The sequence below is a fragment of the Flavobacterium sp. genome (assembly GCF_031409475.1).
In the GTDB taxonomy this organism is placed as follows: Bacteria; Bacteroidota; Bacteroidia; order Flavobacteriales; family Flavobacteriaceae; genus Flavobacterium.
On record NZ_JANNXH010000002.1, the window covers coordinates 57,672 to 115,342 of the forward strand.

Annotated in this window: 55 protein-coding genes and 1 pseudogene (2 of these 56 cut by a window edge); 38 read left to right on the forward strand and 18 right to left on the reverse strand. The window is 34.1% G+C overall.

What is annotated here, in order from left to right; translation table 11 throughout:
• A protein-coding gene (locus RMO53_RS00285) for an OmpA family protein (protein WP_310377346.1) crosses the window boundary here: on the forward strand, nt 1-497 show its end. It extends 763 nt beyond the left edge of the window; the window shows 497 of its 1,260 coding nt (coding positions 764-1,260); its start codon lies off the left edge, out of view; the stop codon is at nt 495-497.
• 155 nt (nt 498-652) lie between these two features.
• Nucleotides 653-1,282, forward strand: a complete 630-nt coding sequence (locus tag RMO53_RS00290; RefSeq protein WP_310377347.1) for a chloramphenicol acetyltransferase — start codon at nt 653-655, stop codon at nt 1,280-1,282.
• Between the two features lie 113 nt (nt 1,283-1,395).
• Here the strand turns inward: RMO53_RS00290 and RMO53_RS00295 are convergent, their stop codons facing one another.
• Nucleotides 1,396-1,728 (reverse strand): single-stranded DNA-binding protein, encoded by a 333-nt coding sequence (locus RMO53_RS00295; RefSeq protein WP_310377348.1) that lies wholly within the window; start codon nt 1,726-1,728, stop codon nt 1,396-1,398.
• Nucleotides 1,729-1,916: 188 nt separating this feature from the next.
• On the opposite strand from RMO53_RS00295, the gene RMO53_RS00300 reads away from it, so the two are divergent.
• The 9 genes and pseudogenes from RMO53_RS00300 (at nt 1,917) to RMO53_RS00340 (ending at nt 12,088) form a co-directional block, all read left to right on the forward strand.
• The gene (locus tag RMO53_RS00300; RefSeq protein WP_310377349.1) at nt 1,917-2,264 is read left to right on the forward strand and encodes a hypothetical protein; all 348 of its coding nucleotides are present in this window, start codon (nt 1,917-1,919) and stop codon (nt 2,262-2,264) included.
• 10 nt (nt 2,265-2,274) lie between these two features.
• Entirely contained in the window at nt 2,275-4,671 is a 2,397-nt protein-coding gene (locus tag RMO53_RS00305) for a M20/M25/M40 family metallo-hydrolase (RefSeq protein WP_310377350.1), read from the forward strand.
• Entirely contained in the window at nt 4,658-5,509 is an 852-nt protein-coding gene (locus tag RMO53_RS00310) for an SDR family oxidoreductase (RefSeq protein ID WP_310377351.1), read from the forward strand. Before RMO53_RS00305 ends, RMO53_RS00310 begins: the two co-directional genes overlap by 14 nt.
• A gap of 1 nt (nt 5,510) precedes the next feature.
• Nucleotides 5,511-6,434 (forward strand): EamA family transporter, encoded by a 924-nt coding sequence (locus RMO53_RS00315; protein WP_310377352.1) that lies wholly within the window; start codon nt 5,511-5,513, stop codon nt 6,432-6,434.
• 89 nt (nt 6,435-6,523) lie between these two features.
• Nucleotides 6,524-7,225, forward strand: a complete 702-nt coding sequence (locus RMO53_RS00320; RefSeq protein ID WP_310377353.1) for an SCO family protein — start codon at nt 6,524-6,526, stop codon at nt 7,223-7,225.
• 71 nt (nt 7,226-7,296) lie between these two features.
• On the forward strand, nt 7,297-7,536 hold the full coding sequence (locus RMO53_RS00325; RefSeq protein WP_310377354.1) for a FeoA family protein: 240 nt from the start codon (nt 7,297-7,299) through the stop codon (nt 7,534-7,536).
• Nucleotides 7,536-9,636: pseudogene (feoB, locus tag RMO53_RS00330) on the forward strand (ferrous iron transport protein B). The gene RMO53_RS00325 and the pseudogene feoB overlap by 1 nt, the downstream one beginning before the upstream one ends.
• A gap of 40 nt (nt 9,637-9,676) precedes the next feature.
• Complete coding sequence (locus tag RMO53_RS00335; protein ID WP_310377355.1) at nt 9,677-10,162, forward strand: PAS domain-containing protein; 486 nt, start codon at nt 9,677-9,679, stop codon at nt 10,160-10,162.
• 318 nt (nt 10,163-10,480) lie between these two features.
• Nucleotides 10,481-12,088, forward strand: a complete 1,608-nt coding sequence (locus tag RMO53_RS00340) for a T9SS type A sorting domain-containing protein (protein ID WP_310377356.1) — start codon at nt 10,481-10,483, stop codon at nt 12,086-12,088.
• Nucleotides 12,089-12,099: 11 nt separating this feature from the next.
• Here the strand turns inward: RMO53_RS00340 and RMO53_RS00345 are convergent, their stop codons facing one another.
• The 3 genes from RMO53_RS00345 to RMO53_RS00355 all read right to left on the reverse strand — a co-directional run bounded on the left by RMO53_RS00345 (nt 12,100) and on the right by RMO53_RS00355 (nt 15,093).
• Complete coding sequence (locus RMO53_RS00345) at nt 12,100-12,486, reverse strand: hypothetical protein (RefSeq protein WP_310377357.1); 387 nt, start codon at nt 12,484-12,486, stop codon at nt 12,100-12,102.
• 10 nt (nt 12,487-12,496) lie between these two features.
• Nucleotides 12,497-13,150: a metal-dependent transcriptional regulator gene (locus RMO53_RS00350; protein WP_310377358.1), complete on the reverse strand. Its 654-nt coding sequence runs from the start codon at nt 13,148-13,150 to the stop codon at nt 12,497-12,499.
• A 71-nt stretch (nt 13,151-13,221) separates the two neighbouring features.
• A complete protein-coding gene (locus RMO53_RS00355; protein WP_310377359.1) occupies nt 13,222-15,093 on the reverse strand; it encodes an Nramp family divalent metal transporter in 1,872 nt (623 codons plus the stop codon).
• A gap of 91 nt (nt 15,094-15,184) precedes the next feature.
• On the opposite strand from RMO53_RS00355, the gene RMO53_RS00360 reads away from it, so the two are divergent.
• From RMO53_RS00360 to RMO53_RS00395, 8 genes are all read left to right on the forward strand, one after another.
• Nucleotides 15,185-15,940 carry a transporter gene (locus RMO53_RS00360; RefSeq protein ID WP_310377360.1) on the forward strand — a complete coding sequence of 252 codons (756 nt, stop codon included), beginning with the start codon at nt 15,185-15,187 and terminating at the stop codon, nt 15,938-15,940.
• A gap of 120 nt (nt 15,941-16,060) precedes the next feature.
• Nucleotides 16,061-16,471, forward strand: coding sequence for a BrxA/BrxB family bacilliredoxin (locus tag RMO53_RS00365; protein WP_310377361.1), 411 nt, complete (start codon nt 16,061-16,063; stop codon nt 16,469-16,471).
• A gap of 167 nt (nt 16,472-16,638) precedes the next feature.
• On the forward strand, nt 16,639-17,994 hold the full coding sequence (locus tag RMO53_RS00370) for a rhodanese-related sulfurtransferase (RefSeq protein ID WP_310377362.1): 1,356 nt from the start codon (nt 16,639-16,641) through the stop codon (nt 17,992-17,994).
• Between the two features lie 194 nt (nt 17,995-18,188).
• Nucleotides 18,189-19,505 (forward strand): regulatory iron-sulfur-containing complex subunit RicT, encoded by a 1,317-nt coding sequence (locus tag RMO53_RS00375; protein WP_310377363.1) that lies wholly within the window; start codon nt 18,189-18,191, stop codon nt 19,503-19,505.
• Entirely contained in the window at nt 19,489-19,968 is a 480-nt protein-coding gene (locus tag RMO53_RS00380; protein ID WP_310377364.1) for a gliding motility lipoprotein GldH, read from the forward strand. The genes RMO53_RS00375 and RMO53_RS00380 overlap by 17 nt, the downstream gene beginning before the upstream one ends.
• 9 nt (nt 19,969-19,977) lie before the next feature.
• Nucleotides 19,978-22,287 (forward strand): transglycosylase domain-containing protein, encoded by a 2,310-nt coding sequence (locus tag RMO53_RS00385; RefSeq protein ID WP_310377365.1) that lies wholly within the window; start codon nt 19,978-19,980, stop codon nt 22,285-22,287.
• A 155-nt stretch (nt 22,288-22,442) separates the two neighbouring features.
• On the forward strand, nt 22,443-23,141 hold the full coding sequence (locus RMO53_RS00390) for a CoA transferase subunit A (protein ID WP_310377366.1): 699 nt from the start codon (nt 22,443-22,445) through the stop codon (nt 23,139-23,141).
• A gap of 125 nt (nt 23,142-23,266) precedes the next feature.
• Nucleotides 23,267-23,923, forward strand: coding sequence for a CoA transferase subunit B (locus RMO53_RS00395; protein ID WP_310377367.1), 657 nt, complete (start codon nt 23,267-23,269; stop codon nt 23,921-23,923).
• Nucleotides 23,924-23,995: 72 nt separating this feature from the next.
• On the opposite strand, the gene RMO53_RS00400 is transcribed toward RMO53_RS00395, so the two are convergent.
• Nucleotides 23,996-25,435, reverse strand: coding sequence for a nucleoside recognition domain-containing protein (locus tag RMO53_RS00400; protein ID WP_310377368.1), 1,440 nt, complete (start codon nt 25,433-25,435; stop codon nt 23,996-23,998).
• A gap of 195 nt (nt 25,436-25,630) precedes the next feature.
• Here RMO53_RS00400 and RMO53_RS00405 point away from each other — a divergent pair, with 195 nt between their 5' ends.
• The 9 genes from RMO53_RS00405 to RMO53_RS00445 all read left to right on the forward strand — a co-directional run bounded on the left by RMO53_RS00405 (nt 25,631) and on the right by RMO53_RS00445 (nt 33,789).
• Entirely contained in the window at nt 25,631-26,032 is a 402-nt protein-coding gene (locus tag RMO53_RS00405; protein WP_310377369.1) for a DUF2452 domain-containing protein, read from the forward strand.
• Nucleotides 26,033-26,178: 146 nt separating this feature from the next.
• Entirely contained in the window at nt 26,179-26,487 is a 309-nt protein-coding gene (locus tag RMO53_RS00410) for a TIGR03643 family protein (RefSeq protein WP_310377370.1), read from the forward strand.
• Nucleotides 26,487-27,128 carry a flavin reductase gene (locus tag RMO53_RS00415; protein WP_310377371.1) on the forward strand — a complete coding sequence of 214 codons (642 nt, stop codon included), beginning with the start codon at nt 26,487-26,489 and terminating at the stop codon, nt 27,126-27,128. Before RMO53_RS00410 ends, RMO53_RS00415 begins: the two co-directional genes overlap by 1 nt.
• Nucleotides 27,129-27,131: 3 nt before the next feature.
• Entirely contained in the window at nt 27,132-28,637 is a 1,506-nt protein-coding gene (locus RMO53_RS00420) for a deoxyribodipyrimidine photo-lyase (RefSeq protein ID WP_310377372.1), read from the forward strand.
• Between the two features lies 1 nt (nt 28,638).
• Nucleotides 28,639-29,364 carry a DUF2071 domain-containing protein gene (locus tag RMO53_RS00425; RefSeq protein WP_310377373.1) on the forward strand — a complete coding sequence of 242 codons (726 nt, stop codon included), beginning with the start codon at nt 28,639-28,641 and terminating at the stop codon, nt 29,362-29,364.
• Nucleotides 29,361-29,498 (forward strand): DUF2256 domain-containing protein, encoded by a 138-nt coding sequence (locus tag RMO53_RS00430; protein WP_310377374.1) that lies wholly within the window; start codon nt 29,361-29,363, stop codon nt 29,496-29,498. Before RMO53_RS00425 ends, RMO53_RS00430 begins: the two co-directional genes overlap by 4 nt.
• A 60-nt stretch (nt 29,499-29,558) precedes the next feature.
• A complete protein-coding gene (locus RMO53_RS00435) occupies nt 29,559-31,094 on the forward strand; it encodes a cryptochrome/photolyase family protein (RefSeq protein ID WP_310377375.1) in 1,536 nt (511 codons plus the stop codon).
• Nucleotides 31,095-31,219: 125 nt separating this feature from the next.
• Nucleotides 31,220-32,512, forward strand: a complete 1,293-nt coding sequence (locus RMO53_RS00440) for a DASH family cryptochrome (RefSeq protein WP_310377376.1) — start codon at nt 31,220-31,222, stop codon at nt 32,510-32,512.
• A gap of 38 nt (nt 32,513-32,550) precedes the next feature.
• Nucleotides 32,551-33,789, forward strand: a complete 1,239-nt coding sequence (locus RMO53_RS00445; protein ID WP_310377377.1) for an NAD(P)/FAD-dependent oxidoreductase — start codon at nt 32,551-32,553, stop codon at nt 33,787-33,789.
• Nucleotides 33,790-33,813: 24 nt separating this feature from the next.
• Here RMO53_RS00445 and RMO53_RS00450 read toward each other — a convergent pair whose 3' ends face one another.
• The 10 genes from RMO53_RS00450 to hemA form a co-directional block, all read right to left on the reverse strand.
• Nucleotides 33,814-34,527, reverse strand: coding sequence for a 3'-5' exonuclease (locus RMO53_RS00450; RefSeq protein ID WP_310377378.1), 714 nt, complete (start codon nt 34,525-34,527; stop codon nt 33,814-33,816).
• A 96-nt stretch (nt 34,528-34,623) separates the two neighbouring features.
• Nucleotides 34,624-35,094 (reverse strand): methylated-DNA--[protein]-cysteine S-methyltransferase, encoded by a 471-nt coding sequence (locus RMO53_RS00455; RefSeq protein ID WP_310377379.1) that lies wholly within the window; start codon nt 35,092-35,094, stop codon nt 34,624-34,626.
• An 88-nt stretch (nt 35,095-35,182) separates the two neighbouring features.
• Nucleotides 35,183-35,578, reverse strand: coding sequence for a c-type cytochrome (locus RMO53_RS00460; protein WP_310377380.1), 396 nt, complete (start codon nt 35,576-35,578; stop codon nt 35,183-35,185).
• A gap of 3 nt (nt 35,579-35,581) precedes the next feature.
• Nucleotides 35,582-36,571 (reverse strand): porphobilinogen synthase, encoded by a 990-nt coding sequence (hemB, locus tag RMO53_RS00465; protein ID WP_310377381.1) that lies wholly within the window; start codon nt 36,569-36,571, stop codon nt 35,582-35,584.
• 36 nt (nt 36,572-36,607) lie between these two features.
• Nucleotides 36,608-37,510, reverse strand: coding sequence for an oxygen-dependent coproporphyrinogen oxidase (gene hemF, locus RMO53_RS00470; protein WP_310377382.1), 903 nt, complete (start codon nt 37,508-37,510; stop codon nt 36,608-36,610).
• 50 nt (nt 37,511-37,560) lie between these two features.
• On the reverse strand, nt 37,561-39,222 hold the full coding sequence (locus RMO53_RS00475; protein ID WP_310377383.1) for an ATP-binding protein: 1,662 nt from the start codon (nt 39,220-39,222) through the stop codon (nt 37,561-37,563).
• Nucleotides 39,223-39,293: 71 nt separating this feature from the next.
• Complete coding sequence (gene hemE / locus RMO53_RS00480) at nt 39,294-40,322, reverse strand: uroporphyrinogen decarboxylase (RefSeq protein WP_310377384.1); 1,029 nt, start codon at nt 40,320-40,322, stop codon at nt 39,294-39,296.
• Nucleotides 40,323-40,375: 53 nt separating this feature from the next.
• Entirely contained in the window at nt 40,376-41,035 is a 660-nt protein-coding gene (locus tag RMO53_RS00485) for a uroporphyrinogen-III synthase (RefSeq protein ID WP_310377385.1), read from the reverse strand.
• 54 nt (nt 41,036-41,089) lie between these two features.
• Nucleotides 41,090-42,016, reverse strand: a complete 927-nt coding sequence (gene hemC / locus RMO53_RS00490; protein ID WP_310377386.1) for a hydroxymethylbilane synthase — start codon at nt 42,014-42,016, stop codon at nt 41,090-41,092.
• A gap of 36 nt (nt 42,017-42,052) precedes the next feature.
• Complete coding sequence (gene hemA, locus RMO53_RS00495; protein ID WP_310377387.1) at nt 42,053-43,303, reverse strand: glutamyl-tRNA reductase; 1,251 nt, start codon at nt 43,301-43,303, stop codon at nt 42,053-42,055.
• Nucleotides 43,304-43,530: 227 nt separating this feature from the next.
• Between hemA and RMO53_RS00500 the strand changes: the two genes are divergently transcribed.
• The 10 genes from RMO53_RS00500 to RMO53_RS00545 all read left to right on the forward strand — a co-directional run bounded on the left by RMO53_RS00500 (nt 43,531) and on the right by RMO53_RS00545 (nt 53,806).
• Nucleotides 43,531-44,403: an AraC family transcriptional regulator gene (locus RMO53_RS00500; RefSeq protein ID WP_310377388.1), complete on the forward strand. Its 873-nt coding sequence runs from the start codon at nt 43,531-43,533 to the stop codon at nt 44,401-44,403.
• An 8-nt stretch (nt 44,404-44,411) separates the two neighbouring features.
• Complete coding sequence (locus RMO53_RS00505; RefSeq protein WP_310377389.1) at nt 44,412-45,491, forward strand: DUF418 domain-containing protein; 1,080 nt, start codon at nt 44,412-44,414, stop codon at nt 45,489-45,491.
• A gap of 144 nt (nt 45,492-45,635) precedes the next feature.
• Complete coding sequence (hemH, locus tag RMO53_RS00510) at nt 45,636-46,652, forward strand: ferrochelatase (protein ID WP_310377390.1); 1,017 nt, start codon at nt 45,636-45,638, stop codon at nt 46,650-46,652.
• 69 nt (nt 46,653-46,721) lie between these two features.
• Nucleotides 46,722-47,267: a CopD family protein gene (locus RMO53_RS00515; RefSeq protein WP_310377391.1), complete on the forward strand. Its 546-nt coding sequence runs from the start codon at nt 46,722-46,724 to the stop codon at nt 47,265-47,267.
• Between the two features lie 80 nt (nt 47,268-47,347).
• The gene (locus RMO53_RS00520) at nt 47,348-48,820 is read left to right on the forward strand and encodes an ATP-binding protein (protein WP_310377392.1); all 1,473 of its coding nucleotides are present in this window, start codon (nt 47,348-47,350) and stop codon (nt 48,818-48,820) included.
• A gap of 11 nt (nt 48,821-48,831) precedes the next feature.
• Nucleotides 48,832-49,614, forward strand: coding sequence for an enoyl-CoA hydratase-related protein (locus tag RMO53_RS00525; RefSeq protein ID WP_310377393.1), 783 nt, complete (start codon nt 48,832-48,834; stop codon nt 49,612-49,614).
• Between the two features lie 60 nt (nt 49,615-49,674).
• Nucleotides 49,675-51,333, forward strand: coding sequence for a hypothetical protein (locus RMO53_RS00530; RefSeq protein WP_310377394.1), 1,659 nt, complete (start codon nt 49,675-49,677; stop codon nt 51,331-51,333).
• A 113-nt stretch (nt 51,334-51,446) separates the two neighbouring features.
• The gene (locus RMO53_RS00535) at nt 51,447-52,565 is read left to right on the forward strand and encodes an ATP-binding protein (protein ID WP_310377395.1); all 1,119 of its coding nucleotides are present in this window, start codon (nt 51,447-51,449) and stop codon (nt 52,563-52,565) included.
• A gap of 32 nt (nt 52,566-52,597) precedes the next feature.
• Nucleotides 52,598-52,996 (forward strand): hypothetical protein, encoded by a 399-nt coding sequence (locus RMO53_RS00540; RefSeq protein WP_310377396.1) that lies wholly within the window; start codon nt 52,598-52,600, stop codon nt 52,994-52,996.
• A gap of 63 nt (nt 52,997-53,059) precedes the next feature.
• The gene (locus RMO53_RS00545; RefSeq protein ID WP_310377397.1) at nt 53,060-53,806 is read left to right on the forward strand and encodes a hypothetical protein; all 747 of its coding nucleotides are present in this window, start codon (nt 53,060-53,062) and stop codon (nt 53,804-53,806) included.
• 175 nt (nt 53,807-53,981) lie between these two features.
• Here the strand turns inward: RMO53_RS00545 and RMO53_RS00550 are convergent, their stop codons facing one another.
• The 3 genes from RMO53_RS00550 to RMO53_RS00560 all read right to left on the reverse strand — a co-directional run.
• Nucleotides 53,982-56,315 carry a beta-galactosidase gene (locus RMO53_RS00550; RefSeq protein WP_310377398.1) on the reverse strand — a complete coding sequence of 778 codons (2,334 nt, stop codon included), beginning with the start codon at nt 56,313-56,315 and terminating at the stop codon, nt 53,982-53,984.
• 149 nt (nt 56,316-56,464) lie between these two features.
• Nucleotides 56,465-57,109 carry an HD domain-containing protein gene (locus RMO53_RS00555; protein WP_310377399.1) on the reverse strand — a complete coding sequence of 215 codons (645 nt, stop codon included), beginning with the start codon at nt 57,107-57,109 and terminating at the stop codon, nt 56,465-56,467.
• Between the two features lie 66 nt (nt 57,110-57,175).
• On the reverse strand, nt 57,176-57,671 hold the 3' portion of the coding sequence (locus RMO53_RS00560) for an acyl-ACP desaturase (protein ID WP_310377400.1). The gene runs 494 nt beyond the window's last position; the window shows 496 of its 990 coding nt (coding positions 495-990); the start codon falls outside the window, past its right edge; the stop codon is at nt 57,176-57,178.

The following is a 57,671-nucleotide window of genomic DNA, read 5'->3' on the forward strand; positions in this document are numbered from 1 at the left end:
AAGCAAATACTCCTGCAGGATCAATGGTTGATACTAAAGGAAGATCTATTGATAAAAACAACAATAATGTTCCTGATGAAACTGAAGCATATATCTTGAAAAATTATGCAAGTAACACTACTAATTCTCCACTTTTATCAAACAACGAATTGATTACAAGTTTAATTAACGGTGGTTATGTTGCTGTTTATTTTGACTTCGATAAATCTAAACCAACTAATGTTTCTACTGAAGGTATCGATTTTATGTTAACATACTTGAGAAATAATCCTACTGCTTCAATTGATATTGTAGGTCATGCTGACGAAATTGGAAGATCTGATTACAACGACAAATTGTCAAATGCAAGAGCTGCCAATGTGAAAAACACTTTAGTGAAAGCTAATATTGACGCATCAAGATTGAATGTAATTGCTGCCGGTGAAGATACATCAGTAGATAAAGATTCAGAAAATGCAAGAAGATTAGTTAGAAGAGTAACTTTCAGAGTGAAATAATCAACTTTTAAATCTCTCAAAAGCCCTAAAGGAAATTTCTTTTAGGGCTTTTTTTGGCTTGGCATTTCTTAAAAAACAGCTGCAAACTTTAAACGAAGCCCAACAAAAATTAAAAGAATTGCAGTACTTTTGAAAAAATAAAAATTACCCCAATTGTGAAAACGCTTTTAGACATAGAAAATTGGAATAGAAAAGAACCTTTTTTGTTTTTTAAACAAATGGAAGAACCTTTTTTTGGAGTAACCGTTGAGATAAATTGTACCAAGGCTTACGAAAAAGCAAAGGAATTAAAAGCGTCGTTTTTTATTTATTATTTGCACAAAACGCTCGTGGCTGTAAACAGTATTGAACCGTTTCGGTATCGCATTTCGGGGGATGAAATATTCGTTTACGACCAAATAAATGCATCGGCAACGATAAGTCGAGAAGACCATACTTTTGGGTTTTCGTTGATTGAATATGATGCTGATTTTTTAATTTTTACACAAAACGCTGTAACCGAAATCGCTCGCATTCAAACCACAACAGGTATTTTTACTAGAACTTTTGACGATGATAATGTGATCCATTTTTCGGCAATTCCGTGGGTGAATTTTACTTCACTTTCGCACGCACGAAGCCAAACTTTTCCGGATAGTTGCCCTAAAATTTCGTTTGGAAAAATGATAATTGACAAAAACGGGAAACGAACCATGAACATGTCAATTCATGTGCATCATGGATTAATGGATGGTTTTCATGTAGGGAAATTTGTGGATTGCTTTCAGGAATTAATGAATGCATAAAAAGTGTGCGGTGTTCAGTTTGAAGTCTTAAAATAAAAAATCGCAGTTTACAGACAAAATGGTGCTGCAAACTGCGACTATTTCTCGACTGCGCTCGAGATGACCATTGGGAATTATTTCCCTAAAAGAAGCAAATCATTTACAACTACCTCAGTAATATATCGTTTTTCTCCGTTTTTATCATCATAACTTCTGTGGGTAAGTTTGCCTTCAATGGCAATTTGAAGACCTTTGGTCACAAATTTTTCGATGATTTCGGCAGTTTTTCCCCAGGCAACGACTTTGTGCCATTCGGTTTGTTCTACTTTTTCTCCTTTGTCGTTTTTGTAACTATCATTTGTGGCGATGGTTAAATTGGCTACTTTTTTCCCTCCATCGAAATTTTTGATTTCTGGATCGTTACCTACGTTTCCGATTAACTGTACTGTGTTTCTCATTGCATTCATGGCTTGTAAATTTAAATTGTTAGTGTATATTTTTGCCGATTGTTATTTGATTTCGACAGTGCAAAGATGTTATGACTTGCAAAATTTATTCGGTTGATAACCATTTACTTTCGGTTGTAAATGTTTGTAACCGTTTGTACATGGAAATTAATTCGTATATTTGATTGATTTTAAAAGTTTTACAGCCTATGAAAACCTGCCTTGAATGTGGAGATAAAATTGTTGGCCGAGAGGACAAAAAGTTTTGTAGTGACGGTTGTCGCAACGCTTACAACAATAAAATAAACAAAGACAGCACGAATTTTATGCGAAATGTGAATAACAAATTGCGTAAAAACTATCGTGTTTTATCTGATCTTAATGTAGAAGGAAAATCAAAAACTACCAAAACAAAATTGTTGAGTAAAGGATTTGATTTTGAATTTTTTACGAGTATTCTCAATACAAATACGGGTAATACGTACCATTTTGTTTACGATCAAGGCTACCGTTTTTTGGATAATGATTTTTATATGCTTGTAAAAAAAGAATATTAACTTTACTACGATGAAAAAAAATTATACTTCCTTATTCTCTGTTTTAGTTTTAGCTGCAATATTGTTTGGCGTTTTTTATTATATGACGCCACAAAGCAATGACCAAATTGAAGTTCCGCTTTCGGAATTCTCTACAAAAAGGGCATTATCAACTGTAAAAGCAATGACTGTAAAACCTCATTTTGTAGGTTCAAAAAACCACGAAGTTGTTGTGCAATACCTTCAAAAAGAAGTACAAAAACTTGGTTTAGAAACACAATTTCAAGAAGGATTTACTTTAATTGAAAAAGGAACTTTGGTAAAATCTAAAAACATTTTGGCACGAATAAAAGGCACTAATTCTTCTAAAGCGTTGCTGTTGCTTTCGCATTATGACAGTGCGCCACATTCCTATTCGCATGGCGCAAGTGATGATGCCTCTGGAGTTGCTACAATTATTGAAGGTGTTCGTGCTTTTTTACATAATAAAACCCAACACAAAAACGATATAATAATTCTTTTTACTGACGCCGAAGAATTAGGTTTAAATGGCGCAGCGCTATTTGTAAAACAACACCATTGGGCAAAAGATATTGGTGTAGCCTTAAATTTTGAAGCTCGCGGAAGTTCTGGCCCAAGTTATATGTTTATGGAAACCAACCAAGGCAATGCCAAAATGGTTGATGCCTTTGCGGCTGGAAATGTAAAATTTCCCTATACAAATTCGTTGTTTTATAGCATTTATAAAATGTTGCCTAACGATACGGATTTGACTGTTTTTAGAGAACACGGCCAAATTCAAGGATTCAATTTTGCGTTTCTTGACAGCCATTATAATTACCATACAGCGCAAGATAATATTGAGAATTTAGATCCAAAATCACTCACGCATCAAGGTTCTTATTTAGTTCCGCTCTTAAATTATTTTTCGAATACCGATTTGAGCAATATGAATTCTCCAGAAGATAAAGTGTATTTTAATGTTCCTTTTGCATTTGTGAGTTATCCTTTTGCTTGGATTTTTCCTATACTAATTGGTGCTTGTATTCTTTTTGTGGTTTTAATTTTCTTTGGGTTAGGGAAACGTACTTTAAAATCACGCGAACTATTTAAAGGTTTTCTTCCGCTTTTTGGTTCTTTATTTTCAGCTGGTTTATTGACTTATTTTGGATGGAAAATTTTACGAAATAGCTATCCGCAGTACAACGAAATTTTACATGGTTTTACGTATAATGGTCACAGTTATATTTATGCGTTTGTGTGTCTTTCGATGGCAATTTGTTTCTTATTTTATCAAAATAAAAGTTCAAAAAACTCCGAAATGAACCAAATGATTGCACCACTATTCTTGTGGTTGCTTATCAATTTAGGGATTGCTTTTTCGTTAAAAGGCGCTGGATTTTTTATTTTTCCTGTGATTTCAAGTTTATTCATGTTGGGCTATTTTGTACTTACACAAAAAAGTAATTGGTTGCTAAACCTAGTTTTTGCAATTCCTACAATGATCCTATTAGTTCCATTCATTAAAATATTTCCTATAGGTTTAGGATTAAAAATTTTAGTAGGAAGTTCCGTTTTAACCGTTTTATGTTTCACGCTGTTATTACCCGTTTTTGGGTCGTTTACTCGAAAAAAGATTTGGTCGTTAGTATTCTTTTTATTGGCAATTGGGTTTTTTATAAAAGCACATCAAGCATCAAATTATACCATAGACAAAGCAAAACCAAACAGCTTGTTGTATGTGCTTGATGCCGATAAAAATAAAGCCTATTGGGCAACTTATGATGCCAATGTAGACGAATGGACAAAAAAATATTTAAGCGAAAACCCAAAAGCAGCAACAACTTTGAGCGCTTTACAGTTGTATAGTAAATACAATTCCCAATTTGTTTTTGCAAATGAAACCGAAGTCAAAAATATTCCTAAACCAACGATTGAATTCATTCGTGATACTGTAAAAGGAAATCAACACTTGCTTAAAATTTTGATTTCGCCTAGTAGAAATGTAAATCGTTATGATATTTTTAAATCCGAAAATAGTATAATACATAATTTGAAAGCGAATGGTGAAAACTCTATAGACCTGAAAAGCAATATCATAAGTAAAAGTAAAAACAATAAAATAATATCCTATTACGTAGTTGATAATATCCCTTTGGAAATAGAATTTTCTATCCCAAAAGATCAAATTTTTGATATGATGTTTGTAGAAAGTTCGTTTGATTTAATGACTAATCCGCTGTTTAAAATTAATCCCAGACAAAGCTGGATGATTCCAACTCCTTTTGTCTTGAATGATGCTGTGGTGATTTTTGGAAAAATAAAACCTACCAAAAAAGTTAAAATTCCAGTTAGTGTAAGTCCAAAAATTGGGTTTTCAAATATAAAAACAACCGATACAATTCAAGATATTAATGAAACAAATTAGCATTCTTGGTTGTGGATGGTTGGGTTTACCCTTGGCAAAAAAATTGATAGAAAAAGGCTTTTTAGTGAATGGTTCAACAACTTCTGAAGAGAAAATTTCAATCCTCGAAAATTCAGGAATTCAGCCGTTTTTAATTGCACTCGAAAGCAATACTATCTCTGGCAATATCGAAAAATTTTTAGCCGCTAGCAAAACATTGATTATTGATATTCCTCCAAAATTAAGAAGAAATTCTAATGATTCTTCGCCTTTACTTAGAAAGACATTTGTTGAAAAAATCGAAAATTTAATTCCTTTTATAGAAAAATCGACCATCGAAAACGTACTTTTTGTAAGTTCAACTTCGGTTTATGGAACTAATAATGGCGTTGTAACCGAAACTACTTTGGCAGAGCCAGAAACCGAAAGCGGCAAACAATTGCTAGAAGCAGAATCCCTTTTGCAAAACAATAAAAGTTTTAAAACTACAGTGCTCCGTTTTGGCGGATTAATTGGCGAAGATCGAAATCCTATTACATTTTTAGCCGGTAGAAAAAACCTTGAAAATCCAGATACTCCAATAAATTTGATTCATCAGGACGATTGTATTGGTATCATTCTGGAGATTCTTCGTACTCCCGAAGCTTCGGGACAGAATGACAAATTGGTATGGAGTCAAACCTTTAATGCAGTTGCGCCATTTCATCCTACCCGAAAAGAATATTACACCCAAAAAGCCAAAGAGTTGAACTTGGCATTGCCAGAATTTGAGGCGGGTAAATCGTCAAACAGAAAAATAATATCGAATAGTAAAGTGGCTGACTTTTTAAAGTATACTTTTGTAAAAACAAAACTATAAATTGGTAGCTAAAATTAAAACCCTTTTTTCTTCTAAAATAAATGCTATTGGATTGCCAATACTAGCTTTGTGTTGGGTAAGTTTTTTTTGGGGAACGACTTGGCTTGCCTCAAAAGAAGGTGTTAAACACATGCCAGCACTGCAACTAGCAGCAATTAGACAGTTTATTGGTGGGTTTTTGTACGTTGCTTTTTTCTTGTACAAAAAAACGCCTTGGCCAAAAGGAAAACAGTGGCGAGCGATACTCATTTTAAGCTTACTGAATTTTGTTTTTAGCAACGGGTTAAGCACTTGGGGCGTAAAATATATAAGTAGTGGTTTGGGTGCAATTATAGGTTCCATGGTTCCTATTTGGATTGTTATAATTAGTTTTTTTAAGGGTGAAAGAATAACGCGATTGGCTGTACTTGGAATATTAATTTGTTTTGGTGGGGTTTGTATTATTTTTTACGAGCATTTATTAGATTTTATAAAACCCGATTTTCAATTTGGTATTTTACTTTCAATAATTGCTACGATAACTTGGGCTTTTGGAACTTTATATACTAAGAAAAAAGCGGCTAGTTTTAATCCCTATTTTAGTTTGGGATTGCAAATGACTCTTTCTAGTGTTTTTCTATTTATTTTAAGTAGTGCCACTGGAACAAATATTAGCCTTGCTGAAATACCTGCAAATTCTTGGTGGTCAATTGCGTATTTAGTAGTTATAGGTTCTGTTTTGACATTTATTGCTTTCATTTATGCGTTGCAAAATTTACCTACAGCCTTAAGCAGTGTTTATGCGTATATAAATCCAATTGTAGCGGTTTTATTAGGGGCTATAATTTTTGGAGAATCACTTACTGCTGCAATTGCAGTAGGCGGTGCAATCACATTGAGCGGTTTGTATATGGTGAATTATTCTTTGAGAAAAGAAAAAGTGTAATTTATTTATAAAATGTTAATTTAATATAATTACAAACAGCAACGCCGTTTTCCAAATGTCCTTTCGTATTTTTGTACCAAATTCTTTTCATGAAATCTTTTTTTTATAAATATCAAAAATTTTTTAGTGTCTTATTAGTGTTTTCAGTGATTACAATTGGGTTGTTTTACAACGCTTTAAAACCAAGTAAATCTTTGCCCATTTATACGCCATCAATGGTGAATCCTGAACTGGTCGATTCGACAGTGCAATATATTGCTGCTAAACATTTTATTGCTGATTTCTCATTTACGAATCAAAACGGGAAAACCATCACTCAAAAAGACTATGAGGGCAAAATATTTGTTGCTGATTTTTTCTTCACAACCTGTGGTTCGATATGTCCTATAATGACAACAAATATGATCGATGTTCAAAAAGCTTTTCTTAATAATCCAAAAGTTCTCTTGCTCTCACATAGTGTTTTACCAGACACAGACGATGTTCCTGTTTTAAAATCGTATGCGATAAAAAACAAGGTTAATGATGCCAAATGGAACTTAGTTACTGGTGATAAAAAAGACATTTATACCATGGCTAGAAAATCCTATCTAGCCGTAAAACAAGGAAAACCTAACGAACTTTATGATATGGTTCATACGGAGAATTTTGTTCTCGTGGATTCAAAAAAACGAGTTCGCGGATTTTATGATGGAACCAATCTTGATCAGCCAACTGAGCCAGGAATCAAAAATGTCAGACAATTAATAGAGGATATAAATTGGCTTTTGGAGGACGAAAAAAATCAGTAAAACTTATATTTATCACTTGATATTCTTTTTTTATCAGTACTTTTGTAATCTTAATTCAATCTAAATAAGATTTGCGAACTACTATATCCAACTTAAAAAAAGGTCAAAAAGCCATCATCAAAGAATTTGATATTGACATTGTTCCATTAAAACTTCTAGAAATGGGTTGTTTGCCCGGAAACCTAGTTGAATTGTTGCAAATCGCCCCTTTTGGTGATCCATTGTATTTAAATGTTAATGGTTCACATCTTGCTATTCGTCTAGAAACTGCTAATGAAATTGAAGTTGATGTTTTAAAATCTAACTTATAATGACCGGCAAGCAAAATATCAATATTGCTTTAATTGGAAACCCAAATACTGGAAAAACATCGGTGTTTAATCAACTCACGGGTTTAAATCAACAAGTAGGAAATTATCCCGGAATTACCGTTGAGAAAAAAATTGGGTTTTGTAAATTACCCAATAACATTAAAGCCAATATTCTTGATTTACCGGGAACTTACAGTTTAAATGCAAGTTCAATTGACGAGAATGTAGTGATAGAGCTTTTGTTAAATAAAAACGACAAGCTGTTTCCTGATGTGGTGCTATTGATTACTGATGTTGAAAATTTGAAGCGTAATTTACTCCTTTTTACCCAAATTAAGGATTTAGAAATCCCTACAATTTTAGTCATTAATATGGCTGATAGAATGAAATATAAAGGCATTTCTTTAAACATCCCACATCTCGAAGAACAACTAAAAACTAAAATTGCACTGGTAAGTTCACGCAAGGGTTTTGGTATCGATGCCCTAAAAAACTTAATTGTAAGTTACAAAACTATCTCGACTGAACCTTGTATGAATGCCTCGAGTATCGATATAGATTATTTTGACAAATTACGCAAAGCTTTCCCTAATCAACTGTTGTATAAATTGTGGTTGGTAATTACTCAAGATGTAAATTTCTTGAATTTAGATCGAAATGAAATCCGAAGTTCTTTTACAAAATCACATTCGGATTTAAAGCGTTTGCAACAAAAAGAAACCATAAAACGATACCAATTTATTAATGATGTTCTCAAAGAAGGACAGCAAATTGACTCGAGTATAGCCAAAGATTTTCGTAGTAAACTAGACCGAGTTCTAACCCATAAAATCTGGGGTTATGTAATTTTCTTTTTAATATTATTCGTGATATCAATCTATTTTCGAATGGTCAAAAGTGCCTATGGATTTTATTGATGCCACTTTTGCAAGTTTGAGTTCTTATGCTAGTTCGCAATTACCCGCTGGTGTTTTGACTAATTTAATAACGCAAGGAATAATCCCCGGAATAGGCGGAATCCTGATTTTTATTCCACAAATAGCGTTTCTTTTTATGTTTATTTCCATACTCGAAGAAAGTGGTTATATGAGCCGTGTGGTTTTCTTGATGGATAAAATCATGCGCAAATTTGGGCTTTCTGGCAAAAGTGTTGTACCGCTAATTTCTGGAACGGCATGTGCAATCCCAGCGATTATGGCCACTAGAAATATCGAAAACTGGAAAGAACGATTGATTACTATTCTAGTAACTCCATTTACAACTTGTTCCGCTAGATTGCCCGTTTACGCCATTATTATAGCGCTGGTTATTCCAGATCAATTTGTATTTGGTTTCTTAAATTTACAAGGATTAACTTTAATGTTGTTGTATCTTTTGGGTTTTGGTATGGCCATTTTTTCGGCTTATGTTTTGAATAAAATTCTAAAAATAAATAGTAAAACCTACTTTGTTGTAGAAATGCCAAACTACAAATTACCCTTATTCAAAAATGTTGGAATAAATGTGATTGAAAAAACAAAGGCTTTCGTATTTGGAGCTGGAAAAATTATTCTCGCTATATCAATTGTTTTATGGTTTCTCGCTTCGTATGGTCCAGGAGAAAAATTCAACGAAGCGCAAAGCATTGTTATTGAAAAAAACAAAGCAAACCCGTTGACAAAAACCAATTTAGAGAATGCAATTGCTTCACAAAAATTAGAGAATTCCTATATAGGAATTATGGGAAAAACGATTGAACCAGCCATTTCGCCATTGGGTTATGACTGGAAAATAGGCATTGCCGTAATCAGTTCATTCGCCGCAAGAGAAGTTTTTGTTGGTACACTCGCAACCATTTATAGTGTGGGCGGAAGCGATAATGAAGACACTATAAAAAACAAAATGCAAGCCGAAATTAATCCTCAAACCGGAGAAAAAATCTTCAATTTTGCCTCAGGGATTTCGTTGCTTTTATTTTATGCTTTTGCGATGCAATGTGCCAGTACAATTGCCGTTACTAAAAAAGAAACCAACTCTTGGAAATGGCCTTTAGGACAACTTATTTTTATGAGTGGTTTAGCCTATCTTGTTGCTTTGTTGGCGTATCAAATATTAAAATAAGTGAATAATTTGTGTATTTTTATAAAAAAGTAATTGCATTATGAAAATTTATGACCAGGCTTTTGCTCAATATTACAAGAAATTAAAAGTGAAATGTCTTCCCTTGACTTGTTGGGAATTTCGAGAAAATAATTTCTCTGATACTATTTTGTTTCAAAGATTTCAATCTAAATGGAATACAAAACAAGATTATTTGAAAAAAGCCATTAATGAAAATAAAGAACTCCTTATCACCGACAAAAATTTTAAAATTGTTTTTGCGTCCAAAACTATTTCAAAAATAAGTGGATACCAACACGAGGAAATACTTGGAAAATCGCCCAAAATGTTTCAGGGTGAAGATACAAGTGAATTTACCAAGCAAAAAATTAAAACCGCTTTGATTCAATTAAAACCGTTTAAAGAAGTGATTTTGAATTATAAAAAGAATGGTGATTTGTACTGGTGTGAAATCGAAGGTTTGCCTATGTTTGACAAGGAAGGGAAGTTTCTGAACTACATTGCTCTAGAAAAAATTGCGTCTTAAATAAGATTTACTAATGGATTTTCAAGAAATTTTAGCATTTTCAGCTTTGGGAATTGCCCTGTTTTTTTTGTTTAAAAAATTCTTTTTTAAACAAAAAAAACATAAAAACTGCGGTAACAACGATTGTGGTTGCCATTAAATTTTAGTATTTTCGTTAAATAATTCGATTAAAAAAAACGGTTTTATAAAATAATAAATTACAGAATCGAATTACCGCTCAAATTAAAACAAAATCTTTTCGGAAATATATAAATTCGTAAGTTTTATATCAGCCTTTGAAATTATTTCAACCCCAATCTTTGAGTCAACAAACAAATCATGAAAAACCTACAACTAGCAATCTTTTTTCTATGCTGTACTACTGTTTTTGCACACACCATCAATTCCGACAATCAGGTTTTAAGACATTGGAATGTTCAAAAAGAAAATAAAATTATTGACGGTTCATTCTCTATGTTAAAAAACGGAAATCTATACATTGAAGATGCTCACAACAATTTAATACACTTTCCTATCGCATCATTTACAAAAGCAGATCAAGAATTTGCATTGCAAAAAGCGAGCAACATCATAGCAATTAATACCAACGTTATTGAACAAAAAAACATTCAAATTCCAAACAGGTACTATTTTATATTTGGTTTACTTGGACTGTTTTTAACCACTTTGACAGTAGTTGTATGCAAGTACTCTAAAAAGAAATCGCTGATTTATCTCATTTCTGTAATAAGTTTTGGAGCTTTATTTTCGTTGTTTGGATTTGCAGTAAAAACATTTTCTACAACTGATCCCGCATTTATGACAGCTGCATTCGCACCTTTTTCATCGACAGTGAGTACAAATTATGATGCAAATTTTTTCTATGTAAACTCAACCGGGATTCCAAACCATACCATGATGGTAGGCATTTCAAACCGGGGTTGGCAACAGCAAGTTCCTGTTTCTAAATGTTATATCAACAGCAGTCATTGGACAATTCCGCTCAATCCTGTTTTGGCAACAACACCTGTACCCGTTTCAGCCTCTCATTTTACAAAAGGCGCTATCGCAATGGCTGCAAATGGAGTTCCTATTTTTAATCCCTTTACAAATACTGGTGTCGACGCTTTTCTAGACGGGCAACTCGATAATTATGGTGGTCATTGCGGTCGAGGCGACGATTATCATTACCACACAGCACCTTTGCATTTAATAACTTTAGGACAAACAACTTACAATTTACCTATTGCTTTTGGACTTGATGGGTATGCAGTTTACGGAACTTTAGAACCAACAGGAGTAACGATGGCGACACTTGATGCCAATCACGGACATTATTTTAATAGTGTTTATCATTATCACGGAACGGCAACTGCACCGTATATGATAGGTAATATGGTAGGTCTAGTTACAGAAGATGCCAGTTTACAAATTATTCCGCAACCTCAAGGAAATCCTGTAAGAACCGAAAATTGGACACCATTAAACGGCGCTTTAATCACATCGTGTTTGGCAAATGCCAATAATGGTTACAATACTTTGTATTCCTTAAATGGCGTTTCGGGTTATGCAACAAATTATACGGCCACAACTGCTGGACTTTATAGTTTTCAATACATAACCCCAACTGGCACAACCACAACAAATTATAATGGTCCAGCACTGTGTACTGTTCCAAATTTAGGTATAGAAAATTACATTTCGATAGAAAAAAACATAAAAATATATCCAAATCCTACAACGGATTATCTCAATATCAATCTTGGAAATGATGCTTTAGAAACAGCTGTTCAAAATATTTGTATTTATGATTTAAAAGGGATTTTGGTCTCTAAAACCCAAAAGTTTGTCCCCAATTTAGATATAAAAAAACTACCAAGAGGAACTTATTTTGTAAAAATTCAGTTTTCAAATTCTGTAGTTACTAAAAAACTAATTATTAATTAAATTTAAAAGAATTACTTTTCGAAATCAATTTTTAGATAATAATTTTTGGGTTTTAGTACAATTTCTTTTTTTAAAGATGGCTCAACTTGTATCGATTTTATTTTTTTTGAATACTGTTTTTCAAACCATTTCGTGTTTTCGAGTTTATTTTTGGAATTGAAAATTATAGTTTTTTCTTCAATAAATTTTTTATTGGTATAAACCAAAACTGTTGCGCTTACTTCACCTGCCCATGCGCAAATTACGTTTTCAGGACATCGAGAGTCGTCAAAAACAGTTTTCAATTTAATGTGCAATCCTTTATTGGGGATGCATTTTTTTGTAGTTATTTTTAATTCCGATTGCGCTACTGAAAAAAAATTTAGGGAAAGGAAAAATAATAAAAATAGTTTTTTCATCCTGATTTAGTTACGTAGTTTTCACAAATAAATTACTTGCAATTTTACTTGAAATAGTCAGTTCTTGATTGTCAATTTTGATTTTTATGGACAAATCGAACGTTTCTTTTGAAATAATTTTAATTTTTGTTCCTAACGAAATGGCATGTTTATCAAGATATTTCAGGAATTCCGAAGAAGTATCTTTCACACCAACGCAAATTCCTATTTGATTTTCTGATAAATCGCAAAGCAATTGTTTTTCAATTTTTATTATTCTTCCGCTGGCATCTGGAATTGGATCACCGTGTGGATCTTCGGTAGGATTTTCGAGAAAATCATCGAGTTTATTGATGAGTTTTTCAGATTTTATATGCTCTAATTGTTCGGCTATATCGTGCACTTCGTCCCAGGAAAAATCTAATTTTTCTACCAAGAAAACTTCCCACAAACGGTGTTTTCTAACAATCATTTTGGCGGCTAATTTTCCGTTCTCGGTAAGAGAAACGCCTTGATACTTTTTGTAATTAATTAAATCTTTCTCTGCTAATTTCTTGAGCATATCTGTTACCGATGAGGCTTTCGTATCCATCATTTCGGCAATGGCATTTGTGCTCACTTCGCTGTCTATATCGAGTGTGAGATGGTAAATGGTTTTGAGATAATTTTCTTCTGAAAAAGTCATTTTGATTTATGGTATTTGATTATAAAACCCTGTCAGAGTTTTGAACTCTGACAGGGTTAAAAATAAAAATATTAATTTTTAACAATAAATAAAGGTATCGAAATTTTATGACGCAATTTATCAACTGTTGTCCCAAAAATTAAGTCTTTAAAACCAGTATGCCCGTGTGTTCCCATTACTAAAATATCAAAATTTCCTTTATTGATAATCTGCGGAATCACTTTGTTTGGTCTTCCAAAACCAAGCTCAGTTTCAATACTAAACCCTTTTTTAGAAAGCATTTCTTTATATTCATTTAATAGTTTTTTATCTATTAACGTTTCATGATCTTCAATGTTTTCGCCATAAACCATTGCGCCTACGGTTTCTACGACATGAATTAAGGTATATTTTGCTTCAATTCCTCCGAGTTCAAAAGCACTATTTAATGCGATTTCGTCTGCACTAGAAAAATCTACCGAAACCGCTATGTTTTTTTTGCTATACGTTTCTGATGGCGAAAATTTAAGTGCTAAATGGTGTGGCGAATGATTTTGAATATCCATTTTTGCTTTGGATATAAATGGTCTAAAAACAATATAAAGTAGCAAAATCAAAAAACTAATCGCTAACGGAACAACAGTTAACCATAAAATTATGGGATTTTCGGAAGTTTCTAACCAACCTTGAATTTCATTAAAAACTAATTTTGCGTTGAGTGAAACTATAATCAAAGCTACTGTCCAAGAAGCAATTTGTGTAACTTTACTAATAGCAAAACCTTTCATTTTAGATTTGTCACTCACAAAATGGATTAACGGAATGATGGCAAAACCGAGCTGCAAACTCAAAATTACCTGACTTAAAATTAGCATTTTTCCGGTTACACTTTCGCCAAAAATAGAAATTACAATTACTGCCGGAACAATTGCTATTAAACGAGTTATAATGCGACGAACCCAAGGTTGAATTCGCAGATTAAGATAACCTTCCATAATAATTTGACCGGCTAAAGTTCCTGTAATTGTCGAGCTTTGTCCAGCGGCAATTAGTGCAACTGCAAACAAAATTGGCGCCCATTGTGTTCCTAACATAGGTTCTAGTAGTTTGTGAGCGTCTTGAATTTCGGCAACTTCAAACAAACCGTTTTTATAAAATGTGGCTGCCGCCAAAATCAAAATAGCTGCATTTACAAAAAATGCTAGGTTCAAAGCTATCGTACTATCGATAAAATTATATTTTAAAGCCTGCTTGATTCCGGCTGTGCTTCTATCAAATTTACGAGTTTGCACTAAGGACGAATGCAAATATAAATTGTGCGGCATCACCGTTGCGCCTATAATTCCTATGGCAATATAAAGTGCTTCTTCGCTAGGCATACTCGGAATTAAACCTTTTAAAACACTTCCTAATTCTGGTTGAGCAAAAATCATTTCGAAAATAAACGAAAATCCAATGATAGCAACTAATGCAATGATAAACGCTTCCATTTTTCGCATGCCTTTATTGATAAGAAATAATAATAAAAAGGTGTCCAAAACCGTAATCATTACGCCTTGCAAAAGTGGAATTCCAAAAAGCAAATTCAACCCAATTGCCATTCCCAAAACTTCGGCAAGATCACAAGCCGCTATGGCAATTTCGGCTAGAAAATACAATATATAATTAATGAAACGAGGATAGGTTTCTCGCGAGGCTTGAGCTAAATCGCGTTGGGTAACAATACCTAATCGCGCACTCAAACTTTGCAAAAGTAAGGCCATCATATTACTCATAAGCAAAACCCAAAGTAAGGCATAGCCAAATTGGCTTCCGCCGGCAATATCCGTCGCCCAATTTCCTGGATCCATATAACCCACACTTACCAAATAGGCTGGGCCAAAAAAGGCAAGAATTTTTCTAAAAACAGTAGTTTTATTTTGTGTTGAAACCGATTGGTTTACTTCCTCTAATGATTTGCTCATGCTAAAATAATTTGAAGCAAATATAAATAAAATTTTTATATGAGTAATAATTTTTTTAGATTTGTCTAAAATTAATTTAATAGAAAACTAAATGAGACAATTATTCAATACAATCATACTTTTATTACTATTCCAAAATAGTTCTTTTGCACAAGATTTACCTAACATTCAAACCGATAGACCAGACCAAACCGAATGTCCGTTTATAACTCCAATACATTATTTTCAGTTTGAAAACGGTTTTTCGTATGAAAAAACAAAAACAAATTCTCGTGAAATTGTTGCCCCAACGGTATTGACTCGTTTTGGAATCAACGACCATTTTGAGTTGCGATTAATAACCGAATATATAATTAATAAGGAAAATTCTAATAAAATTGCGGGAATAAACCCCGTTTTAATTGGATTTAAAACGAGGCTTCTTGAAGAAAAAGGAATCATTCCGTTGACTTCGTTTATTGCGCACATTGCAATTCCAAAAGCAGCTTCGAAAGAATTCAAAACTACATATTATGCACCTGAATTTAGATTTACGATGCAACATACCATTAGTGATAAACAATCTTTGAGCTACAATCTTGGTGCAGAATGGAATGGAGAAACCGCCGAACCCTCATTTATCTATACTTTAACAACGGGTTACTCACTGACAGAAAAAATAGGTGGCTATATCGAATTTTATGGATTTATTCCGCAAATTGCCAAACCTGACCATCGATTTGATTTAGGCTTAACTTATTTGTTAACTGCAAATCATCAACTTGACGTTTCTGGAGGAGTTGGATTGTCCGAGAATTCCCCAAAATATTACCTGGCATTGGGGTATTCGTTTCGATTTAAAACTTAATACTGATTAAACTATAACAAAACTTTATACCAGAAACATTCTTCAAATTATAAATCTCTTTATCTTTGCATTAAATCTGAAATCTAAATTCAGAAATTTACAATCTTAAATAAAAATACTATGTATCCAGAAGAAATGGTAAAACCAATGCGCTCAGAATTATCTGATGCTGGTTTTCAAGATTTATATACAACCGAAGCGGTTGAAAACGCGATAAAAGCAGAAGGAACAACGCTTGTTGTAGTAAACTCTGTTTGTGGTTGTGCTGCTAGAAATGCGCGTCCAGGAGCAAAAATGAGTTTGGACAATGCCAAAAAACCAGATCATTTAGTAACGGTTTTTGCAGGAGTTGACAAAGATGCAGTTGATGCAGCAAGAGGATTTATGTTTCCTTTTCCTCCATCTTCGCCAAGTATAGCTTTGTTCAAAAATGGCGAATTAGTTCACATGTTAGAGCGTCATCATATTGAAGGTCGTCCAGCCGAAATGATTGCAGATAATTTAAAAGAAGCTTACGCAGAATTCTGTTAAGAATAAATTCACTAAATTTCTAAACCATTAAGAAATTAAGAAAATTAAGTATTCAAAAGCTTAATGAAACTTAATTTTCTTAATGGTTTGTCTTTTTGAAAAACCTTATATTTGCAGACAATTTTTTTATAATTCAAAACATTTCTCAACTTAAAACTGTTTATAGCATGCAACTGTACAACACTTTGAGCGCAGAAGAAAGGTCAATATTAATTGACGAAGCCGGAAAACAGCGACTCACGTTGTCTTTCTATGCTTATGCGCAGATCTCAAATCCAACTCTATTTCGGAACGAATTATTTCTTGCTTGGAACGCACTCGAAGTTCTAGGTCGGATTTATGTTGCCCACGAAGGCATAAACGCCCAACTGTCACTTCCTGCTGATCATTTCTATGCTTTCAAAAACACAATTGAAGTGTATGATTTTATGAAAAACATTCGGTTGAATGTTGCTGTAGAACAAGACGATCACTCTTTTTTGAAACTCACCATAAAAGTTCGAGACAAAATTGTAGCCGATGGTTTAGTCGATGAAACTTTTGATGTAACCAATATTGGAATTCACTTAAAAGCAAAGGAATTCAACACTTTACTCGAAGATCCAGATACAATTGTATTCGATATGCGCAATCATTACGAATCTGAAATAGGTCATTTTACTAATGCAATAAAACCCGATGTAGACACTTTTCGGGAAAGCTTGCCCATTATCGAAGAGCAACTTTCGGAACACAAACAAGACAAAAAACTCTTAATGTATTGCACAGGCGGAATTCGTTGTGAGAAAGCCAGCGCTTACTTTAAACACAAAGGATTTGAAAACGTATACCAACTCGAAGGCGGAATTATAGAATACACCCGCCAAGTCAAAGCCGAAGGGTTGCAAAGTAAATTCATTGGTAAAAACTTTGTTTTTGATCATCGCTTGGGCGAAAGAATTACAGACGATATCGTTGCGCAATGCCATCAATGTGGCAAACCTTGTGATGTACACACGAACTGCGTAAATGAAGGTTGTCATTTACTTTTTATACAATGCGAAACTTGTGCAACCGCCATGCAAGGTTGTTGTTCTCAGGATTGTGTATCGGTAATTCATCTTCCTGAGTCAGCACAAAAAGCAGTTAGAAGAGGAATAAAAAACGGAAATAAAATATTCAAAAAAGGAAAATCAGATGTTTTGACTTTTAAAAATAACGAAGAAACTCATGGTGTTTTCGTTCCAAAAAAAGAGAAACTACCCGTTGAAAAAGAATCCAAAATTAAGAAAATCTACATCGGAAAAGGAACCCATTTTTTTCCAAAATCAAGTGTTGGACAATTTCAAATTGAAGAAAACGAAATTAAAATTGGAGATACAATTCTCATCAAAGGAACCACAACTGGAGAACAAAAATTAGTAATTACAGAAATGCTAGTTAACGATTTCGTTTCCGAAAAAGCAGTTTCTGGTGACCGTTGCACTTTTAAATTGCCTTTTAGAATTCGTTTGTCTGACAAATTGTATAAAATTTTAGAGTGATTTTTAAAATAATAAAGGAGTACGATTTAACGTTACACTATTGAAAACATATTTGAAATTTGAATTTTATTTTTTGAAAAAATCTGAAATCTAATCCCGAAGTATCGAGACGAAATCTAAAATCTTTGTTATCTTTACAAACTGATCGTTTTAAGAACATAAGTTGCAATCATAGCAACACTATATATAAAATTATGGCATGTACAAGTTGTTCAACTTCGGATGGTGGCGCACCAAAGGGTTGTAAAAATAATGGGACTTGTGGCACCGATAGCTGCAACAAATTAACGGTTTTTGATTGGCTTTCGAACATGAGTTTACCTAATGGTCAAGCACCATTTGATTGCGTTGAAGTGCGTTTTAAAAACGGGCGAAAAGAATTTTATCGCAACACCGAGAAAATCACTTTAAGCATTGGCGACATAGTTGCTACAGTAGCATCGCCAGGACATGACATTGGGATTGTTACTTTAACAGGCGAATTAGTTCGTGTTCAAATGAAGAAAAAAGGAGTCAATCCTACCAATGCTGAAATTCCTAAAATTTATAGAAAAGCCTCTCAAAAAGATATTGATATTTGGTCCGTTGCTCGAGATAAAGAAGAGCCGATGAAAGTAAGAGCACGCGAATTAGCGATTGCTCAAAAATTAGAAATGAAAATTTCGGATATTGAATTTCAAGGCGATGGTTCCAAAGCTACTTTTTATTACACTGCAAATGACAGAGTCGATTTTAGACTGTTAATCAAAGATTTTGCTAAAGAATTCTCGACACGTGTCGAAATGAAACAAGTTGGACTTCGACAAGAAGCGGCACGTTTAGGCGGAATTGGATCTTGCGGTCGCGAGCTATGTTGTTCTACTTGGCTCACCGATTTTAGAAGCGTAAACACCTCAGCGGCACGATACCAACAATTGTCTTTAAATCCACAGAAATTAGCTGGACAATGCGGAAAATTAAAATGCTGCTTGAATTATGAGCTCGACACTTACATGGATGCGCTGAAAGGATTTCCCGATTTTGATACTAAATTATCAACCGAAAAAGGAGATGCCATTTGCCAAAAGCAAGACATTTTCAAAGGATTAATGTGGTTTGCTTATACTAACGATTTTGCGAATTGGCACGTATTGAAAATTGATCAGGTCAAAGAAATTCTTGCTGAAAACAAGCTTAAAAACAAAGTTTCATCACTCGAAGATTTTGCTATAGAAATTATTATTGAGCCAGAAAAGAATTTTAATAACGCGATGGGTCAAGAAAGCTTAACCCGTTTTGACCAACCCAAAAGGAGTAAAAAATCAAATAAAAAACGCAAGCCTGGAGGGGAAAATCTAATTGTAGCAAGCAATAATAACAAGCAAAACAATCCTCCAAGTGCAAAAAACACGATTGTAGCCAACAATAACAACAAGCAAAATAATGCTGGTGGTCCAAAAAACAATGCTGAAAACAAACCAGCAATAGCCAGAAAACCTATAATTATCACTAAAAATGAGAATAAAGAATAGTGCATTACTGCTATTAATTGCATTACTCTTTTTTTCTTGTGATAAAAAAAGAGTCTTTGATGAATATAAATCTGTAGGAAGTGCGTGGCACAAAGACAGCATAGTAACCTTTAATCTACCGGAATTAGATTCGACAAAAAAGTATAATCTATTTGTAACTTTAAGAGACAATAATAATTATCCCTACAACAATCTTTTTTTAATTGTGGGAATCGAATTGCAAAACGGATTTACAAAAGTAGATACACTAGAATACCAAATGTCTAATCCAGACGGATCATTACTTGGCGATGGTTTTACTGATATCAAGGAAAGTAAGCTCTTTTATAAAGAAAACGTACGGTTCAGAGGAAAATATAAAGTTCATATTAAACAAGCCGTTAGAGAATCTGGGAAAGTGCTTGGAATTACGCTTTTAGAAGGCATAACAGATGTAGGTTTTAGAATAGAAAAACAAGAATAGAAAAGTATTATGGCTGCTAATAAAATAAATAATTTAAAAGGATATTTAAGCAAAGACGTTACGTATTATAAAAAGAGATTTTGGAAAGTCTTTTTATATGGAATGGGAGCAATAGGCGTGTTTTTCTTATTTGCATCATGGGGACTTTTTGGCTCCATGCCATCATTCGAAGATCTAGAAAATCCAGATTCTAATTTGGCTACCGAAATTATTTCTTCTGACGGAGTTGTAATTGGCAAATATTTCGAAAAAAATAGATCCCAACTAAAATACTCCGATTTACCTAAAAATCTAGTTCAAGCACTTGTCGCTACAGAAGATGCGCGTTTTTATGAGCATTCTGGTATTGACGGTAGAGGAACATTAAGAGCTATGGCAAGTTTTGGAACAAATGGAGGTGCAAGCACATTGACACAACAATTAGCAAAACAATTATTTCATGGTGAAGGTTCTAAATTTTTACCTTTTAGAATTGTTCAAAAAATAAAAGAATGGATTATTGCAATTCGACTCGAGAGACAATACACAAAAAACGAAATCATAGCCATGTATTGTAACGTCTATGATTTTGGAAATAATTCTGTAGGTGTAAGCTCCGCTGCAAAGACCTATTTCTCAAAAGAACCAAAAGATTTAACTATAGACGAATCCGCTATATTAGTTGGAATGTTCAAAAATTCTGGTTTGTACAATCCCGTTAGAAATGCACAAGGTGTCAAAAACCGAAGAAACGTAGTACTTTTGCAAATGGAAAAAGAAAATATTATTACCGAATCTCAAAAAGAAAAATTACAACAACTGCCTATAAAATTAAATTTCAAATTAGAAAGCCACAAAGGAGGAACTGCAACTTATTTTAGAGAATATTTACGAGATTATTTGAAAAAGTGGGTAGAAGAAAACAAAAAACCAGACGGTTCAGATTATAACATTTACAAAGACGGACTTAAAATCTACACCACTATAGATTCTAGAATGCAATTGCACGCCGAAGAAGCTGTCGAAAAACACATGGCAAACCTTCAAGAGGAATTTTTTATCGAGGCTAAAACCAATAAAAACGCACCTTTTGTAAACATTTCGGATACCGAAACGCAACGTATCTTAAAACAAGCTATGAAATCATCGTATCGATGGACCGTTTTAAGTGAACAGGACAAAAGTGAGGAAGAAATCATAGCGTCTTTCCAAGTAAAAACAAAAATGACCGTTTTCACTTGGAAAGGCGAAAAAGATACACTTATGACACCGATGGATTCCATACGGTATTACAAACATTTCCTGCAATCAGGACTTATGGCAATGGAACCACAAACAGGCAGTATCAAAGCATGGGTTGGTGGAATAAATTACAAATATTTTCAGTACGATCATGTGGGTCAAGGCGCAAGACAAGTAGGTTCTACATTCAAACCATTTGTTTATGCTGCAGCAATAGAACAATTAGGAATGTCACCTTGCGACACCATTATTGATGGTCCGTTTGTAATTCGAAAAGGACGCCATCATGTAACCGCAGATTGGGAACCAAGAAATTCCGACAATAAATACCGCGGAATGGTAACCTTAAAACAAGGATTGGCAAACTCCATTAATACCGTTTCTGCAAAATTAATCGATAAAGTTGGGCCAGAAGCTGTTGTAGAATTAACACACAAATTAGGTGTAAAATCCGAAATTCCTGTTCAACCTTCAATCGCATTAGGCGCAGTTGATATCACTGTGGAAGATATGGTTGCCGCTTATGGAACATTTGCTAACCAAGGCGTTTATGTAAAACCACAATTCATTACTCGAATAGAAGATAAAAGCGGTGTCGTAATCTACGAACCCATTCCAGAATCACACGATGTGTTGAACAAAGACATCGCATTTGCGGTGATTAAATTGCTACAAGGCGTTACCGAAGGCGGTTCTGGCGCAAGACTACGAACTCAAGGTGGCGGAAGCGGAGACAATCGTTGGACCGGTTATCCATACCTGTTCACCAACCCAATTGCAGGAAAAACAGGTACTACACAAAACCAGTCGGATGGTTGGTTTATGGGAATGGTGCCCAATCTAGTAACTGGGGTTTGGGTAGGATGCGAAGATCGTTCTGCACGTTTCAAAAGCCTAACTTATGGTCAAGGCGCAACGGCTGCTTTGCCAGTTTGGGGCTATTTTATGAAACTCTGTTATGATGATGCTGGGCTTAATGTTTCTAAAAAAGAATTCGACAGACCATCAAATCTCTCCATAAAAGTAGATTGTTACACCGCACCAAAAGTAATAGACAGCACCGCTGTAGAACAAGATACCGAAGAATTCGAATTGTAATTTTTTTAGGAGCTATTTCCTGCACCCGAGGCTGAAAGCCGAACTGGCGAAGCAATTCGTTACAATCTTTTAAAATCTAATTCCGCTTAGGTGAATCAGATTTTAAAAGGATTTCCTCCCGAGACTTCGGGACTATCAGGGTTAAAAAACGCAACATGATTAACAAAAAAGTAAACACAGTACAAGAAGCACTCAACGGAATCGAAAACGGAATGACACTTATGCTTGGTGGTTTTGGGCTTTGTGGTATTCCCGAAAATTCCATCGCCGAATTGGTAAAAAAAGAAACAAACAATCTCACTTGCATTTCTAACAATGCTGGTGTCGATGATTTTGGTTTGGGATTACTTTTGCAAAAACGCCAAATCAAAAAAATGATTTCTTCCTACGTAGGAGAAAATGCCGAGTTTGAGCGCCAAATGCTCTCCGGAGAACTCGAAGTAGATTTAATTCCACAAGGCACTTTAGCCGAACGATGTCGTGCCGCACAAGCCGGAATTCCAGCTTTTTTCACTCCAGCAGGTTTTGGAACCGAAGTGGCTATTGGCAAAGAAACACGAGAATTCAACGGCAAAATGCACATCATGGAACTGGCTTTCAAAGCCGATTTTGCCATCGTAAAAGCTTGGAAAGGCGACACGGCAGGAAACCTAATCTTCAAAGGAACCGCCCGAAATTTTAATCCATGCATGGTTGGAGCAGCAAAAATAACCATCGCCGAGGTAGAAGAACTGGTAGAAGCTGGAACATTGGATCCCAACCAAATTCACATTCCCGGAATATTAGTGCAACGCATTTTTCAAGGGGAGAAATACGAGAAAAGGATTGAACAGAGAACGGTGAGGAAAAAATAGTGTTCAGTGTTCAGACTATTAGTGTTCAGTACGAAACTTAAATGACCTTATATTCCTTATATGGTTTAATAACTTAATGAATCTTAACTTCTTAATGGTTTAAAAAACTTAACGGATAAAAAATTATGTTAACAAAAGAAGACATCGCAAAACGAATAGCTCAAGAAGTTCAAAATAATTACTTTGTAAATCTTGGTATTGGCATACCAACTCTAGTGGCAAACTATATCCCAAAAGGAATTGATGTTGAGTTTCAAAGTGAAAATGGCGTTCTCGGAATGGGACCATTTCCGTTTGAAGGAGAAGAAGACGCTGATTTAATCAATGCAGGCAAGCAAACCATCACAACATTGCCAGGAGCCAGTTTTTTTGACTCTGCATTCAGTTTTGGCATGATTCGAGGACAACATGTAGATTTAACCATTCTAGGAGCAATGGAAGTTTCCGAAAATGGCGACATTGCCAACTGGAAAATTCCCGGAAAAATGGTCAAAGGAATGGGTGGTGCAATGGATTTAGTGGCTTCGGCCGAGAATATAATTGTAGCCATGATGCATGTGAACAAGGCTGGAGAAAGCAAAATTTTAAAAAAATGTACCTTGCCTTTAACAGGTGTTGGTTGTGTTAAAAAAGTGGTTACTGAATTGGCAGTTATGGAAATTACCCCCAATGGATTCAAACTTTTAGAACGCGCACCAGGAGTTTCAGTAGCGTACATCATCGCTTCCACCGAAGCTAATTTGATTATTGAAGGCGAAATTCCAGAGATGGTGATAGATTAAAAACCACAGATAAAATATAAACCGCAAATTCTTCAATCTAAAACTTGCGGTTTTTTTATGTTTTATGAAATTCTAAAAAAACCAACTCGTCACAAAAATAGCCGTTATCACACAAATCACATCCACCAGAAGCATTGTTCCAAGTGCATAACGCGTGTTTTTGATATTAACAGAACCAAAATAAACCGCAATTACATAAAAAGTACTTTCGGCACTGCACTGAAAAATACTACTCAATCTTCCAGTCATCGAATCGGCGCCAAAAGTATTCATCGAATCAATCAAAAACCCTCTTGATCCAGCAGAACTAAAAGGTCTAAGCAATGCAACTGGTAAAGCATCGGTAATCTGTTTGCTAACACCCATATTCGAGAAAGCAAAAGCAATCCAGTTGCTAATAATTTCAAACAATCCACTATTTCTGAATAACGAAATAGCTACTAACATACCCAAAACATAAGGAAAAATGGTAACGCCAGTTTTAACTCCATTATTGGCTCCTGATACAAAGGCTTCGTAAACTGTGGTTTTAGCGGCTGTAAATTTCTTCTCTTTGATAAAGGAAAAAATCATAGTAAATAAAATAATCCCAACCAAAATTAATGCTGAGAGATTAGAAGTAAAATAGTTTTTACCTATTAAATCCAAATGGTTTACATACATCAACAAACCTACAATGGCAGCAATTAACGCCATTAAACCAATAACTAAAGAAGCACTTTTGAAATTAATTTTTTGTTTCACTCCAACGATAAGAAAAGCGGCAATTGTACCGATAAATGAAGTGATAATACAAGGCAGCATCACATCGGCTGGGTTGGTGGCACCTGCTGCAGCACGATAACCAATGATTGAAGTGGCTATCAAAGTAAGCCCTGAAGCGTGCAGACACATAAACATAATTTGAGCATCGCTGGCTTTGTCTTTTTCGGGATTTATTTCTTGTAAACTTTCCATCGCTTTTAATCCAAAAGGTGTTGCTGCCGAGTCCAAACCTAAGAAATTAGCAGCAAAATTCAAGGTCATATAGGAAATCGAAGGATGGTTTTTGGGAACGCTTGGAAATACTTTTACAAATACGGGACTCAATGCTTTTGCCAGTTTTTCGGATGCTCCAGAAATGATTAAAAGCTCCATTAAGCCACAAAAGAAAGCCAAATAGGCCATAAGCGGCAATATTAAATCTATCAAAGTGGCTTTACAAGTAGGTAAAAGCCCATCTGATTTTTGAACTCCGCTAAAAATTTTGACCGTTTTATTTTTATAAACATAAGTAGAATCTAGGTCCAAAGTATCACGATTAACAATCATCGTTTCATCTGGAGCATTCTTGATGCTATCTTTTATAAATGCTGGAATCTGATCCAGATATTTTTCTGAAATTAGAATAGGATCATCTTTTTTTCCGTTTAAAACATGATCAATAGTATAATTGTTTCCAGAAAATAAACTGAAAATCACGAATGCTATCGATGAAATAAAAATGACCAACCAAAATCTACTCAATACCATAATTTCTAATTTTTGTAAATGTAATAATTAAATCACAAATCGTATTCGTGTATGAAATTTAGTAATCAATGTTCAAAAACAGTAAGCTTCTTTTATTTAGTATCAAAAAAATGATTACTTTTGTTTAACTTTTATTTTAAATAATTAGACAAAAATAATTAATCAACAATTTTAAAATGAAATTTAAATTCAAAAATGAAAACACAAAAACCAGACAATATAGTTTATTCTAATGAAAATGGATACAACGCCAGTATGCTTCCCTATGCAACAACTGTAGGTGCTCCAGCTATAAAAACTGACGACGTAGTAGCTTGGAAAACAAGAGGAATTCATCAGGTAAATAAAGAATTTGAAAATAAATTTGACGAACTCAAACTGCAGTATCTCAAATTGATGGAAGAATACGAGTGGAACGATCTCGTATACAATGCCAAATTTTCGTTTGAACCAGTGGTAGGTGAAATCTATCATATGTATCAGGCCGAAAACGGAACGCACTTTTTATCCTTAATCGGGCCAAACGAATGGAACAAAGAGCATTTGGCTTCTTTCAAGCTCAATAGCGATAAAAAGTGGATGAAGATTTTGATTTAAATATGGAGGAATATTCAAAAAATAACTAATCTGTAAAAATAGGTTTAAAACCGTGTCATTCGAATGTTATTTGCTTCATTAAATAGTATCATTTTAACCCTGCGCCAAGGTGTCAACTATAAAAAATTCTACATAATATACAATATATGCTAAGTCAAACTAATTTGCCTACAACTACGAGAACCGAGCTCAACGCTACTTCGATAGACCGAATTATAGAAATGGCTTGGGAAGACCGCACTCCATTTGATGCCATCAAATTTCAATTTGGCTTGGCAGAAGCAGATGTAAAAGCCTTGATGAAAAAAGAACTCAAGTTTTCTAGCTACAAACTATGGCGAAAAAGAGTAGAAAATTGCAAGACCAAACACCTGGCCAAACGATCAGACGATATTGACCGTTTTAAATGCAAACTCCAAAGAGCTATTTCTAACAATAAAATTTCTAAAAGGTAATGATTCAAAAACACCTCAGTTCCACAAGTATTGACCAATTGTCCAAAACCGAAAAAACGCATCTTATCAATAGTTTAGGAGGATTTAAAAGCGTGGGATTAATTGGCACACAAAACAAAATGGGCGTTACAAATTTGGCGATTTTTAGTTCTATTTTTCATCTTGGAGCCAATCCACCGTTGATTGCTTTGATTTTTCGACCTACGCCTCCAGTTCGGGACACCTTCAATAATATTTTGGAAACAGGATTTTATACGATCAATCACCTCAACGAAAATATTTACAAACAAGCCCATCAAACCTCAGCAAGATACAACGCCAGTAGTTCGGAATTTGACATCACCGGTTTGACAGCTGAATATAAAAATAATTTTTCTGCGCCTTTCGTACAAGAAAGCAACATACAGATAGGCGTTCAATTCAAAGAAAAAATAGATATCGCAATCAACAATACCACTATGGTTATTGGCGAAATTGTACATATATATTTTCCTGAAAATTGCCAATCAGCAGATGGTTTTATTGATCTAGAAAAAGCAAATACCGTTACTTGTTCCGGACTAGATTGCTATCACACAACCGTAAAGTTAGACAGGCTTAGTTATGCAAAACCAAATCTAGAAATTACCTCATTACTCTAAATTTTGAAAAAAGAAGCTATCAATATTGTTTGGTTCAAGCGAGATTTGCGTTTCACAGATCACGAACCACTTTATGAAGCTTCGCAACAAAACATTCCTATCCTTTTGCTGTATTGTTTTGAACCTTTAGTAATGCAATATGAAGATTCTGATGTGCGACACTGGCGGTTTATTTATGAATCCATTCAAGATTTACAGCAAAAACTAGCCGTTTTGAATTCCAAAATATATTTTTGTCAGAACGAAGCCCAATTTGTTTTTTCGGAATTATTAAAAATTTATGAAATACAAAATGTGTATTCACATCAAGAAATTGGCAACAAAATTACTTATGACAGAGATGTTGCAATGCAGGATTTCTTTGAAAAAAACCAAGTAACTTGGAACCAATTTCAGATGCACGGTGTGATTCGTAAACTAAAATCCAGACAAGATTGGGATAAACGTTGGGAAAATGTAATGCGTTCTAACGCTAATGTTATTGACATTAAAACTTTGAACCTACAAGATTTAGAAAAGGAATTTTATGATGCCATAAAAGGCAAGGAATTGTCCGAAGAAATAGTCACTCGCAACAAAAATTTTCAACAAGGTGGCGAAAATCTAGCATGGCGATACCTTGATAGTTTTGTCAAAGAACGCTATGTTAATTATAGCAAACACATTTCGAAACCCGCTTTGAGCCGCAAAGGTTGTAGCCGATTGTCGCCCTATTTAACCTACGGAAACATCAGTATGCGAATGATTTATCAATACACTAATCAACATTACGAAGGATCAAAAAACAAACGAGCGATTCTCAATTTTGTTTCCCGTTTGCATTGGCATTGCCATTTTATTCAAAAATTTGAAGACGAATGTCGAATGGAATTTGAAAATGTAAACCGTGCTTATGATGTTTTGCAAAAGCCCAAAAATGAAATCTATATCAAAGCGTGGCAAGAAGGAAAAACAGGTGTTCCAATAGTTGATGCTTGTATGCGCTGCTTAGTTGCAACGGGATACATCAACTTTAGAATGCGTGCTATGGTGGTGTCTTTTTTCACGTTTAATTTATGGCAAGATTGGCGCGAATTGCATTTTCTTGCACGACAGTTTTTAGATTATGAACCCGGGATTCATTACCCACAAATCCAGATGCAATCTGGAACAACAGGCATAAACACCATCCGGATTTACAGCCCGATAAAAAACTCAGAAGAACACGATTCCGAAGGAGTTTTCATAAAACAATGGTTGCCTGAATTGACAGAAATACCCATTTCGCTGCTACACGAACCTTGGAAAATGAATGAAATGGAACAGCATTTCTACAATTGCGAAATAGGCACCGATTATCCGTTTCCGATAGTTGATATTGATGAAACTCGAAAACAGGCAAGCGATATTGTATGGAGTTTTCGCAAAAAAGACGAAGTCAAGGAAGAAGGAAAACGCATTTTGAAAAAGCACGTTTCCAATCCAAATTCTAAAAAGAAGTTATCAAAACCAAAAAAAGCAACAAAATAAAATGGCAATATTCTTAAAAGCAAATTGGGAAAATATCATAATGGCCAACTATGAAATTGATCCAAAAATTCTAGAACCTTTCTTACCAAAAGGTGTAGAATTGGATTTGTTTGAACAAAAATGTTATGTCAGTTTAGTTGGTTTTATGTTCAAAAAAACTAAATTATTCAGTATTCCTATTCCATATTTGGGCACTTTTGAAGAAATAAATCTACGCTTTTATGTTATTAGAAAAGAAAGTAATCAGATAAAACGTGGCGTAGTTTTTATAAACGAAACCATTCCGTACCCAATTGTAGCTTGGATGGCCAATAAATTGTACAAGGAACATTACACCGTAGTGCCCACCAAACACGAAATCACTAACGTTAACAATACCAAAAAAGTAAATTTTGAATGGCTATTGAATAAAAAATGGAATCGTATTTATGTCGAAGCTTCAAATGAATCTAAAGAGATGAAAAAAGACACTTTAGAGCAATTTATCTACGAGCATTATTATGGCTATACCAAAATTGACCAAAATAAAACCGAAGAATACAAGTTGCAACATCCAAGTTGGAATACCTACAAGGTTTTGAATCATAAAATTGATTGCGATTTTGAAGCGATGTACGGCAAAGCATTTTCTGTTTTAAACCAAACAAAACCCGAAGCTGTTTTTATTGCCGAAGGTTCATCAGTAAACGTAGAATGGAAACGAAACCGATTAAATTTTGATAAATGAAGGGTGTAAAAAAGCAACATTTACCAAGCAAAATGTGTGTCGTTTGCCAAAAACCTTTCGCTTGGCGCAAAAAATGGGAAAAGGTGTGGGACGAAGTAAAATATTGTAGCGATAAATGCAGAATAAACAAATAAAATTTAACCACAGATTCACAGATTTTAAAACCCTATAAATCCGTAACAAAAAAATATGAAATGTCAAAAACACTTAGATTAATTCTCGGCGATCAGCTCAATAGCAATCATTCATGGTACGAAACCATTGATGAATCCGTTACTTATGTCTTGATGGAAATTCGTACCGAAACCGATTATGCCTCACATCATATTCAGAAAATTGTAGGGTTTTTTGCAGCAATGCAAGAATTTGTTAAAGACTTGAAATCGAAAAATCATAACGTACTATATATTCATTTAAATGATGAAAGCAATTTGCAATCATTCGATAAAAATTGTCAATATCTAATTGAAAAACATAATTTTACCAATTTCGAATACCAATTTCCCGATGAATATAGGCTTGATGAAACCTTAAAAAACTTTTGTAAAACCCTCACAATTTCAAATTCGGTTGTCGATTCAGAACATTTTTATACCTCAAGAAATGAGCTTGGAACATTCTTTGAAGGCAAAAAAACATTTTTGCTAGAAAGTTTTTACCGTGCCATGCGAAAAAAACACAATGTATTGATGGATGGTGACAAACCAACCACAGGACAATGGAATTATGATGGCGAAAACCGAAAAAAATTACCTAAAAATCACAAACCTACTCTACCTTTGGTTTTCAATAATGATGTTTCTGTTATTTATACAGAAATACAAAAAACCAATATAAAAACTATTGGAAACATAGATGCCAAAAATTTTGTTTGGCCCATAAATAGGATCCAATCATTGGAGTTATTAGACTTTTTTGTTGCTGAATGTTTGCCTTTATTTGGTAGTTATCAAGATGCAATGACACCTAATGAATGGTCGTTGTACCATTCGCGAGTTTCCTTTTCGATGAATATCAAGATGATTTCGCCACAAGAAGTGATTCATAAATGCATCGAAGAATGGCAAAAACGTCAAGCCGAAATCGAATACAACCAACTCGAAGGTTTTGTGCGACAAATAATAGGTTGGCGTGAATATATGCGTGGAATTTATTGGCTCAAAATGCCCGAATATGCCTCAATGAATTATTTTAACAATCAAGAAAAATTGCCCGACTGGTTTTGGACAGGAAACACCAAAATGAATTGCTTGAAAGACACTATCAATCAGTCGCTGGATTATGCTTATGCGCATCACATACAGCGATTAATGATCACAGGTAATTTTGCGCTTTTGGCCGGAATTCATCCTGACGAGGTCGATGCTTGGTATCTTGGGATTTATATAGATGCTATCGAATGGGTCGAAATTACCAACACTCGAGGTATGAGCCAGTTTGCCGATGGCGGAATTGTAGGCACAAAACCGTATGTGAGTTCGGCAAGTTACATTGATAAAATGAGTCATTATTGCGGCAGTTGTTTTTATAAAAAAGCCATAAAAACGGGCGAAAAAGCCTGTCCATTTAATAGTTTGTATTGGAATTTTTATGATAAAAATGAAGACAAATTAGGCAAAAATCCAAGAATAGGAATGATGTACAATGTATGGCGAAAAATGCAACCCGAAGCAAAAGTTGCGCTATTAGAACAAGCGGATTATTATTTGAAAAATATAAATGAGTTGTAATAAGAATACCCACAGATTTTACAGATTAGCACAGATTATTTGGTTTAATAAATTTTAAAATCCGATTAATCTGTAACTCGAGCGAAGCGAATAGACGAAGTAAATCCGTGGCAAAAAAGAAAATTATGAAAACAGCTATTGTTTGGTTTAAAACCGATTTACGATTAACAGATAATGAAACACTTATCAAAGCGATTGCGCAGAGTGAAATGGTAATTCCTGTGTATTGTTTTGACGATTCACACTTTGAAAAAACCACTTATGGATTCGAGAAAACAGGTAGTTTTAGGACACAATTTTTATTAGAATCCTTAAAGGATTTAGATACGAATTTAAGAGCATTAGGTTCTCAATTATTAATTTTAAGAGGAAAACCTGAGGTCGAAATACCAAAAATCGTAAAAGAATACAAAGCCCAAAAAGTTTTTGCAAAACGAGAGGTATCATTTGAAGAAAAGCAAACCGAAAAATTAGTACAAAACGAACTGTTCAAATTAAGATGCGAATTCGAAACATCGAGTACGAGTACTTTATACCATGCCGAAGATTTGCCCTTTTCTATCAAAGATATTCCAGATGTGTTTAGCAATTTTAGAAAAAAAATCGAGAAAGACGCTACGGTAAGAACTGTTTTCGAAAAGTCTTTATCGATAAACTCGCCTAAATTTCCCGAAAGTGTTTTTCCAACTTTAAACGATTTAGGTTTAGAGTCCAAAACCATAGATTCTAGAGCCGCAATACAATTTGCAGGAGGAGAAACTGAGGCGATTAGACGGTTGAATCATTATTTTTTTGAAACAAAATGCTTGTCAAAATATAAAGAAACTAGAAACGAAATGGTTGGGTCTGATTATTCGTCAAAATTCTCGGCTTGGTTGGCTTTAGGATGTATTTCGCCTCGATTAATTTATCAGGAAATCAAGAATTTCGAATCGCAATTTGGCGCAAACGATTCTACTTATTGGTTGATTTTCGAATTGCTTTGGCGTGATTTTTTTAGGTTTATGTTCAAAAAACACCAAACCAAATTTTTCTTGTACGATGGTATCAAAACCGAGAAAGCAAACTCTAAATCATTGAACGAAAAATTACTTTTGCAATGGATTAATGGCGCAACAAACTCCGATTTCATCAATGCCAATATGCTCGAATTAAAACTAACAGGATTTATGAGCAATCGAGGTCGACAAAATGTAGCGAGTTATTTTTGCAACGAGCTCAATATGGATTGGCGGATTGGCGCAGCCTATTTTGAAGAACAACTTATAGATTATGATGTGTGTAGCAATTGGGGAAATTGGGCGTATCTTGCTGGTGTTGGCAACGATCCTCGAGGACATCGGTATTTTAATATCGAAAAACAAGCCAACGATTATGATAAAAAATTCGCATTTAGAGACTTATGGTTAAAAAACTAAGATATACAATACACTTTTAAAAACGGTATTCGATTGTTATGAAACAGGATGTAATTATTATTGGTGCAGGATTATCAGGTCTTTCTGCAGCGGTGCATTTGCATCGTCAAGGTCGAACGGTACTTATTTTAGAAGCTACTGACCGATCTGGCGGAAGAGTAAAAACGGATCTAATTGATGGTTTTCGATTAGATAGAGGTTTTCAAGTTTTGTTGACCGCTTATCCAGAAGCTAAATCATTGCTGAACTACAAAGATTTGCAACTCAAAAAAATGCTACCTGGTGCAAGTGTGCTTTATGATGGAGGCACATTCGAAATAGCAGATCCTTTCAGACGGCCAAAAGCACTATTAAACACTCTATTTGCTCCAGTTGGAACGTTAATGGATAAAATAAATACGCTTTGGCTGAAAACCAAATTGCAAAAAATGACTATTGACGAAATTTTTACACAAGCCGAACAAAGCACTCTCAAACAATTGTCTGACTATGGCTTTAGCCAAAAAATGACTCGGCGTTTTTATGCCCCTTTTCTATCGGGTATTTACCTAGAGAATAACTTGACTACATCAAACCGAATGTTCGATTTTGTAATGAAAATGTTTTCGGATGGCCATGTGGCTATTCCCGAACTTGGAATGGAAGAAATTCCGAAGCAATTAGTAGGTTTGTTGCCAAAATCGAGCATTCAATACCACAAAAAAGTTTCAACTATAAAGGACAATACCGTAATTCTTGAGGATGGAACTGTATTTGAAGCCAATCAAATTCTTATTGCTACAAATGCGAATGAACTGACCAAGCAATTTCGACCAAACCTAAAAACCGAAGCTCAAAAAGTTACCAATGTCTATTTTGAGGCAAAAAAAGCACCTACAAAGAAAGCAATAGTTATTTTGAACGCTTCTTCGAACAAGAAATGGGTCAACAATTTGACTGTTATTACTAATGTTTCAAAGGCTTGTGCGCCAATAGGAAAAGTATTGATATCCACTTCTTGTAACGGATTAGCAGATGTTGAAGATATAGAATTAGCTGAAAACATGAAAAAAGAATTGGAACAATGGTATGGAAAGCAAGTACGCGATTGGAAAATGATTAAAACCTATCGTATTGATTATGCATTGCCCGTTCAGGATAGCGTGAGAAATGATGTGCCAATTACTGAAATAAAAATATCCGATACTTTATTTATTTGTGGCGATCATTTGTTGAACGGTTCTATAAATGCGGCATTCAAAACAGGAAGATTGGCTGCCGAAGCAATGAAGTTATAATTGCATTTTATTTTTAAGGAGCAATTAAACGTGAATAATCTCTTCCTCAATCAACAAATCTTCACGGCGAAGGCGAAGGAAAATCTGTGCCACAGCAATGGTGTCTTTTTCACAATAGGTTACAATACGGTCAATATCTTTTTCTGCATAAAAAACGTGACCTACTTGGCTGCCGTCGATATCGCCTTTTGGCGAAGGAATTCCGAGGACTTTACACATTAATTTCAAGGAAGTATAATGCTTGTAATCTCCAAATTTCCAAAGCTCTAAAGTATCCAAATGGGGAATTTCCCAAGGCTTTTTTCCAAATAAATTCAGTTTGTTGGGAATGGCAATATTATTAATAATCATCCTTCGGGCTATAAATGGAATGTCGAATTCCTTGGCGTTATGACCGCATAAAATGTGTTGGGGTTGGTTGAAATGATTGTTTAAAAGGTTGATAAAATCGTTAAGAATTTTCTTTTCATCTCCAAAAAAAGAAGTAACTCTAAAGTTTCGAATGTCTCCTTTTATAACAAAATAACCTACCGAAATACAAACAATTTTGCCAAATTCTGCCCAAATTCCGGCTCGTTCATAAAATTCCTCTGGCGTGGATTCCTCTTTGCGCTGGTATTGAGTTTTGAGTTCCCAAAGTTGTTTCATTTCATCGTCCAATTCATTGAAATTGGCTGCTTCTGGAACGGTTTCTATATCTAAAAAAAGGATGTTGTCGAGACGAATTTTATCTATCATAATTTAATTTTTTAAGCCACGAATTCACGAATTTAAAAAAAATAGATAACTAAGTAACATAAAAAGAAGGAATTCGTGAATTCGCAGCAACTCTTTTTAAAATAAACTTTGCTGATTTGTAGGGTTTTCGTGTTCGAGTAACCATTTTTTTCTCCACAATCCACCAGCATATCCCGTGAGTGAGCCATCGGTTCCAATTACTCGATGACACGGAATAACAATCCAAAGCGGATTTTTCCCATTGGCCGAAGCCACAGCTCGAATGGCTTTGACATCGCCTAATTTCTTGGACAGTTCTAAATATGACATCGTTTTCCCGAAAGAAATATTCAATAATTCTTGCCACACTTTTTGCTGGAATTCAGTTCCTATTGGGTTTAATTTAAAGTTGAAATTGGTTCTTTTACCCTCAAAATAATCTTGAAGTTGAGTTACCGCTTCTTTTAGAATTTCAGGAATTACATCAGACAAAATTCCTTCGGATAAAATAGATATAACGGAAATTCCGTTTTCATCGCCTTCAATTTTGGTAATGCCCAATGGTGAATTTATAAAACAAGTTTCCATGAATAAAAAGATTTAACCGCACGCGTGCAGCTCGAATTGATGAAGTAAAGTTCGCAAAGTTTTTCGCAATGAACACAAAGAAATTATTTTATTTTGAATGAGAATAAATGTAGGTTTCAATCGCTTTCAATTCGTCATCAGACATCGCTTTGGTGATAGCAAAATTAGTTTTCATTACTTCGTATTGAGTTGGGTCAACAATAGGTTTTGCATCGTTTATTAAAAAATCTATAAGGCTTGCGTTCTGAGTTTTATAAATTTTGGCGATTTCTTGAATACTTGGTCCAATCACTTTTTGGTCTATTTGATGACAGGCAATGCAATTTCCTTTTCCTTCAAAAAGTTCTTGACCAAATTCTACTCGTGTTTTTGAAGTTGCTGTATCTGGATATAATGGTTCTTTTGTGACAGCTTCCTTTTTGCAAGACAAGAGCAAACTGGTAATGGAAACAAAAATAATTACAAGGATAAAAAATCGCTTCATTAATTAAGAAATTAATTGCACAACATCTTTTGCAAAATAACTTGCAATCATATCAGCACCAGCTCGTTTTATGGCTGTTACTTGTTCCATCATTACTGCGTCGTGATCAATCCAACCTCGTTCTGCAGCCGCTTTTATCATGCAATATTCCCCCGAAACTTGATAAACCGCAACTGGAACTTCGGACATATTTTTGATTTCTCGAACAATGTCTAGATAAGCAATTCCGGGTTTTACCATCACAATATCTGCGCCTTCTTCGATATCCATTCGGGTTTCTCTTATGGCTTCGAGGCGATTGTGATAATCCATTTGGTAGGTTTTTTTGTCTTTTGGCACATCGATTAAATCAACTGGTGCGCTATCTAGTGCATCACGAAATGGTCCGTAATGTGCCGAAGCATATTTAGCCGAATACGCTAAAATCCCTGTATTGATAAAGTTATTTTCTTCCAAAGCCTCACGAATGGTTAAAATTCTGCCATCCATCATGTCGCTTGGTGCAACAAAATCAGCTCCAGCCTTGGCATGAGAAACGCTCATTTCGGCAAGAAATAAACTTGTTTTATCGTTTACAATTTGACCGTTTTCGATAATTCCGTCGTGACCATAAATGGAGTATGGATCGAGCGCAACATCGGTCATTACAATCATATCGGGGCAGGCGTTTTTTACAGTTTTGATGGCGCGTTGCATCAATCCGTTTGGGTTGAGCGCTTCGGTTCCTTTATTGTCTTTGAGATTATCTGGAACTTTCACAAACAACAAAACCGATTTTAAGCCTAGTTTCCATAGCTCACGAACTTCTTTTTCGATGTTGTCGAGACTCATTCGATAATAATTTGGCATCGACGGAATTTCCTCACGAACGCCTTTTCCTTCTACCACAAAAAGGGGTACAATAAAATCGTTTGGCGAAATAATAGTTTCACGAACCATTGAACGAATACTTTCGGTGGTTCTTAATCTGCGGTTTCTTCTAAGTGGGAACATAATAATTGATAATTAATAATTGACAATTGATAATTATTATACCCAGTCAATCGGATTTTCTAATACTTGTAATAACTTTTCTTCTTCGCTTCCTGCTTTTGGATGATGGTCATAATGCCATTGCACATGTGGTGGTAAAGACATCAAAATACTTTCAATCCGACCGTTGGTTTTTAATCCGAATAAGGTTCCTTTATCGTGCACCAAATTGAATTCGACATAACGCCCACGACGGATTTCTTGCCATGTTCTTTGTTCTGGCGTGTATGCTAAATCTTTTCTTTTTTCAACAATTGGGACATACGCTTCTAGGAAAGAATTTCCAATTTCCGATACAAAATTAAACCAATTTTCCATTGACATTGAATCGGTTGCTTTACAATAGTCAAAAAATAATCCGCCAATTCCTCGAGCTTCATTGCGATGCGCGTTCCAAAAATACGTGTCGCATTGCTTTTTGAATTTTGGATAAAAATTTAAATCATGTTTGTCGCAAGCAGTTTTACAGGTTTGATGAAAATGTTTTGCATCGTCTTCAAACAAATAATAAGGCGTTAAATCTTGTCCGCCACCAAACCATGAATTGATTACGTTTCCGTTATCATCGTACATTTCGAAATAGCGCCAGTTGGCATGAACCGTTGGTGTCATTGGACTTTTTGGGTGAATTACTAAACTCAATCCACACGCAAAAAAGTCCGCTTCGCCTACGTTGAATAGTTGACGCATGGCTTCTGGCAATTTTCCATGAACTGCCGAAATGTTTACGCCACCTTTTTCGATTACTTCGCCATTTTCAATCACACGTGTTCGTCCTCCGCCACCTTCTGGTCGAGTCCAAATATCTTCTCGGAATTTGGCTTGACCATCGGCAATTTCCAAACCTTTACAGATTTGGTCTTGGAGAGTTTGTATGTATTGGTAAAACTTGTTTTTCATTTGCTGAAATCAAAAGTGTTTAAAAGTGTTTAAAAGTGTCTAAAAAGTGTCTAAATTGATTCCCAATAATATCCTGGAAGACACTGTATTTTACCCTCTTTTCCTAAGGCCGAAAGAAAATTTGTAACTTTCTTTTTCTTTTTATCATCCGAAAGTACCGCGGAAAGTTTTGGAATAATTAGATTATCAATTGCTTTTCGTTTTGTTTTTCCAAATTTCCTAAGATACTCCAATATCATATCTTTAAAATGAGAATCATCAAAACTGCGATTTGCTAAATACTCAGCTTGCAAATTTTCATCATTTGTAGATTCAACAATTTTATACGATAGGTAAGGATTTGTTCTTCTTCCTTCGATGTACTTTTCTTTTTTTAAAAATTTGAACTCACCTTCATTAATTTCTTTATGTTTTTGAACTTTATCTAACAATATAATTTCGTTTAATGTCAATTTGGAATTTTGGATAAGAATTCTAGCAAAATTCTCATCTAAAATTTTTCCAATTATAGTCACTTTTACTTTATTGTCTTCAAAGTTATAATCTGGTAAAGGGAAAAAACGTTGTTTTTGAAAGTTAAATATTTTTCGAATTCCACCTCCTTGGGTTTCAATCATATCTAAATTCTTCATTGCTTCAACCAAAAATGGATTTCTGTACACTTCTTCAGGAGTATCGTTAAGTACTACATCTTCAACTGATTTTGGCAAAAAAGAACCATAATTAGAAAATATTAAATGATCATCTTCAAACTCAACAACATTGATTCGAGCTCCTTTTGAATAATCTTGATGAGCAATAGCATTGTTTAAAGACTCTCGAATAGTATAGGGTTCATATCGTAAAACCTCATCAGGAAACAGAGTTCCATCACGTAAATACCGGTATTTAAGATTTCGTATTTTTTTATACACTTCGTCAATAGACAATAAGAATAGAATAGAAAATATCTCAAAATCTTTATCTTGATTATCAATGGTTTTTAAATTCCATCTGATTTTTACAGTAGAGTTTAGAAAATGTTCCGATTCATCTTTTCCTAAAAGAATCAAAGCCGTTCGAGTAATCTTTCCTTTAATAGTAAGTTTTGCTTTATTTAGAAAATCTACATCCTTCCAATTATCAACTTCATCTGAATATTTAGGATTTCTTTTTTTGAATTCGATTCTTGCTTTTTTTATAGCCTCTGAATCTAAATCTTCAATGGTTGCCTCTGGAACAATCACTTTAGACCAATCGTCATTAACCTGAACTTGTTCAATAATTGCATCTAATCTTGCTTTGGTCATTTCTACCATATTATCATCTATACGCTGCCAAGTTTTTTTATGAGCGTAAACTGGTAATCTGAATTGATGTTTTGGAATATGGAAAATCCATACCGTTTTATTAGTATCAGATGTAATAAATTCTTGAACACTAAACTTTTCAATGTTTAGATTTGTACTATTTCCATTAATTCTAAATCTAATGTTTTCAATTGTATAGCCAGCAAAATCTTGAATGCCAACAATATTTAACGTTTTATCTTGAATTCCAATAACTAAATGACCTCCTTGCATATTAGCGATCGCAGATACATAAGAGATAATATCATTACTCTCTTTTCCGGCTACAGAATTTTTTAAAGACTTAAATTCTTTCCACTCGCATTTTTCATTTTCGATGGGAAAGTTTGTATTTAAATACTCTTGTAACTCTTTTTCGGTCATTTTGGTCATAATTGTTAATTACAAATATAGGAAAGCAAACTTAGTTATCAATTTAAACTACATAGATAGAATTACTTAGGCAGATACTCCTTCACCGCATCCACAAACGCTTTGGCATGATCTACAGGAATATTGGGTAAAATTCCATGCCCAAGATTTACGATGTATTTGTCTTTGCCAAATTCGTCAATCATTTCATGAACCATTTTTTTAATCACTGGAATTGGCGAAAGCAACCTACTTGGATCAAAATTTCCTTGTAATGTAATATTTCCACCTGACAAATAGCGTGCATTTCGTGGAGAACATGTCCAATCAACACCAAGGGCCGATGCTTTTGATTTCCCCATTTCGTTCAATGCAAACCAACAGCCTTTTCCGAAAACAATTACCGGAGTACTATCTGCCAGAGCTTCGATGATTTGATTGATGTATTTCCAAGAGAATTCCTGATAATCCACAGGCGAAAGCATTCCGCCCCAAGAATCAAAAATCTGAATGGCATTGCATCCCGCTTTTACTTTTTCTTTTAAATATAAAATGGTCGTATCGGTGATTTTTTGCAATAAAACGTGTGCTGCTTCGGGATGAGTGAAGCAAAATCCCTTTGCCATATCAAAACTTTTAGACCCTTTACCTTCCACTGCGTAACACATGATTGTCCAAGGTGAACCTGCAAAACCAATTAACGGAACCTCATCGTTCAGCATTTGTTTTGTCAATTTTATGGCATCAAAAACATAACCCAAAGTCTCGTGAACATCAGGAACGATTACCCTTTCCACGTCTTGAATGGTACGAATTGGGTTGGGTAAAAAAGGCCCAACGCTTTCTTTCATCAAGACTTCAATTCCCATGGCTTGTGGCACAACGAGTATATCCGAAAACAAAATCGCAGCATCTGGAGCAATTCTACGAATGGGCTGCACGGTGATTTCTGAGGCTAATTCTGGTGTTTGACAACGGGTGAAAAAATCGTATTTGTCTCGCAAAGCGATGAATTCTGGTAAATATCTTCCTGCTTGACGCATCATCCAAACTGGTGGACGTTGTACGGTTTCTCCTTTTAAGGCGCGAAGAAATAAGTCGTTTTTTATCATTTTTGTTTTTTGTTTAACCCTGTCAGAGTTTTGAACTCTGACAGGGTTGTTTTTTAATAATATTCAATTACCTCTAAAATCAACTCTTCAATCGAAGGGTTTTCGGCAATTCTTATATTTTTTGTTACATTAAATAATGCTTCTGCTGTGGTTTCACCAATGCAAAAACAAACTTCTTTTTTAATTTTATTTTCTTTCAAATAGCTTTCAACTCCTGAAGGACTAAAAAACAAAATGCCTTCGACAGCTATATTTAATTTATGAGGTGTTAAAATTGTTTCGTAAACTTGAATCTCATTGAACTGGATATTGGCTTCTTTTAATGCTTTGGGAACGGTTTCTTTTCGCAAGTTGCCACTAAAAAAAGTATAAGTCTCATTGCTATAAATTAAGGTAATTATTTCGGCCAAATCCGATGCATAATCCACATAAACAATAACATTAAATCCGTTTTCTTCTAATAATGCTTTGGTTTTTATTCCTACACAAAAGACATTTTTTGTTTTTAAATCCTCCGCTTTGGGGTGAAGCAATACACTTTGAGCCGCATTCTGACTGGTGAAAATCAGATTGGCTTTGATTCCCTTTAAATCAAAATCCAAGTTTTGAGTTTTGATAAAATTGGCTTCGTTTACTGAAAATCCAGCATCCAACAAGGCTTGCTTTTGAGGGCTCAAAAGTATTTTTGTAGATAGAATATTTACTTTACTCATTTGTTATTTTTTAACGCTGTCAGAGTTTAAAACTCTGACAGGGTTTTCTGTAAACTAATTTTTCAAACTTTCCTTAATCGTTTTCATCAATTCAATTCCTCCATTATTCAAAATTTCTTGAGCGGAATTAAATCCCAATTTTTTCCAATGAGAAATTTCTACAATTTTATCGATTTCAATTTTTTGCTTTCCATCAATGGATAATAAAACGCCTTTGAATGAAATGGTGTCATCCTTTTCGTTAAATGTTGCCAAAGCTCCAATGGGCGCTGTACATCCGCCTTCGAGTGTTTTCAAGAATTGTCTCTCGATGTACGTGCAAATATCAGTTTCGAGATCGTTTAATTCGGCAAGCGCTTCTTTACAAAATTCGTCATTCTGCATGGCTAGAACTACCATTGCTCCTTGAGCTGGAGCAGGAATCATCCAGTCTAAGTTGATGAACTCCGTAGGCTTGATGTTGATTCTATCCAAACCGGCGGCGGCAAAAATGGCTCCGCTCCAATCGTTATCCTGCAGTTTTTGCATTCGAGTATTCACATTTCCACGCAAGTCAACTACCGCATGATTGGGATATTTATTGAGCCACATCGCTTGACGACGCAAGCTTCCTGTTGCAATTATTGCATTTGTTTCTAGAAAATCTAAATTTTCTTTATAAACTAAAATATCTAAAACATTAGCTCTTTCGAGAACTGCAGCTTGTACAATTCCTATTGGCAAAGCCGTTGGAACGTCTTTCATGGAATGTACCGCAATATCAATTTCGCCGTTTATCATGGCAATATCTAATGTTTTGGTGAAAATTCCGGTGATTCCTAATTCATAAAGTGGTTTATCGAGAATAATATCGCCTTGAGATTTTACGGCAACAATTTTGGTTATATACCCTAAATCGTTGAGTTTTTTTTCAACGTGATGTGCTTGCCAAAGTGCTAATTCACTGTCTCGAGTTCCTATTTTTATGATTTTTTCAGCCATTTTTTTTCTTTAAACCAGTAAAAATATTGATTTAGATTATTTGCTTTCGATTTGAAAAACCTTGTTTATCCAATCGATACTTTCGTCTACAACCGTATCATCGGCTTTAAGGTGATTGGCAAAATGATTCGTGATTTTTTGAATGATGCGATTGCTAATGATTTCGGCTTGCTCTTCATCGAAATTAGAATATTTTTTTCGTTGAAAATTAAGTTCAGAGTCTTTGATGGTGTTCAGTTTTGCTTTGAGTGCATGAATAGTTGGCGCATATTTTCGGCCTTTGGTCCAGGTCAGAAACTCTTCTTTTATTTCTTCGATAATCGCTTCGGCAGCTGGAATGTGAAGTTTTCTATTCTCTAAAGTTTCATCGGTAATTTGAGATAAATGATCTAAATGAACTAAAGTTACGTTCTCCAAATCTTTGACATTTTCATTGACATTTTTAGGAATTGATAAATCCAAAATCAATAACGGCTTTTTTAAATTCAAAATAGCTTTGTCAATGGTTGGATTTTGCGCACCTGTTGCCACTACAACAACATCGGCTTTTCGAAGTTCGGGTTGCAAATCGGCATAATCTTTTACAACTAAATTAAATTTTCCAGCGACTTTTTCGGCTTTATCTTTGGTTCTATTTATTAAAGTGATATGTTCGTTTTTTGAATGTTTAATCAAATTTTCACAGGTATTTCTGCCTATTTTTCCGGTTCCAAAAAGCAAAATATTCTTATTGCCAATATCTTCGACGTTCTTGAAAATATAATGTACCGCAGCATACGAAACCGATGTTGCGCCAGAAGAAATTTCGGTGTCTGTTTTTATTTTTTTGCTGGCTTGAATAACTGCATTGATTAATCGCTCCAAAAAATTATTGACTAATCCAAGGTTTTTACTTTCGATAAAAGCAATTTTTAATTGGCTAATAATTTCAAAATCACCTAGAATCTGACTGTCTAAACCGGTTCCTACACGAAACATGTGGGAAACCGCTTCTTGATTTTTGTAAACATAAGCCACTTTTTGAAAATCTTCAACAGTACCTTTACTGTTTTCGCAAAGTAATTTTATGAGTTGAAAAGGATGTTGGGCAAAACCATAAATTTCGGTTCTATTGCAGGTAGAGGTTACTACTAAACTTTCGATGCCTTCTACTTTGGCTTGTAATAATAATTTAGCTTTGGCTTGAGAATCAACGCTAAATTTTCCTCTTATATCAGCATCGGCTTTCTTGTAACTCAAACCTATTGAGTAGAAAGTGGTGTGTTTAGATATAATTCCGTTTTCCATAAATACTATAAATCCTAAAGTGCAACAAAAGTATTGCTATACTTTTTATAAAAGTAACGCTAAAAGTTCTTTTTGTGTCGCTATGAGATATTTTGATTAAAAAAGTAATTTTTATCGTTATTTCTTTTATTTTTGTACTAAAATCAACGCTTTTGAATATCTTTGTTTAGAACAATTCTAAATAGTTATATTTTAATTACATAAACATTTGTTAAAAAAACATCGCTATGAGTTCTAAAGAAGAAATAAAAATTGATGATGATTTTATTTTGATTCGGTTTCAAAATGATTCCGAAGCAACTGTGATTCAAGAACATCAAGTAACTATTGGGTTCATCCAGTTTCATTTTGGATTAAAAGGCAATGCCAAATTCATTTTCAATCAAGGCAATTATACTTTGGATTTAAAAGAAGAGAAATCATTATTGTTTTACAATCCACAAAAAGAATTACCACTACACCTTGAAATCGCTCCCAAATCGTGGTTGATTACTATACTGGTTTCTATAAAAAAGTTTCACGGATTATTCTCCACACATTCCAATCACATTCCTTTTTTGAGTGCCGAAAACCGAGATAAAAAATATTATGGCGAAGAAAACATCAGTCCTTCTATGGCAATTGTATTGAACCAAATGTTTCATTATAATTTAAATCCTTCTATAAAAAATTTATATTACAAAGGCAAAGGATATGAATTATTGAGTTTGTTTTTCAATAGAAATGAAGACCCGAATGCAGAGCAATGTCCGTTTTTGCTAGACGAAGAAAATGTTTTGAAAATAAAAAAAGCCAAAGAAATCATTATAGCCAATATGGCAGAACCTCCTGGTTTACAAGAATTGGCAGATCAAATTGGCTTAAATTTAAAGAAATTGAAAATGGGTTTCAAGCAAATTTATGGCGACACGGTTTATGGCTTTTTATTTGATTACAAAATGGATTACGCCCGACAATTATTAGATAGCGGTTCGTACAATGTAAACGAAGTGGGACTAAAAATTGGCTACAGCACGGGAAGTCATTTTATTGCTGCTTTCAAAAAGAAATTTGCTACAACACCTAAGAAATATTTAATGTCAATCAATCCTTCGAATTAAAATAGAATATGAAAGACAGAATCATTGGTTTTGATTTAGCTAGAGCTTACGCCATTTTTGGAATGTTTATCGTGAATTTTAATTTCAGCTTTGGAAATGTAAATCCAACTGAAAACGTAATGGGTCGGTTTCTTAATTTATTTACAGGTAATTCAACCTCTATCTTTATTATTTTAGCTGGAATGGGAGTTTCATTAATGACTAATAAATCAGAAATTTCAATACAGGAAAAAGCAAAATATAAATCCATAATCTTGAAACGCTCTTGGTTTTTATTCATTTTCGGATTACTTCTTTTTAATTGGTGGTCGGGTGATATTTTGCATTTTTATGGAGGTTACATGCATATCGCAGCTTTTATTTTATTTATGCCAAAGCGTTATTATCTGTGGATTATTTCCATCATAATTGTGGTATATCATTTCTTATTATGGCTTATTCCAGTAGACACTTCTTGGGATTTTATAACGTATAAGTATACTGATTTTTGGACGCCAATTGGGTTTTTAAGAAATACGCTTTATAACGGTTGGAATTCCATTTTTCCTTGGTTTTCATTTTTTGTAATCGGAATGTGGTTGGGTAAATTAGATTGGAATACAAAATTAATTCGTAGAACTGTTTTTATTGTTGGATTGTTTCTTTTTGCAACCATTCAACTTATTCGGTTTTGGGCAAAAAACCCATATCTTGATGATTACACACATCGTTATATTTTGAGCGAATATTTCCCGCCCTATTTGCCTTTTTTGATTGTAACTGCTGGTTTTGCCTTAATGATAATTCCAATTTGTATGTTTCTTGGAGATCAATTCAAGGATGCAAAAATCATTCACTATTTAGCAAAAACTGGTCAAATGACCTTGTCTCATTATGTGATTCACATTACAGTTGGTATGCTGATTTTAGAAAAACTCACAGGGAAAACCTATACTGGTTTTTTAGAAGACGAAATCCCAACTGCTCCTCAATACATTTTACTTTATGCACTATTGTTTTTTATTGTAAGTGTTACTTTTAGTTGGCTTTGGAGTAAAAAATTTAAAAATGGTCCATTGGAAACAATTATGAGAAAAATTTCGGGATAATCAAAAACATTCATTCAACATTAAAAAGAAGTTTAAGTACCTTTACAATCTAGCAAGTTTTCAAAACCTTGTAGGCATAAAAAATATAAATATTAAAAAACACACCTACAAGGTTTTGAAACCTTGCAGGATAAAACAAACGTAATGAAAGGAGTATTATTAGTAAACCTAGGTTCACCAGAAAGCCCAACTGCAAAAGATGTAAAGCCGTATTTAGATGAATTTTTAATGGATCGATTCGTAATTGACGTTCCGTATTTATTACGAGCCCTGTTAGTTCGAGGAATTATTTTGCAAACAAGGCCAAAAAAATCGGCTGCCGCTTACGCAAAAATTTGGTGGAAAGAAGGATCACCATTAGTCGTTATTTCGCAAAGAATGCAAAAAAAAGTTCAAGGATTAGTTGACATTCCTGTGGCTTTGGCCATGCGTTATGGAACGATAACTATTTTAAAAGGACTACAAGAACTGAAAGATAAAGGCGTAACCGAAGTCATGCTTTTTCCTTTGTATCCGCAACATGCTATGGCTTCAACGACTACGATTTTAGTTTTGGCCGAAGAATTGCGCCAGAAACATTTTCCAGAAATGAAATTCACGATTGTACCTGCTTTTTACAACAAACCAGGATATATCAAAGCGTTAGCAAACTCGATTAAAAAACATTTGGATACCTTTGAATACGATCATTTATTGTTTTCGTATCATGGTATTCCAAAACGTCATATTCGCAAAACCGATATTACAAAATCGCATTGCAAAATCGACAGAACGTGTTGCAATACACCATCGCCAGCACACGAATTTTGCTACAGCCATCAATGTTACGAAACAACCAAACAAGTGGTGAAATTACTCGGAATTCCCGAAGGCAAATACAGTCAAACCTTTCAATCTCGATTGGCTGGAGACAAATGGTTAACGCCTTACACCGATGTCGAAGTGAACAAAATGCCCGAAAAAGGAATCAAAAAATTGGCAGTTGTAACCCCAGCATTTGTCAGTGATTGTTTAGAAACTTTGGAGGAAATAGCCATGGAAGCCAATCACGAATTTAAAGAAAATGGTGGTGAGGAATTTATGGCAATTCCTTGTATGAACGATGGGGATGAATGGTGTGAAACGGTTGCGGATTGGATTAAAGATTTTCAAAACAAATAATATATCGCCACGAATTCACGAATTATTTATTTAAAATTCGTGAATTCGTGGCTAATTTATAATGAATAAATGGAATACTACAACTACCTAAAATCACTACACCTTATCTTTGTAATCACTTGGTTTGCAGGATTATTTTATATTGTTCGTTTGTTTGTGTATCAAATTGAAGCCAACGAAAAACCATCCCCAGAGAGAGAAATTTTGCAAAAACAATACAAAATAATGACGTACCGTTTGTGGTACATTATCACTTGGCCCAGTGCAATTTTGGCAACATTATTTGCGATCTGGCTTTTGATTTTAATGCCTGTTTGGTTGCAAATGCCTTGGATGCATGTTAAGTTGGGATTTGTGGTTTTACTAATTGGGTATCAATTAAAATGCCAACAAATTTATTCTCAATTGCAAAAAGATGAAGTAAAATACAGCTCCAACTTTATGCGATTGTGGAACGAAGGCGCAACTCTAATTTTGTTTGCCGTTGTGTTTTTAGTAATTTTAAAAAATGCATTTAACTGGATTTATGGCGTAATTGGAATTTTTGTTTTTTCAATAATTATTATGTTAGGCTTTAAATTTTATAAAAAGATTAGAGAAAAATCTAACCAATAAGTTGGCGAAGAAATCACAAAGTACACTAATTTATCTTTGTGAACATCGTGCCTTCTTAGTGTTTTTGTGGTAAAAAAAATATGTTTAAAAACTTCAAAATAGCAAAACTTTCACTTCGAGTTAGGATTTTCCTTTCGATGATTTTATTGATTATTGTAGCTTCTTTATTGCTAGCCTCAATTTCTATTTTTCAATTTAAAAATGAAGCTAAAGAATACCACCAAGAGCGATTAGAACGAAAAGAAAGTGCCATAAAAGAACACATGAATTATGTTCTTTCTACGACCACATATCCGTTGACTACTAAAAATTTAGATTTAATTTTCAAAGATAAAATTCATGAATTGGCTAGAATTCATAATATGGAAATCAATATTTATAGTCTTGATGGAAGTTTTTTAATTTCGTCCAAAGAGACTTTTTCTATCGATAAAATTGCTCCTCCTATTCCAAAATACATTCAAAAACTTGTGCTTTCCTCGATTGAGAAAAGGTATGTAGAAATTAAAACAATAGACGGAATTAAAAACAGATCGTCTTTCAGTCAAATTAAAGATGGGAAATTTAAACCTCTTGGAATATTGAACTTACCTTATATAGAAGACAACAGTTTTTACCAAACCGAACTGGAAAATTTCTTGATTCGGTTGGCTCAAGTTTATGCGCTTATGCTCGTAATTGCTTTTGGGGTTGCCTATTTTCTTTCGTCTTATATTACAAAGTCGTTGAAAACTATTTCGGATAAATTAAGTGAGACCAGTTTGAATCAAAAAAACGAAAAAATTGTTCTAGAGGCTAGTAGTAAAGAAATTAACCTTTTGATAAATGCCTATAACGCAATGGTCGACGAGCTAGAAGAAAGCGCAACAAAACTAGCCCAAAGCGAACGTGAAGAAGCGTGGCGCGAAATGGCAAAACAAGTAGCGCATGAAATCAAAAATCCGCTTACGCCAATGCGACTCACTGTGCAGAGTTTTCAAAGAAAGTTTGACGCAAATGATCCGGATTTGAAACAAAAACTAAAAGATTATTCAGAAACTTTGATTCAACAAATTGACACAATGAATTCTGTAGCATCGGCTTTTTCAAATTTTGCATCTATGCCGGCACAACAAAATGAAACCATAAATGTGGTTGATGTTGTGGCTTTAACATTAGACATTTTTAATGAAGATTATATAGAATTTGAAGCCAAAGAGACTGAAATAATTGCAAAAATGGACCGAACACAACTCATTAGAATTATCAATAATTTGGTAAAAAACGCTATTCAATCCATTCCTGAAAATCAAAAAGAAAAATCAATTTTAGTCGCTATAAAAAAAGAAGAAACAAATGTTTTGATTGTAGTTAGAGACAACGGAATAGGAATAAAACCCGAAGATGTTGACCGCGTTTTTGAACCAAAATTTACTACAAAATCCAGCGGAATGGGTTTAGGTTTAGGTATTATCAAAAACATTATTGAGAATTATAACGGAACCATAAAACTTGAATCACAAGAAGGAAAAGGAACCGCTTTCATGGTTTCATTACCTATTATCACAACCTAAAATAAACATCTATGATTTTAGAAAATCTATTGCTAGAACACGAAAAAGGAGTTGCTACCCTTTTCATCAATCGTCCAGAAAAATTAAATGCTCTAAATAGAGCAACTATTCAAGAACTGCACGACACTTTAAAAACAAGCGATGAAAACCCAGAAATACGAGTAATTATTATCACCGGAAGCGGAGAAAAAGCCTTTGTGGCTGGAGCAGATATTGCAGAATTTGCTCATTTTTCTAGCGAAGACGGTGCAAAATTAGCTGCAAAAGGGCAAGAACTTTTGTTTGATTTTATCGAAAACATGAAAACTCCAGTAATTGCTGCTATAAATGGTTTTGCGCTTGGTGGTGGATTAGAGTTAGCCATGGCGTGTCATTTTCGCATCGCTTCTGACAACGCAAAAATGGGATTGCCAGAAGTTTCCCTTGGCGTAATTCCTGGTTATGGTGGCACACAACGATTGCCTCAACTCATTGGCAAAGGTCGCGCCATGGAACTCATTATGACAGCCGGAATGATTGATGCCGAAACCGCAAAAAACTACGGACTCGTAAATCATGTCGTGCCACAAACGGATTTGTTTGCAACCTACATGACACTGGCAAATAAAATAATGCGGAACTCTCCAATTGCTATTGCAAAAGCGATTCAAGCCGTAAACGCCAATTTTATATCTGGCATAAATGGATTTGATGTCGAAATCAACGCTTTTGGCGAATGTTTCTCCACCGATGATTTCAAGGAAGGAACAACGGCTTTTTTAGAAAAAAGAAAAGCGGAATTTAAAGGGAAATAAAAAAGTTGGCAGTGTTCAGTTTTTAGTGCTCAGTGGCCGCGGTTAAAATAAATTATCATTATGAAAAAAACTATTTGTTTAGTATTAATTACATTATTGTCCATATCAAGTTTTGCTCAAGAAATTCCGTTTAAAATTCAAAAGAGTGAAGAATTTAAGGATGATATAAAAAAATCGAATATCGTTTTGACTGAAACTAATGAGAATGGAAATACTCTAATCGTTCGATCCTACAATGACAATGGAATGTCCAATTATAATGGCTTTTACATAGAACATATTGATTCAAATTTAAAAATTCAAAAGACATTTGATTTTGAGATGAGACATCCAAATTATCAAAAAAACAACATTGTTTTGGGTATTTATTCTCTAAAAAATGAAGTTAAGATTATTGAATTTTATTACGATTTAAAAGACAAATCATATGTTTGTCAAGCCAATATCATCACAGATAATTTTCAAACCTCTAAAAAAGTATTGTTTAGAATCTCAAAAGAAAAGATGAAAGAAACAGGGACAATTTCTATAGAAAAAGAGTTTTTTAATCGAACAAAAGGAAATTGGGCAAATGATAATTCAGGTGAAATAAAATCAGAAAATGATATTTCAAAAAATTCTAGTTTTTTTGAATTTTCATGGGATAATAAATCAGAAATGTCAAAAGATGAAAAAGGTTCTGATATTGTAATGACTGTGAATGAAAACAAAAGTGCTTTTGCTATTGCAATAGATTACAATAGTGAGAACAAAGAATATGTGAAATTATATTTATTTGACAACGAGTTAAACAAAAAAATGGATACCGATTTCAAAAGGGAAATTAAAGATAAAGATTATAAGCTAGAGACCATTCAAGTTTCACCAGATGGAAACGCCATAAGTTTATTGGCAAAAAATTATTCAGAAGTGCAAAAAGCGAAGAAAGAAGGCGGTAAATATCTATTTGAAATCACAAAAATAACAACTGAATCACAAAAACCGCAATTCATAGATACGAATGAAAATTTTGTTGGCTCTTTAAAATCTGTTTTTCATAATAATGACATTATTTGTTTCGGTTTTTATTCTGATATAAAAGACTACCGGTTTAAAGGAATTTGTTATTATAAGTTAGATTTCAATTCTTTAGCCATTTTACAAACGAAATACAATTTGTTTACAGAACAATTTATGCTTGACAAATATGGAGAAAACAAAGACAAAGCATTAAAGTTTTTAACCTTCAAAAAAATATTTTTCTCTAAAAACGATGGGTTAATTTTTAATGCACAAGAGGAATATCTAACCAGCGATGGCAATAATAGAACTTACTTGCATTATGATGACGTTGTGGTCGCAAAATTAGATTCGAAAGGGAATCTTTTGTGGGCTAGGAATATTAATAAAAGTCAAGCAGTTCCATCATACGAAGACGAATCATTTATTTCTTATACTTCATTTATGAATGAAAATTTCACTTATTTCTTTATTAATACAGCTGAAAAAATAAATAAAATCAAAAACGATAGAATTGAATTTGGTCAAATCAGAAAAAACAAATCTAATTTAAATGTCATTAGAATTAATCAAGACGGAGATTTTGATTACGAAGAAATTCTTGATGACGAAAAAAGTTCTGTACCTTTTATGGTGTCAAAAGGAGCAATCATTAATAATTCCGTTCTATTTTTAGGAAGAAAAGGAACTAATAAACAACTTTTAAAAGTAACTTTGTAAACTACAAATATCAAATTATTATGCTTTTTTGATATTATAATATCATTTTATTATACTTTTTTGATATTGTAATATCAAATTATTATATATTTGTATTGTAATTGGAGGCAAAAATGATAAATAGAACTTCGCAACTCGAAATTGACAGCTATCTTTTTAAAGGAAAAGCAATACTCGTATTTGGCGCAAGACAAGTAGGAAAAACGTCTTTGATAAAAAACACCATCAAAGATCAATCCTATTTGTGGCTCAATGGCGATGAACCCGACACACAACTTTTATTGGAAAACATCACTACAGATAGACTAAAAGCTTTAATTGGAGACCATAAAATATTGGTTATTGACGAAGCGCAAATGATTCATAATATTGGTTTACTCATCAAGCGAATGGTCGATAATTATCCCGAAATTCAAGTGATTGCTTCGGGAAGCAGCGCATTTGAATTGGCGGATAAAACCAAAGAATCAATGGTGGGAAGAAAAGAGGAATTGCAACTTTTTCCTTTGAGTTACAACGAAATGGTGCTAAACACCAATTTTATCGAAGAAACTCGGTTGGTTCCGCATCGATTGGTTTTTGGGTATTATCCCGAAGTGGTTACCAATCCTGGAAAAGAAGAAAAAATCCTCAATGATTTGGTTGAAGGTTTTCTGTATAAAGACATTTTGAATCTCGAAGGGATCAAAAAATCGGCTACGTTACAACGGTTGGTTCAAATGTTGGCGTATCGAATTGGTAGCGAAATTAGCTATAATTCATTGGCAAATGATTTAGGAATAAACCGATTGACAGTGGAGAAATACATTGATATTCTCGAAAAAAACTTTATCGTTTTTAGTTTGAATGCCTTTAGCAAAAACCAAGATAACGAACTCAAAAAAGGGCGAAAAGTTTATTTTTGGGACACTGGTTTGCGCAATCGAATTATCAAAAATTTTAATCCAATAGAGTTGCGGGACGACATTGGAGCTTTGTGGGAGAACTTCATTATTAGCGAACGCAAGAAAAAATTATCGTATGAAAATCAGTTCAAAGACACTTATTTTTGGAGAAACACACAACAAGCGGAAATCGATTATTTAGAAATAAAAAACACCGAAATTGAGGCTTTTGAAATCAAATACAGCCCAAATCAAAAAGTACGATTTACCAAATCTTTCACCGAAAAGTATCATCCAAAAACAACGCAAGTCATTCACAAAGAAAATTTTTGGGATTACTTGTTGTAAAAAATATTCATCCATTTAAAAAGTAAAAACATATGCCCTTCCAACCTGTATTCGCCCAATTTTGGGAAAAAGTAAAAGAGAGTATCGAAAACAAAACCTACGCCAAATTGACTTTGGCCAAAACCATTGGAGATACCGAGTTAAAAAATATTTATGTTCGCCCTGTTTTATTAGAAAACGATGTCTTTAGCCTTTCGGTTACAGCGCGTTATAAAACCGAGGAAATAGAAAGTTTTCATTCGCTAGACGAAGCCTTTTTAATTTTGTCTCCCTTTATGAATAATCCTTTTTTGACCGCATTATTATTCACCACAGAAAACGATATTACTTTTAAACTCAACAAAAAACGTGTTGGAAGTATTATAGAACAGCCACCGACTTTCAAAAAAGCATCGGATGTGATTCTGGAAATGAAGGAAAAAGGAATTTGAATACAATAATCAGTGGTCAGTGTTGGAATATTAAATCTTCAATTATAATTTACAATAGCATTTATGAAAAATATAGTAGTTGTTACTCTGTTTCTTTTTACAAGTTCATTTTTTGGACAGGAATTATCTGATAAAGAAATTATTAGGAAGGCCATTCAATTTTTAAAGGTCGCAGAAAAAGATGTATTATCAGATAAAATATGCTTAAAAGTTATTCCTAACCAAAAAGAAAAAGTAATTATTCTTATTCCAATAATATCAAAGCGATATGCTGAATGTGGAGATGACCCCTGTTTTGATATAGATAATAACATTTTGATATGGAATAAAACCACAAAAAAAATTGAAACGAAATACACTAAAAAAGCAGAATGGACTTCAGATGCTATGTATCTTTCTGAATTAAATATCGATACAGGACTTTATTATTTGAATAAAAGCACGAGAGCCTTTGGAATAAGATATAGTTATAGTGGGAGTTCAAGGGTTAATCCTTTTGGCTCTAATTCAATAAATCTTTATTATTTAAAAAACAATCAAATAATTGAAGTTTTAAATGATTTTAATTTAAATAACTTAAATGGTGAATCAAATGGTGATTGTGCCAATGGTTCATACGAAAGTTCAAAAAGCGTCTTTATTATTAATGATAAACTAACAACAAAATTGAATGATATCACTGTTAAAACAAAGTTGAAAGACTATTCTATGGATGAAGATTGTGAAAAAGAAATAATCAAAAAAGAAAGTACAAAAACAAGCGTTTTAAAGTTCGATGAAAAACAGCATAAATATGTTTTAAAACAATAAAATTATCAGAACCGAAAACTTTACAAGCTTAATCTCAACAAAAAATAACAAAAAAATCTGTGAAAATCCTTTTAATCTGTGGCAAAAAAATTAACCACAAAGCACACAAAGCCCTTCGACAAGCTCAGGATGACTCACAAAGAGCACCAAAAACCCCGAAGGAAAGTTTAAAAAACTACAGTTTAAAAGGCTCGGATTTCAAATAAACCAAATAATCTTTAATCATTCCTTGTGGTTTGTTGTCAAAACGGTGCAAATAGCGAAACCCTTTAATAGTTTCTTCTTGACCCAAATCGATTATTATTTGATGCGGATGTGGTGGTTTTGCTCCGGCTGATTGTGTTTGCCAATACGTAGATTCCTGTTGGTCAAAAACTTTATCGGCTGTTTGATTTCCAGAGGTGGTTTCTTCGCTGCTAGCAAATACTATTTTCCATTTTAAAACCGGAATTATTTTGCCGTCAGCACCAATTAATTCTAACTCTGCCAATGTCGATAAAGGATCGTCTGCTTTTTGTGAGTTCAAGGTTTCAAGACAAAAGAATTTTCCAGTTGCAGGCGAAGAAAAACTAGTTTCTTTCCAACCGTTTTCGCTACCAAAAGTTCCTTTATGGACAGGAATTTCTGCTGCTAAATCTACTTTTTGACCCGGTTTTTTATTAAAAAGCGATTCGTCAATATTGATTTTATCTACAATCAAATGAGACAATCCCGACACTTTGGTACTGGTTGGCGAATCAACATCCAAAACGATGATTTCATTCTTTTTCTTCAGCCAAGCTCCAGGAATAAACAGGGTTTGTTGCGGTCCAATTTTCCAAAAACGTCCCAAATTATAGCCATTTACCCAAACCATTCCTTTGCCCCAGCTACTCATATCTAGGAAAGTATCGCCTGTTTTTGTCAAATTAAATGTGCCTTTGTACCAACCGGGTTTGTTAGAAGTCTTAGCAGTATATTTAACATTTTTCTGGAAAGCATAGTCAACAGGAAAATTAAAAACTTCCCAATTTTTTACATTCGTAGTGCTAGAACCATTCACTAATTCTACTTTTTCAGTAATTCCTTTTGGGTCAACAATTCCTTTCCCAAAATTGACACGACCGGTGGCTTCAACCAAAATATCTAATTGTGCATTTTCAGTTAGAACGGGGATTTCGAGTGTTGTTTCCCCTTTTCTTCGGTCTAATTTACCGATGATTTTACCATTTATAAAAACAGTAGCCCAATCGTGTACTTCGGTTATAACCAATTTTTGTTTGGTCGAAGAAGCCGCAATTTTTGTTCTGTACAAAATACGTCCCCAACCTTGGTCAAAACTTTCCATCGGTTGAATGTTTTCTGTTTTATGCGGAACAGGCAAATTTTCGAATAGAGAAGCACTTTCTTTTAATTCAAAACTCGGAATTTCGATAATAGGCATTGGCGCTGGAATAGCGGCTAAAGTTTCGCCTTCTTGTAAATAATTTTTCAACAAATCACGAATGGCAAAAAACTTCTCAGTCGTGTTTCCTTGCTCGCCAATGGGCGCATTGTAATCATAGGAAGACACCATTGCTGAATAGGGAGCTGCATTTGCACCGCCCCATTGCCCAAACGAAGTGCCGCCGTGAGCCATATACAGGCTGAATGAAATTTTGCGATCCATCATTTCTTTCAAACTACCAATAAAACTATCAACCGAACGTGTTTCGTGAGGTTTTCCCCAATGATCGAACCAACCAGTCCAATATTCGCTACACATTAAAGGAGCTGTAGGATATATTTCTTGAAATTTTTTGAATTCTTTGTCGATGTTTGCTCCTGCACCAAAATTCAAAGTAGTAGCTACACCCTCTACTTTATATTTGTTAAAATTAGACGACCAATCGCAACGAAAAAGTTGTACTTTGTCAAAAGCCGATTTCACAATATCGCGAATTGCCGCCATATAAGTACCATCAGATCCATAGGCTGCATATTCGTTTTCGACCTGAACCATAATAATATTTCCTCCGTTTTGGATTTGTAATGGTGCTAGTTGTTTTCCTGCTTCGCCAATAAATTTTTTGGCACGTTCCATAAAAAACGAATCCGAAATATCACGCACTTTTAAATCTTTTTTCTTTAGCAACCACCACGGAAAACCGCCCATATCCCATTCGGCGCAGGCGTAAGGTCCAGGGCGAACAATACAATACATTCCGTTTTTTTTGGTCAATCGAACAAACTCGGCTATGTCATTTTGACCCGAAAAATCAAACTGATTTTGTTTTTGTTCGTGAATATTCCAAAACAAATAGATACAAATCGTATTCATTCCCATCGCTTTGCAAAGTTGGATTCGTTGTTCCCAATATTGTTTTGGGATACGTGCATAATGCAACTCCGCTGCTCTAATAATATAGGGCTTCCCGTTTAACAAGAATTCTTTGTTTCCTGTTGTGAAAGTTTGTTTTTGTTGCTGTGCGATTCCATTTTTGGTAAACAAAAAGAAAGACAAAAGGATTAATAAAAGTGGTTTTCTCATTTTATGGGTTTATTTTATGGATTTTGGATAGTTAAATTTATATACCGATTTTTGTTTTTTTGTGATTTGAAAATCTCAAAAATAATCAAAATAAAGCTTCGAATATTAAATTTTCACTAATTTATACTGTTTATTAAAAATGAGAAATCTCACTTTTCTCCGTCCCATTCCCTATAAAACTGCGAAAGAAAACCTTCCATGTAAAAATGTCTGTCTTGAGCGATTTTTTTCCCTGTTTCAGTGTTCATTTTGTCTTTTAAAAGCAATAACTTTTCGTAAAAATGATTTAATGTTGGGGAATTAGATTTTTTATATTCTTCTTTAGACATTATTAAATTTGGAGCGATTTCAGGATTGTACAACGCTCTGTTTTTAAACCCACCATAATTGAATGCTCTAGCAATTCCTATAGCGCCAATAGCGTCTAAACGATCTGCGTCTTGCACAATATCCAATTCGATTGAAGTGAATTTCTGTACCTGATTTCCGCCTTTGAAAGAGATGTTTTCGATGATCTTAATTACGTGCTGAATTATAGCCTCATCCACTTTTTGATTTTCTAAAAAAGCGCGAGCGGTTTTTGGCCCAATGGTTTCGTCGCCGTTATGAAATTTACTATCTGCAATATCATGAAGTAACGCTCCGAGTTTTACAACCATCAAATCACAGTCTTCCTCTTGGGCTATTAAAGCAGCATTTTTGTAGACTCTTTCGATGTGAAACCAATCGTGTCCGCCTTCGGCATTTTCTAATTGTTGTTTTACAAAAAGTATAGTATTATTTAGTATTGACATCTTTTTTAAGTTTAAAAAAATCCTTTCGTTTGAAAGGATTTAAAGGTCTTTTTATCTAAAAGTCTATTATCGTATCAAAGCAGGTTGAACCCACTTAAAGATTGTAGATTCTGCAGGAATAACAAGCCTTTCTGAAATTTTCGCCATTCGTCCTGGCAATTTCATCAGATAATCCCTTGCTTTTTCGGCCTCATCTGTCAATCCAGAGAGTTTGTCGATTTCCCATTTTTCAATCAATTTTTGCATGATATCAACATAATCACTCGCAGTGTAAACTCCTATTCGCTGTGCTGAATCTGAAAAATTCAAGAATGCTGAACTTATTTTTTCGCCAGATTCTCTCAAAAATTGAGCTGGCATTACTATTTTTTGTTTCATCATATAATTAAACGCCAATAGCATTTCGCTTGGATCTACTTTAAAAATTTGAGTGACAAATTCTGAGTAAGCATGATGATGGCGCATTTCGTCTCCAGCTATCATTTTGCAAATTTTGGATAATTTTTTATCTCCATAATCTTTTGCAATTTGAGATACTCTGTTATGAGAAATATAAGTAGCT

Bases quoted from the DNA above. Each gene is read 5' to 3' on its own strand.
- RMO53_RS00310 (WP_310377351.1), top strand. From the start codon at position 4,658: ATGAAACAAATTAGCATTCTTGGTTGTGGATGGTTGGGTTTACCCTTG.
- RMO53_RS00555 (WP_310377399.1), bottom strand. From the start codon at position 57,109: ATGTCAATACTAAATAATACTATACTTTTTGTAAAACAACAATTAGAA.
- RMO53_RS00335 (WP_310377355.1), top strand. From the start codon at position 9,677: ATGAAAATTTATGACCAGGCTTTTGCTCAATATTACAAGAAATTAAAA.
- RMO53_RS00405 (WP_310377369.1), top strand. From the start codon at position 25,631: ATGAAAACACAAAAACCAGACAATATAGTTTATTCTAATGAAAATGGA.
- RMO53_RS00345 (WP_310377357.1), bottom strand. From the start codon at position 12,486: ATGAAAAAACTATTTTTATTATTTTTCCTTTCCCTAAATTTTTTTTCA.
- RMO53_RS00350 (WP_310377358.1), bottom strand. From the start codon at position 13,150: ATGACTTTTTCAGAAGAAAATTATCTCAAAACCATTTACCATCTCACA.
- RMO53_RS00450 (WP_310377378.1), bottom strand. From the start codon at position 34,527: ATGATAGATAAAATTCGTCTCGACAACATCCTTTTTTTAGATATAGAA.
- RMO53_RS00505 (WP_310377389.1), top strand. From the start codon at position 44,412: ATGAAAGACAGAATCATTGGTTTTGATTTAGCTAGAGCTTACGCCATT.
- RMO53_RS00440 (WP_310377376.1), top strand. From the start codon at position 31,220: ATGAAAACAGCTATTGTTTGGTTTAAAACCGATTTACGATTAACAGAT.
- RMO53_RS00385 (WP_310377365.1), top strand. From the start codon at position 19,978: ATGGCTGCTAATAAAATAAATAATTTAAAAGGATATTTAAGCAAAGAC.
- RMO53_RS00295 (WP_310377348.1), bottom strand. From the start codon at position 1,728: ATGAATGCAATGAGAAACACAGTACAGTTAATCGGAAACGTAGGTAAC.
- hemF (WP_310377382.1), bottom strand. From the start codon at position 37,510: ATGAAAAACAAGTTTTACCAATACATACAAACTCTCCAAGACCAAATC.
- RMO53_RS00445 (WP_310377377.1), top strand. From the start codon at position 32,551: ATGAAACAGGATGTAATTATTATTGGTGCAGGATTATCAGGTCTTTCT.
- RMO53_RS00455 (WP_310377379.1), bottom strand. From the start codon at position 35,094: ATGGAAACTTGTTTTATAAATTCACCATTGGGCATTACCAAAATTGAA.
- RMO53_RS00300 (WP_310377349.1), top strand. From the start codon at position 1,917: ATGAAAACCTGCCTTGAATGTGGAGATAAAATTGTTGGCCGAGAGGAC.
- RMO53_RS00425 (WP_310377373.1), top strand. From the start codon at position 28,639: ATGGCAATATTCTTAAAAGCAAATTGGGAAAATATCATAATGGCCAAC.
- RMO53_RS00540 (WP_310377396.1), top strand. From the start codon at position 52,598: ATGCCCTTCCAACCTGTATTCGCCCAATTTTGGGAAAAAGTAAAAGAG.
- RMO53_RS00400 (WP_310377368.1), bottom strand. From the start codon at position 25,435: ATGGTATTGAGTAGATTTTGGTTGGTCATTTTTATTTCATCGATAGCA.
- RMO53_RS00485 (WP_310377385.1), bottom strand. From the start codon at position 41,035: ATGAGTAAAGTAAATATTCTATCTACAAAAATACTTTTGAGCCCTCAA.
- RMO53_RS00340 (WP_310377356.1), top strand. From the start codon at position 10,481: ATGAAAAACCTACAACTAGCAATCTTTTTTCTATGCTGTACTACTGTT.
- RMO53_RS00525 (WP_310377393.1), top strand. From the start codon at position 48,832: ATGATTTTAGAAAATCTATTGCTAGAACACGAAAAAGGAGTTGCTACC.
- hemH (WP_310377390.1), top strand. From the start codon at position 45,636: ATGAAAGGAGTATTATTAGTAAACCTAGGTTCACCAGAAAGCCCAACT.
- RMO53_RS00360 (WP_310377360.1), top strand. From the start codon at position 15,185: ATGAGACAATTATTCAATACAATCATACTTTTATTACTATTCCAAAAT.
- RMO53_RS00375 (WP_310377363.1), top strand. From the start codon at position 18,189: ATGGCATGTACAAGTTGTTCAACTTCGGATGGTGGCGCACCAAAGGGT.
- RMO53_RS00530 (WP_310377394.1), top strand. From the start codon at position 49,675: ATGAAAAAAACTATTTGTTTAGTATTAATTACATTATTGTCCATATCA.
- RMO53_RS00535 (WP_310377395.1), top strand. From the start codon at position 51,447: ATGATAAATAGAACTTCGCAACTCGAAATTGACAGCTATCTTTTTAAA.
- RMO53_RS00410 (WP_310377370.1), top strand. From the start codon at position 26,179: ATGCTAAGTCAAACTAATTTGCCTACAACTACGAGAACCGAGCTCAAC.
- RMO53_RS00320 (WP_310377353.1), top strand. From the start codon at position 6,524: ATGAAATCTTTTTTTTATAAATATCAAAAATTTTTTAGTGTCTTATTA.
- hemA (WP_310377387.1), bottom strand. From the start codon at position 43,303: ATGGAAAACGGAATTATATCTAAACACACCACTTTCTACTCAATAGGT.
- RMO53_RS00520 (WP_310377392.1), top strand. From the start codon at position 47,348: ATGTTTAAAAACTTCAAAATAGCAAAACTTTCACTTCGAGTTAGGATT.
- RMO53_RS00415 (WP_310377371.1), top strand. From the start codon at position 26,487: ATGATTCAAAAACACCTCAGTTCCACAAGTATTGACCAATTGTCCAAA.
- RMO53_RS00500 (WP_310377388.1), top strand. From the start codon at position 43,531: ATGAGTTCTAAAGAAGAAATAAAAATTGATGATGATTTTATTTTGATT.
- RMO53_RS00395 (WP_310377367.1), top strand. From the start codon at position 23,267: ATGTTAACAAAAGAAGACATCGCAAAACGAATAGCTCAAGAAGTTCAA.
- RMO53_RS00370 (WP_310377362.1), top strand. From the start codon at position 16,639: ATGCAACTGTACAACACTTTGAGCGCAGAAGAAAGGTCAATATTAATT.
- RMO53_RS00380 (WP_310377364.1), top strand. From the start codon at position 19,489: ATGAGAATAAAGAATAGTGCATTACTGCTATTAATTGCATTACTCTTT.
- RMO53_RS00305 (WP_310377350.1), top strand. From the start codon at position 2,275: ATGAAAAAAAATTATACTTCCTTATTCTCTGTTTTAGTTTTAGCTGCA.
- RMO53_RS00545 (WP_310377397.1), top strand. From the start codon at position 53,060: ATGAAAAATATAGTAGTTGTTACTCTGTTTCTTTTTACAAGTTCATTT.
- hemC (WP_310377386.1), bottom strand. From the start codon at position 42,016: ATGGCTGAAAAAATCATAAAAATAGGAACTCGAGACAGTGAATTAGCA.
- RMO53_RS00460 (WP_310377380.1), bottom strand. From the start codon at position 35,578: ATGAAGCGATTTTTTATCCTTGTAATTATTTTTGTTTCCATTACCAGT.
- RMO53_RS00475 (WP_310377383.1), bottom strand. From the start codon at position 39,222: ATGACCGAAAAAGAGTTACAAGAGTATTTAAATACAAACTTTCCCATC.
- RMO53_RS00550 (WP_310377398.1), bottom strand. From the start codon at position 56,315: ATGAGAAAACCACTTTTATTAATCCTTTTGTCTTTCTTTTTGTTTACC.
- hemE (WP_310377384.1), bottom strand. From the start codon at position 40,322: ATGATAAAAAACGACTTATTTCTTCGCGCCTTAAAAGGAGAAACCGTA.
- RMO53_RS00515 (WP_310377391.1), top strand. From the start codon at position 46,722: ATGGAATACTACAACTACCTAAAATCACTACACCTTATCTTTGTAATC.
- RMO53_RS00355 (WP_310377359.1), bottom strand. From the start codon at position 15,093: ATGAGCAAATCATTAGAGGAAGTAAACCAATCGGTTTCAACACAAAAT.
- RMO53_RS00435 (WP_310377375.1), top strand. From the start codon at position 29,559: ATGTCAAAAACACTTAGATTAATTCTCGGCGATCAGCTCAATAGCAAT.
- RMO53_RS00365 (WP_310377361.1), top strand. From the start codon at position 16,061: ATGTATCCAGAAGAAATGGTAAAACCAATGCGCTCAGAATTATCTGAT.
- RMO53_RS00390 (WP_310377366.1), top strand. From the start codon at position 22,443: ATGATTAACAAAAAAGTAAACACAGTACAAGAAGCACTCAACGGAATC.
- RMO53_RS00430 (WP_310377374.1), top strand. From the start codon at position 29,361: ATGAAGGGTGTAAAAAAGCAACATTTACCAAGCAAAATGTGTGTCGTT.
- hemB (WP_310377381.1), bottom strand. From the start codon at position 36,571: ATGTTCCCACTTAGAAGAAACCGCAGATTAAGAACCACCGAAAGTATT.